The 57,671-nt window shown below is 47.6% G+C and carries 53 protein-coding genes and 3 riboswitches (2 of these 56 running past the window's edge); of the genes, 14 read left to right on the forward strand and 39 right to left on the reverse strand.

Annotated elements, in window-relative coordinates:
• From thiM to thiW, 4 genes are all read right to left on the reverse strand, one after another.
• Positions 1 to 141, reverse strand: partial view of a hydroxyethylthiazole kinase gene (gene thiM, locus M662_RS18400; protein WP_026577753.1) — the 5' portion only. The gene continues 621 nt to the left of window position 1, outside the view; the window shows 141 of its 762 coding nt (coding positions 1–141); its start codon is at positions 139 to 141; its stop codon lies off the left edge, out of view.
• Positions 138 to 944, reverse strand: a complete 807-nt coding sequence (gene thiD / locus M662_RS18405) for a bifunctional hydroxymethylpyrimidine kinase/phosphomethylpyrimidine kinase (protein WP_026577752.1) — start codon at positions 942 to 944, stop codon at positions 138 to 140. Before thiD ends, thiM begins: the two co-directional genes overlap by 4 nt.
• Complete coding sequence (tenA, locus tag M662_RS18410) at positions 941 to 1,627, reverse strand: thiaminase II (protein WP_008636790.1); 687 nt, start codon at positions 1,625 to 1,627, stop codon at positions 941 to 943. The genes thiD and tenA overlap by 4 nt, the downstream gene beginning before the upstream one ends.
• 42 nt (positions 1,628 to 1,669) lie before the next feature.
• Positions 1,670 to 1,773: riboswitch (TPP riboswitch) on the reverse strand.
• Positions 1,774 to 1,778: 5 nt separating this feature from the next.
• The gene (gene thiW / locus M662_RS18415) at positions 1,779 to 2,267 is read right to left on the reverse strand and encodes an energy coupling factor transporter S component ThiW (RefSeq protein WP_026577751.1); all 489 of its coding nucleotides are present in this window, start codon (positions 2,265 to 2,267) and stop codon (positions 1,779 to 1,781) included.
• Positions 2,268 to 2,353: 86 nt separating this feature from the next.
• A riboswitch (TPP riboswitch) is annotated at positions 2,354 to 2,464 on the reverse strand.
• Positions 2,465 to 2,563: 99 nt separating this feature from the next.
• Between thiW and M662_RS18420 the strand changes: the two genes are divergently transcribed.
• The gene (locus M662_RS18420; protein ID WP_026577750.1) at positions 2,564 to 3,079 is read left to right on the forward strand and encodes a DUF3221 domain-containing protein; all 516 of its coding nucleotides are present in this window, start codon (positions 2,564 to 2,566) and stop codon (positions 3,077 to 3,079) included.
• A gap of 27 nt (positions 3,080 to 3,106) precedes the next feature.
• On the opposite strand, the gene M662_RS18425 is transcribed toward M662_RS18420, so the two are convergent.
• From M662_RS18425 to ku, 3 genes are all read right to left on the reverse strand, one after another.
• Complete coding sequence (locus M662_RS18425; RefSeq protein ID WP_236096527.1) at positions 3,107 to 3,649, reverse strand: Fic/DOC family protein; 543 nt, start codon at positions 3,647 to 3,649, stop codon at positions 3,107 to 3,109.
• A gap of 49 nt (positions 3,650 to 3,698) precedes the next feature.
• Positions 3,699 to 3,878 (reverse strand): hypothetical protein, encoded by a 180-nt coding sequence (locus tag M662_RS18430; protein ID WP_008636785.1) that lies wholly within the window; start codon positions 3,876 to 3,878, stop codon positions 3,699 to 3,701.
• Between the two features lie 99 nt (positions 3,879 to 3,977).
• Positions 3,978 to 4,814 carry a non-homologous end joining protein Ku gene (gene ku / locus M662_RS18435; RefSeq protein WP_026577748.1) on the reverse strand — a complete coding sequence of 279 codons (837 nt, stop codon included), beginning with the start codon at positions 4,812 to 4,814 and terminating at the stop codon, positions 3,978 to 3,980.
• Positions 4,815 to 4,925: 111 nt separating this feature from the next.
• On the opposite strand from ku, the gene ligD reads away from it, so the two are divergent.
• Entirely contained in the window at positions 4,926 to 6,659 is a 1,734-nt protein-coding gene (gene ligD, locus M662_RS18440) for a DNA ligase D (protein WP_236096566.1), read from the forward strand.
• Between the two features lie 73 nt (positions 6,660 to 6,732).
• On the opposite strand, the gene M662_RS18445 is transcribed toward ligD, so the two are convergent.
• The 7 genes from M662_RS18445 to M662_RS18475 form a co-directional block, all read right to left on the reverse strand.
• Complete coding sequence (locus M662_RS18445; protein WP_026577746.1) at positions 6,733 to 8,289, reverse strand: fatty acid--CoA ligase; 1,557 nt, start codon at positions 8,287 to 8,289, stop codon at positions 6,733 to 6,735.
• Positions 8,290 to 8,358: 69 nt separating this feature from the next.
• Positions 8,359 to 9,498 carry a thiolase family protein gene (locus tag M662_RS18450; protein WP_026577745.1) on the reverse strand — a complete coding sequence of 380 codons (1,140 nt, stop codon included), beginning with the start codon at positions 9,496 to 9,498 and terminating at the stop codon, positions 8,359 to 8,361.
• Between the two features lie 282 nt (positions 9,499 to 9,780).
• A complete protein-coding gene (locus M662_RS18455) occupies positions 9,781 to 10,521 on the reverse strand; it encodes a Cof-type HAD-IIB family hydrolase (RefSeq protein WP_008638896.1) in 741 nt (246 codons plus the stop codon).
• A 122-nt stretch (positions 10,522 to 10,643) separates the two neighbouring features.
• Positions 10,644 to 11,831 carry a M20 family metallopeptidase gene (locus tag M662_RS18460; protein ID WP_026577744.1) on the reverse strand — a complete coding sequence of 396 codons (1,188 nt, stop codon included), beginning with the start codon at positions 11,829 to 11,831 and terminating at the stop codon, positions 10,644 to 10,646.
• A 13-nt stretch (positions 11,832 to 11,844) separates the two neighbouring features.
• Positions 11,845 to 12,681, reverse strand: coding sequence for a MetQ/NlpA family ABC transporter substrate-binding protein (locus M662_RS18465; RefSeq protein ID WP_008638900.1), 837 nt, complete (start codon positions 12,679 to 12,681; stop codon positions 11,845 to 11,847).
• Positions 12,682 to 12,696: 15 nt separating this feature from the next.
• Positions 12,697 to 13,359 carry a methionine ABC transporter permease gene (locus M662_RS18470; RefSeq protein WP_008638903.1) on the reverse strand — a complete coding sequence of 221 codons (663 nt, stop codon included), beginning with the start codon at positions 13,357 to 13,359 and terminating at the stop codon, positions 12,697 to 12,699.
• Positions 13,349 to 14,377 (reverse strand): methionine ABC transporter ATP-binding protein, encoded by a 1,029-nt coding sequence (locus tag M662_RS18475; protein ID WP_008638905.1) that lies wholly within the window; start codon positions 14,375 to 14,377, stop codon positions 13,349 to 13,351. Before M662_RS18475 ends, M662_RS18470 begins: the two co-directional genes overlap by 11 nt.
• A 92-nt stretch (positions 14,378 to 14,469) precedes the next feature.
• A riboswitch (SAM riboswitch) is annotated at positions 14,470 to 14,587 on the reverse strand.
• A gap of 173 nt (positions 14,588 to 14,760) precedes the next feature.
• On the opposite strand from M662_RS18475, the gene M662_RS18480 reads away from it, so the two are divergent.
• Positions 14,761 to 15,144 (forward strand): DUF302 domain-containing protein, encoded by a 384-nt coding sequence (locus M662_RS18480; protein ID WP_008638906.1) that lies wholly within the window; start codon positions 14,761 to 14,763, stop codon positions 15,142 to 15,144.
• A 62-nt stretch (positions 15,145 to 15,206) separates the two neighbouring features.
• Here M662_RS18480 and M662_RS18485 read toward each other — a convergent pair whose 3' ends face one another.
• A complete protein-coding gene (locus tag M662_RS18485; RefSeq protein ID WP_026577743.1) occupies positions 15,207 to 15,920 on the reverse strand; it encodes a DUF421 domain-containing protein in 714 nt (237 codons plus the stop codon).
• A 141-nt stretch (positions 15,921 to 16,061) separates the two neighbouring features.
• On the opposite strand from M662_RS18485, the gene M662_RS18490 reads away from it, so the two are divergent.
• From M662_RS18490 to M662_RS18520, 7 genes are all read left to right on the forward strand, one after another.
• The gene (locus M662_RS18490; protein WP_026577742.1) at positions 16,062 to 16,319 is read left to right on the forward strand and encodes a metal-sensitive transcriptional regulator; all 258 of its coding nucleotides are present in this window, start codon (positions 16,062 to 16,064) and stop codon (positions 16,317 to 16,319) included.
• A 61-nt stretch (positions 16,320 to 16,380) separates the two neighbouring features.
• Positions 16,381 to 16,860 carry a DsrE/DsrF/DrsH-like family protein gene (locus M662_RS18495; protein WP_008637832.1) on the forward strand — a complete coding sequence of 160 codons (480 nt, stop codon included), beginning with the start codon at positions 16,381 to 16,383 and terminating at the stop codon, positions 16,858 to 16,860.
• Positions 16,861 to 16,878: 18 nt separating this feature from the next.
• The gene (locus M662_RS18500; protein ID WP_008637833.1) at positions 16,879 to 17,169 is read left to right on the forward strand and encodes a rhodanese-like domain-containing protein; all 291 of its coding nucleotides are present in this window, start codon (positions 16,879 to 16,881) and stop codon (positions 17,167 to 17,169) included.
• 34 nt (positions 17,170 to 17,203) lie between these two features.
• Positions 17,204 to 17,770: a sulfurtransferase TusA family protein gene (locus M662_RS18505; protein WP_026577741.1), complete on the forward strand. Its 567-nt coding sequence runs from the start codon at positions 17,204 to 17,206 to the stop codon at positions 17,768 to 17,770.
• Positions 17,771 to 17,809: 39 nt separating this feature from the next.
• On the forward strand, positions 17,810 to 18,940 hold the full coding sequence (locus M662_RS18510; RefSeq protein ID WP_026577740.1) for an MBL fold metallo-hydrolase: 1,131 nt from the start codon (positions 17,810 to 17,812) through the stop codon (positions 18,938 to 18,940).
• Positions 18,941 to 18,980: 40 nt separating this feature from the next.
• On the forward strand, positions 18,981 to 19,208 hold the full coding sequence (locus tag M662_RS18515) for a sulfurtransferase TusA family protein (RefSeq protein ID WP_008637836.1): 228 nt from the start codon (positions 18,981 to 18,983) through the stop codon (positions 19,206 to 19,208).
• Between the two features lie 56 nt (positions 19,209 to 19,264).
• Positions 19,265 to 20,041, forward strand: a complete 777-nt coding sequence (locus tag M662_RS18520) for a sulfite exporter TauE/SafE family protein (protein WP_008637837.1) — start codon at positions 19,265 to 19,267, stop codon at positions 20,039 to 20,041.
• Positions 20,042 to 20,092: 51 nt separating this feature from the next.
• On the opposite strand, the gene M662_RS18525 is transcribed toward M662_RS18520, so the two are convergent.
• On the reverse strand, positions 20,093 to 21,997 hold the full coding sequence (locus M662_RS18525; protein WP_051348888.1) for an LTA synthase family protein: 1,905 nt from the start codon (positions 21,995 to 21,997) through the stop codon (positions 20,093 to 20,095).
• Positions 21,998 to 22,209: 212 nt separating this feature from the next.
• Between M662_RS18525 and M662_RS18530 the strand changes: the two genes are divergently transcribed.
• Positions 22,210 to 22,761 (forward strand): biotin transporter BioY, encoded by a 552-nt coding sequence (locus M662_RS18530; RefSeq protein WP_026577738.1) that lies wholly within the window; start codon positions 22,210 to 22,212, stop codon positions 22,759 to 22,761.
• Positions 22,762 to 22,839: 78 nt separating this feature from the next.
• Entirely contained in the window at positions 22,840 to 23,088 is a 249-nt protein-coding gene (locus tag M662_RS18535; RefSeq protein ID WP_008640206.1) for a hypothetical protein, read from the forward strand.
• 50 nt (positions 23,089 to 23,138) lie between these two features.
• On the opposite strand, the gene M662_RS18540 is transcribed toward M662_RS18535, so the two are convergent.
• The 3 genes from M662_RS18540 to M662_RS18550 all read right to left on the reverse strand — a co-directional run bounded on the left by M662_RS18540 (position 23,139) and on the right by M662_RS18550 (position 26,517).
• A complete protein-coding gene (locus M662_RS18540) occupies positions 23,139 to 23,720 on the reverse strand; it encodes a hypothetical protein (RefSeq protein WP_026577737.1) in 582 nt (193 codons plus the stop codon).
• A gap of 12 nt (positions 23,721 to 23,732) precedes the next feature.
• On the reverse strand, positions 23,733 to 24,920 hold the full coding sequence (locus M662_RS18545) for a ParM/StbA family protein (protein ID WP_026577736.1): 1,188 nt from the start codon (positions 24,918 to 24,920) through the stop codon (positions 23,733 to 23,735).
• Positions 24,921 to 25,551: 631 nt separating this feature from the next.
• Positions 25,552 to 26,517 carry a S8 family peptidase gene (locus M662_RS18550; protein ID WP_026577735.1) on the reverse strand — a complete coding sequence of 322 codons (966 nt, stop codon included), beginning with the start codon at positions 26,515 to 26,517 and terminating at the stop codon, positions 25,552 to 25,554.
• A gap of 424 nt (positions 26,518 to 26,941) precedes the next feature.
• On the opposite strand from M662_RS18550, the gene M662_RS18555 reads away from it, so the two are divergent.
• The gene (locus tag M662_RS18555; protein ID WP_328700191.1) at positions 26,942 to 27,796 is read left to right on the forward strand and encodes an S-Ena type endospore appendage; all 855 of its coding nucleotides are present in this window, start codon (positions 26,942 to 26,944) and stop codon (positions 27,794 to 27,796) included.
• Here M662_RS18555 and M662_RS18560 read toward each other — a convergent pair.
• From M662_RS18560 to gltB, 12 genes are all read right to left on the reverse strand, one after another.
• A complete protein-coding gene (locus M662_RS18560; RefSeq protein WP_008633628.1) occupies positions 27,774 to 28,220 on the reverse strand; it encodes a BclA C-terminal domain-containing protein in 447 nt (148 codons plus the stop codon). The two genes, M662_RS18555 and M662_RS18560, sit on opposite strands and share 23 nt — an antisense overlap.
• 21 nt (positions 28,221 to 28,241) lie before the next feature.
• Positions 28,242 to 28,589, reverse strand: a complete 348-nt coding sequence (locus M662_RS18565) for a DUF3992 domain-containing protein (RefSeq protein WP_008633630.1) — start codon at positions 28,587 to 28,589, stop codon at positions 28,242 to 28,244.
• A 140-nt stretch (positions 28,590 to 28,729) separates the two neighbouring features.
• Complete coding sequence (locus M662_RS18570) at positions 28,730 to 30,154, reverse strand: murein hydrolase activator EnvC family protein (RefSeq protein ID WP_026577733.1); 1,425 nt, start codon at positions 30,152 to 30,154, stop codon at positions 28,730 to 28,732.
• A gap of 58 nt (positions 30,155 to 30,212) precedes the next feature.
• Positions 30,213 to 31,106: a permease-like cell division protein FtsX gene (ftsX, locus tag M662_RS18575; protein WP_026577732.1), complete on the reverse strand. Its 894-nt coding sequence runs from the start codon at positions 31,104 to 31,106 to the stop codon at positions 30,213 to 30,215.
• 371 nt (positions 31,107 to 31,477) lie between these two features.
• Entirely contained in the window at positions 31,478 to 31,765 is a 288-nt protein-coding gene (locus M662_RS18580; RefSeq protein WP_026577731.1) for a hypothetical protein, read from the reverse strand.
• Between the two features lie 57 nt (positions 31,766 to 31,822).
• Positions 31,823 to 32,533: a cysteate racemase gene (locus M662_RS18585; protein ID WP_008633637.1), complete on the reverse strand. Its 711-nt coding sequence runs from the start codon at positions 32,531 to 32,533 to the stop codon at positions 31,823 to 31,825.
• 39 nt (positions 32,534 to 32,572) lie between these two features.
• On the reverse strand, positions 32,573 to 34,120 hold the full coding sequence (locus M662_RS18590; protein ID WP_008633638.1) for a Mur ligase family protein: 1,548 nt from the start codon (positions 34,118 to 34,120) through the stop codon (positions 32,573 to 32,575).
• A gap of 106 nt (positions 34,121 to 34,226) precedes the next feature.
• On the reverse strand, positions 34,227 to 35,414 hold the full coding sequence (locus M662_RS18595) for a carboxylate--amine ligase (RefSeq protein ID WP_026577730.1): 1,188 nt from the start codon (positions 35,412 to 35,414) through the stop codon (positions 34,227 to 34,229).
• A 183-nt stretch (positions 35,415 to 35,597) separates the two neighbouring features.
• A complete protein-coding gene (locus M662_RS18600) occupies positions 35,598 to 36,947 on the reverse strand; it encodes a dipeptidase (RefSeq protein WP_026577729.1) in 1,350 nt (449 codons plus the stop codon).
• 293 nt (positions 36,948 to 37,240) lie between these two features.
• Positions 37,241 to 39,277, reverse strand: coding sequence for a catalase (locus tag M662_RS18605; protein ID WP_026577728.1), 2,037 nt, complete (start codon positions 39,275 to 39,277; stop codon positions 37,241 to 37,243).
• 199 nt (positions 39,278 to 39,476) lie between these two features.
• On the reverse strand, positions 39,477 to 40,964 hold the full coding sequence (locus M662_RS18610) for a glutamate synthase subunit beta (RefSeq protein ID WP_008633644.1): 1,488 nt from the start codon (positions 40,962 to 40,964) through the stop codon (positions 39,477 to 39,479).
• A gap of 19 nt (positions 40,965 to 40,983) precedes the next feature.
• Positions 40,984 to 45,564: a glutamate synthase large subunit gene (gene gltB, locus M662_RS18615; RefSeq protein ID WP_026577727.1), complete on the reverse strand. Its 4,581-nt coding sequence runs from the start codon at positions 45,562 to 45,564 to the stop codon at positions 40,984 to 40,986.
• 352 nt (positions 45,565 to 45,916) lie between these two features.
• On the opposite strand from gltB, the gene M662_RS18620 reads away from it, so the two are divergent.
• Positions 45,917 to 46,978 carry a DmpA family aminopeptidase gene (locus tag M662_RS18620; protein WP_008633647.1) on the forward strand — a complete coding sequence of 354 codons (1,062 nt, stop codon included), beginning with the start codon at positions 45,917 to 45,919 and terminating at the stop codon, positions 46,976 to 46,978.
• 235 nt (positions 46,979 to 47,213) lie between these two features.
• On the opposite strand, the gene M662_RS18625 is transcribed toward M662_RS18620, so the two are convergent.
• The 8 genes from M662_RS18625 to M662_RS18660 all read right to left on the reverse strand — a co-directional run.
• On the reverse strand, positions 47,214 to 48,038 hold the full coding sequence (locus M662_RS18625; protein ID WP_008633649.1) for a YihY/virulence factor BrkB family protein: 825 nt from the start codon (positions 48,036 to 48,038) through the stop codon (positions 47,214 to 47,216).
• Positions 48,039 to 48,128: 90 nt separating this feature from the next.
• Positions 48,129 to 49,409: an RNA polymerase factor sigma-54 gene (gene rpoN / locus M662_RS18630; protein ID WP_008633652.1), complete on the reverse strand. Its 1,281-nt coding sequence runs from the start codon at positions 49,407 to 49,409 to the stop codon at positions 48,129 to 48,131.
• A 178-nt stretch (positions 49,410 to 49,587) separates the two neighbouring features.
• Positions 49,588 to 49,962: a PH domain-containing protein gene (locus M662_RS18635; protein WP_008633653.1), complete on the reverse strand. Its 375-nt coding sequence runs from the start codon at positions 49,960 to 49,962 to the stop codon at positions 49,588 to 49,590.
• Positions 49,963 to 49,977: 15 nt separating this feature from the next.
• Entirely contained in the window at positions 49,978 to 51,897 is a 1,920-nt protein-coding gene (locus tag M662_RS18640) for a glycoside hydrolase family 13 protein (RefSeq protein WP_026577726.1), read from the reverse strand.
• A gap of 20 nt (positions 51,898 to 51,917) precedes the next feature.
• Complete coding sequence (locus M662_RS18645; protein WP_026577725.1) at positions 51,918 to 54,356, reverse strand: glycogen/starch/alpha-glucan phosphorylase; 2,439 nt, start codon at positions 54,354 to 54,356, stop codon at positions 51,918 to 51,920.
• A gap of 30 nt (positions 54,357 to 54,386) precedes the next feature.
• Complete coding sequence (gene glgA / locus M662_RS18650) at positions 54,387 to 55,817, reverse strand: glycogen synthase GlgA (RefSeq protein WP_008633660.1); 1,431 nt, start codon at positions 55,815 to 55,817, stop codon at positions 54,387 to 54,389.
• Between the two features lie 125 nt (positions 55,818 to 55,942).
• A complete protein-coding gene (gene glgD / locus M662_RS18655; RefSeq protein ID WP_026577724.1) occupies positions 55,943 to 57,049 on the reverse strand; it encodes a glucose-1-phosphate adenylyltransferase subunit GlgD in 1,107 nt (368 codons plus the stop codon).
• Positions 57,050 to 57,061: 12 nt separating this feature from the next.
• Positions 57,062 to 57,671, reverse strand: partial view of a glucose-1-phosphate adenylyltransferase gene (locus M662_RS18660; protein WP_035388126.1) — the 3' portion only. It continues 551 nt past the right edge of the window; 610 of the gene's 1,161 nt are visible here — the last part of the coding sequence; the start codon falls outside the window, past its right edge; the stop codon is at positions 57,062 to 57,064.

A 57,671-nucleotide genomic window follows, 5' to 3' on the forward strand; every position in this document is an offset into this window, starting at 1 on the left:
CGCTTCCTGATGGGCGGCTGCCATGATTGGAGAAGACCCGAAAGCAAGCGCACCGTTCGCTGTGAAATGGACGACCACTTGGTTCGTGATGTGATGAATCAGCGGCCGCTTTTCTCTTACTTTTTCTATGATGGTGTTCATCCTTTCATCGTCTCCTTCCTGGTGGCAAAATGATTGGTGGGTCCGCTTCCTGCTCCCAGGTCAAAGGAGTGACGAATGGCTTCGGTAACAAAGTACTTACTTTTACGGACGGCTTCTTTCAACGTATCGCCCCGGCTTAAGTATGCCGTAATCGCAGCCGAATACGTACAACCGGTGCCATGGGTGTTATTCGTATCGATTCGCTCTGCTTCCAAAACGGTCATCTCGTTTCCATCATATAAATAATCGACCGCATGACCTCTCAGATGACCTCCTTTGACAAGTGCTGCACCAGCTCCATAAACCTCGACAAGTTCTTCCGCTGCCTTTTTCATAGCTTCTTCCGTCTCTATCGCCTTACCGGTCAAATACTCCGCTTCCGGTATGTTCGGTGTTACGAGCGTTGTTAAAGGAACAAGCTCTTTCCTGAGATAATCCCTCGCCTTTTCCTCAATTAAAGGATCGCCGCTCGTTGCTACCATCACAGGGTCCATGACGTATGCAGCCTCTGTTTCCTTCAGCCATTGTTTAAGGACCTCCATCATATCGATAGTTGCCACCATACCCGTTTTCAGTGCATCGATCGGCATATCGTCTGATACTGCATAGAGCTGCTGCTTCAGCATCGTGACCGGAAGATGATGAACCGCAGATACGCCGGTCGTATTCTGAGCGACTACCGAAGTGACGACGCTCATCCCATAGCTTTGAAGCTCTTGAAACGTCTTTAAATCCGCCTGGATACCCGCACCGCCGCTTGGATCCGTTCCGGCGATGGTAAGAGCACACTTCACTCGGTTCATCGGTAAACCCCCTCAGCTACGGGCCATTCCTCGACGGTATAGGCCATTTCCCAGAAGGATAATTCCAGCTGGCAGCTCTTTCGGAAAGCTTCACGCATCTTATTCTTCTCCTCGTCTGAAGCTTGCTCTGCATAGGCATCAAGCTTCTCACAAAGCTGTCCTGTCAATCCGCCTATTTCTTCCTCTGCATAGAAATCGATCCAATCAAAGAACGGATGATTTTCGTCCGGTTGATAGGCTTTCGTTAGTTCTTTACCGATTTCGAGATATGTCCAGGGGCATGGAAGTAAGGCGGCAATAATTTCTCCAATACTGCCCATATGCGCATGGTAGAGCATATGTTTAATATAGTGGTCCGCTGTCGGTGGCAGCGGGTAACCCTGCAGTTCCTCATATTCTTTACCGATATATCGGCACAGGTTGTTATGGGGATGCACTTCACTGTGGAGCACAAAGTTGATCTGGTCATTGAAGAGCTCAATATCTTCTCTTTTTGGTGATTTGGAAACAGCAATGCCGTACACATGCATAAATGCATTCAAATATTCAAAGTCCGCTTTCACATAATGAGCGACAGCTTCTTTCGGAAGTTCTCCTTTTCCGAGACCTTCAACAAATGGATGGTGAAAAATAGCTTCAAACACGTCCTGATTTTCTTTTCTTAATTGAGTGGAGAATGACATAGTGGTGCCTCCCTGGGTTATTCGGAAGCTACTAGAGGATTGCAGAGGTCCAGACTACTTCCCTACGCTGGTACGAACCAGATCAGGTGTTGAGGGACAAAGGATAATCCTTATCTCAGCGATAATTCGCGCCCCTAGCAGTTTCCGTGTATTATGGTTGTAATAGAAGTTGTTCTGCTTTGATACGTGACAGCACAAACCAGCCGATGGCAGCTCCTGACAGACTGCTGATGAAGAAAGAAGGAACAAAGGCAAACGCTCCGGCCGCACTGCCCATGATGAATCCAGCCAGCGGAACGGCGAGTAATGCTCCAATGATTCCAGTTCCAATCACCTCGCCGACTACAGCTGCCCCTTTCCGTTTGTATATCCGATAAAACAAACCAGCAAATAATGCTCCGACCATTCCACCAGGAAAAGCCAACAGTGTTCCTAGCCCTAAAAGAAATCGCAGCAGGCCGATGCAGAAAGCAATGGCAGCAGCAGGCAGCGGTCCAAGCATCACAGCAGCCATGACATTTACCGCATGTTGGACAGGATATGCCTTCGCGATGCCTGCCGGGAACCAGAGCAGCTGTGCTCCGAATGTTCCAATGGCAACAAACAGTGCCATAATAGTCAATAAACGTGTACGGTTCAATACATTCCCCCCTTCCATAAGAAAATAAAAAAGCCAGGTCCTGGAGAGGACCTGACTTGGATCATAGACAGTCGATGAATAACTATTCGTTCGTCTGACTACTTCCCTCCGCTGGTATTAACCAGATCAGGTTCATAAGAGTCGAAAAGCTTTACGCTTTCCTCTCAGCCTGTAACAAGGCCCCCCTAGTAGTTGAATCGTACTATTTGCTTGGTTGAGTCTTATGATAACAAAGTTCGTATCTTCTGTCATGTGCAATATTCTGAATAATATCTGTATTCGAGAGGAGAATGACAATGAGAAACATCTGGACAATGATGGGGGCCGCTTGTTTGATTCTTTTGGCGGGGTGCAGTTCTGCACCAGCCGGCTCGGATTATGAGGAAACGGAAGCAGAGGCGCCTCCGGAGCAAGCAGAAATCAGCGGTTATGTGATGGAACAGGAAGGATCCAGTATCCTTGTCGTCACTCCGACTACAGAGTCAGAAGACAAAGGGCGGGCGATGTGGGTGTCTGAAGCTCCGGACAACGAATGGACAGGTAAGTATGTAGATGTTTGGACAGACGGCCCCATTAAAGAAAGTTTTCCAGAACAAGCACTTGCCGATAAGGTTTCCGAAGTGGAGATGAGTGAAGTAGAAGGGGCCCGATTGACGACCTCCGAAGCCTTGGCTTCCGCTCTAACCGATGTAGAAGATGACAAAATTGTCGCCGTGGCGGAAATTCTATTTGATGAAGACGATGACCAGTGGCAGATTGTTCTTAAGGAAAACGAAGGACCGAAGAAGGAAGTGCTTGTAGAAGATGAATAAAAAGCCGGGGATTCCCCCGGCTTTTGCTCATTTGGCAAGTGGAACAAGCGACGCTTGGATAACCGAATAAAGACTGCTGATATCCTTGACTGAATCGATGCTCGCTTGAAAGACCTCCTCTTTCGGTACACAGGACCAATCCAGATGGTAGCCGGCTTTCAAGGCGATTGTGCGGATGAACTCACGCAAGCTCCGACCATTTCCTTCCCGAAACGGATGAAGGACGTTCAACTCCGCCATATAGTGAGCCAGTTTCCGTGCTAAGTCCTCTTTGTCCATCCCTGCCCACTCTTCCTTCATTAGAGAATCAAAGATCGGGACAGAAGCTTCCTGAATGAAGCGGGCCTGCGCAAAAGAAAACCCGTCCTTCGTGATATTCTCTGTCCTGATATTGCCCGCAAAAGGATAAAGATCGGAAAATAAACGGGCGTGAATACGCTGCAAATGTCTGAGGTCGAAGTCCCCTTCCACAGGCTTCTCCTGCAGTTCCGACAAACGCTGGGTGGCAAGGATCGCCTCCATATACTCCAGCTGCTTGTCGTCCATAAGGTCATAGTGATTAATCAGCACATCAGTCCCTGCATAACAATAGCGGGAGGATTCACCCCCATACCTGGAACTAGGCATGGCGGGACAATTCCAAAGCCCGCTTGACGAATTCTTTATGGGATATGGCTCCTGTAAGACACTTCTTAACTAATGATTCCTGCTTCTTATTCAAGCTGAACCCTTCAATAGCCATGGACGCTTTCGCAGAACGCATCAAATGCTCTGCCTGTTCTTCTGTCCGAACACTCATTCTTTCCCCTCCGAACCACATGTATCTGTTATATATTATACTACAATGCCTCTTAATAATACAGTCAAAACGTTCGACAAACCCTTGTCACATAAGGGATTATGACGTCTTCTTCTTAGTGGAGGCAGTCGTTTTTCGTTTCGTGGTTTTTTTCTTCTTCGCGCCTTTGGTCCGCTCCAACGATTTCTCCAGAGCTTCCATCAAATCGGTGACATTGTCCGGTTTTTGTTTGTCTGCTGCCGTCGTAACCTCTTCGTTGTTCTTCTTCGCCTCAATCAAGTCCATCAACGCGGTTCGGTATTCGTCCGTATATTTTCCCGGATCAAATGTTTCGGTCAATTGATCGATCAATGTCACTGCGGTACTAAGCTCTTTCTTTCCTAAATCCGCCTCTGCCGGCACATTCGGGACATCCTGTACGTTCCTTACTTCGTCCGGGAAATGGATCGTTTCCATGAGCAATGTATTTTCATAAACACGAACAACCGCCAGCTGTTCCTTGGATCGAATAATAATTTTTGCTACACCTATTTTCCCCGTATCGGACAGAGCTTGGCGTAACAACCCGTATGCTTTCGATCCCCCTTCATTGGGCGATATAAAATAGCTTCGTTCAAAATAAATCGGATCGATTTCCTCTAACTTGACGAAGTCGAGGATTTCGACCGCCTTATCCTCCTGCTCCTTCTTCAGCTGTTCCAAATCCTCTTCATCCAGCACCACGAATTTGTTCTTGGCATATTCATAGGCTTTCACAATTTCTTCCTGGCTGATTTCCTCTTCACATACAGGACAGCGTTTTTTGTATTCCACCGGGGTCTTACATTCTTTGTGAAGCTGCCTTAGCTTAATATCCTTGTTCTCCGTCGCTGCATGAAGCTTGATCGGAATATTGACGAGACCGAAGCTGATGGTTCCTTTCCACATCGTATGCATAGTTCTCGACTCCTTTTTCTCCTAGCATTCACGACAGGTCGGTAAAATATGTTCGCCGGCTGTGGGTAAACTAAGCAGCATATAAAAAAGGAGCGGGTGTCATTGAAACCGATGCTATTGACTGCTGCAGAAGATTTGCCGACCGGACCGGATTGGATTTATGAAGTGAAGTATGACGGCTTCCGCTGTCTCCTCCATGCTTCGGAGGACGGGATAAAGCTATGGAGTAGAAACGGCAAGGACTTGAGTGGCCGCTTCCCGGAGATATGCGGGTTTATCCCCCCAGCCGACTCGCTCCCCTTCACGATTGACGGGGAACTCGTCATCCGTAACACACGGTGGCAGACAAACTTCTCTCGCTTGCAGACGAGAGGACGGTTAAAGAAAGAAGCTGTAATAGCCAGGGCCGCCCGGGAAAGGCCGTGTACATTTGTCGCATTTGATCATTTGACGGGGGGGAAACAGAGATTGGAAGAACGAAAGCGTAGCCTGTACGCTCTCGTTCAAACCATCCAGCATCCTCACATCGTGCTTTCAGAAGTACACACCAGCCTAGAAAAGATAAAAGCATTAGTATTGCTTCACAGGGCGGAAGGGATTGTCGCAAAACACAAGAAGAGCTTATACAGCGAAGGGGAGCGGTCCAAGCAATGGTTGAAATGGAAGAACTTCCGCAGCGTTTCCGGCTGTCTGACAGCCTATGATCCGGCCAACGGCTACTATGACGTCACTCTCATGGAGGAGACGTTGGGAAAGTTCAAAAATGGGCTGTCTGCCGAAGAAGCAGAAACACTTCAGATGTTTTTTAAAAGTAACGGAGAAAAGCAGGCAGGGAAGTGGTATGTAAGGCCAAGCGTCTGCGCGGATATCCATTGCCTTGATGCAGCGGATGGGGAAATGCGCGAACCTACTTTTCACCGATTCCGCTTTGATCTGACACCGGAGAACTGCACAAAAGAGAAGATGGAGTGGGACCTTTCCCTCTATCCTGAAGAAGTACCTGTCACGAACTCGGATAAACAGCTGTGGAAGAACGTCAGTAAGAAACAATACTTTCAATATATCCGTCATATCGCACCTTACATGCTGCCATTCTTAGCGGAGAAGAAATTGACAGTAATCCGCTGTCCGGACGGGATTACTGCTGAGTCCTTCTATCAAAAGCAAGCCCCGGATCATGCTCCGGACTATTTAGACACATGGGAAGAAAAAGACGGAAGCCGGATCCTTTGCAATAATCTCCCCTCGCTCCTTTGGCTTGCCAATCAAGGAGCAGTGGAGTTCCATATCCCTTTTGACAAAACAGATGCATCCTTACCCGATGAAATTGTCTTCGACCTGGATCCCCCAAGTCGGAAACACTTTTCACTTGCGATTACCGCTGCACAGTGGATGAAGCAGATGCTGGATGAAATCGGAGTCATCAGCTTTATCAAAACGTCTGGTAACAAAGGGATGCAGATTCATATCCCTATTCAAGCAGGCGACTTCAGCTATGAGGAAACGCGGAACCTTACCGAAGCTGTGGCGGAAACACTCGTACAAAAATGCCCGGACCTGTTCACAGTCGAACGCCTGAAGAAAAAACGAGGAGAGAAGCTGTATCTGGATTATGTCCAGCATGCAGAAGGGAAAACAATCGTTGCCCCCTATTCCGCTCGCCGTATCGATGAAGCCACGGTTGCCTGTCCGTTATTTTGGGAAGAGGTAAAAGAAGGACTGCGACCGGAATCCTTCACGATTAAGAACGTCCTGGCCCGACTCGAAGAGAGAGGCTGTCCGTTTCTCCAATATGAAGAGGCACGGAAGCGGCAGCCGGTCAAACAGTTGAAGCGACTCTTATGATTTTGTCGAAACATTTCCCGGGAAATGACAACAAAAAAGCGGTGCTCCCTGCGCATGAGAGCACCGCTTTCCCTTATTCCAACATAGCTGTCCGTTCTTCTCTTAATTTAAATTTCTGCAGTTTACCACTGGCGTTCCTCGGCAATTCTTCCATAAATACATATCGTCTCGGCCGCTTAAAGCGGGCCAGCCTTCCGCCTGAGGTGCAGAAAGCATCCAACTCTTCGGAGGACACCGGGTCCCCCTTACGGACAATGAAGGCGACCACCCGCTCTCCCCACATCTCATCCGGTTCCCCAACAACCGCCGCATCGAGCACACCAGGATGATCAAAGAGCACATCCTCTACTTCTCTCGAGTAGATGTTCTCTCCACCGGATAGAATCATATCTTTCACTCTGTCCCTTACCCACAGATATCCTTCTTCATCAAAGGAGCCGATATCACCGGTGTGATACCACCCTTTGTATAAGACTTCTTCCGTTTCTTCCGGCCTGTTGTAATAGGCCGTCATCATACTCGGCCCGCGGACGATAATTTCCCCCAGTTCGAACGGTTTGCAGATTTCATTGGGTTCCGCCGGTCCATGCTCATTCGTTCGCACGACCCTGACGTCATGATTAAGCAGCGGTCTTCCTGCCGATCCTGCTTTTCTTATTTGCTCCTCGTCCATCAATGCTGTAATGGCAGGGCCCATCTCCGTCATGCCATAAGCCTGGAGCAGTTCTACTCCAAGGGCGTCATGCAGACGCTTCGTGAGGGATGGAGCCATGGGAGCTCCACCGTATAATCCCTGTCGGAGCGTCTGGAAATCCTCTGCACTGAATTCTTCTTCCAGCACCATGTTCCACATCGTCGGTGCTGCAAACAAGCAGGTGATCTGCTCCTGCTTGACGGTTTCAATCAGTTCTTGCGCTTCGAAGTGGTGCATAATCACATTTGCTGCCCCTATCATAACGCGCGGGAAGAAGGCGCAGTGCAGTTCCGCACAGTGAAAGATCGGGGCAACCGTTAATCCGCGATCCTCTTTCGTGAGACGCAGACAAGCTGTCATAATCAGCGCTTGATCGATCATGTCACGGTGGGAGTGGATGACGCCTTTCGGTGACCCGGTCGTCCCTGACGTGTACATGATGGCATATGGATCGTTTTCATCGAGTTGACACACCGGTCGATCTGCTGTAACACTTGCCAGTCGATCGTGATAGTTTACGGCGTGCTCCTGCTCGACTTCATCAATGCTCCAAAATTCGATGGCAGGCATATCTGCAGCTATCGGAGCGACTTGTGACGCCGTAGCCCTCTCAAACAATACGACCTTAGGGGAGGCGTCGGTCAGAATATAGCGGATCTCCCGTTCTGACAGTCGGAAGTTGACCGGTTGGAAGACGGCACCGATCTTCATACAGGCAAACAGCGTCGTAGCAAATTCAGATGTATTGAAGAGGACAGTCGATACCCTGTCTCCCTTCTCCACTCCGGATGCCCGTAAAGCATTGGCAGCTCTATTCACTTCAATGTCCCACTCTGCATAAGTCCACCGGATTCCAAGTCGTAAATCCACCAAGCCTTCCTTATCCCCATGCTTCGCTACCGTTTGTTCGAACATCCCTTTAAGTGTTTGTGCCATCGTTTATCGACTCCTTTGTTTTTGGTTAGTCTAAAAACGGACCTGCCTCACCTGACGTTCTCCATGCAGTCATTTGATTCTTTCAATAATAGTCGCATTCGCCATTCCTAACCCTTCACAGACAGCCTGCAATCCGTAACGCGCGTTTCTCCTTTCCAGTTCGTGAACTAATGTTGTCATCAGCTTCACTCCTGTCGCGCCAAGTGGATGACCAAGCGCAATCGCTCCTCCGTTCACATTCACCTTCTCATGCGGTACCCCCGTTTCTTTCATCCAAAATAGCGGCACAGAGGCAAAAGCCTCGTTCACTTCAAAAAGATCGATATCCTCAAGAGCCAATCCGGCTTTTTCCAATGCTTTGTAGGTCGCAGGAAGCGGTCCTGTCAGCATGAGTGTCGGATCAGAGCCGATGACGGAGCGGGAGGCGATACGGCATCTTCCTTTAATTCCTTCTGCTTCCGCCTTCTCCTTTGACATAAGCAGTAGAGCGGCCGCTCCATCACTGATTTGACTGGCATTACCCGCTGTGATTTTCCCTCCTTCTTTAAACGGCGGCTTTAATTGTGCCAATGCATCCATGGATGTATCCGTTCTTGGTCCTTCATCCCGGCTGCACACATCCCCGTCTGCTGTCGTAATTGGATGAATCTCTTTATCAAACCGCCCTTCTTTTACCGCTTGTATCGCCCGCCTGTGGCTCTCGACCGCATATAAATCTAGCGTTTCTTTCGATATGTCCCAGCGATCTGCAATACGTTCGGCTGAGAGACCTTGATGAATCAATTCATATGCATCCGTCAGGCGTTCGTTATCTTTCACTCCCTGCCGATTCGAAAACATCGGAACCCGTGACATACTTTCGACTCCGCAGGCAATGACAGCGTCCATATCCCCGCTTGCGATTGCCTGTGCCGCAAAATGAACCGCCTGCTGGCTCGATCCACACTGGCGATCCAATGTAACACCAGGGACTTGAACAGGAAAACCCGCGGTAAGGGCGGCAATGCGGGCAATATCTCCTGCCTGCTCACCAACTTGCGTTACACACCCGGCAATCACATCCTCCACCTGAGAAGGATCCACTCCCGACCTTCGCATCAATTCTTTCAGCAATTCCGCTAACAGAAGGTCGGGCCTGACTTCACGGAACATGCCTCCTCTCCTTCCGACCGGTGTTCTTACTGCGTCAACGATCACTACTTCTCTCATTACACAACCTCCCCGCCAGACCCCTTCCTGCCACCCGCAGATGCGGGTGCTGGGAGCAGAAAACGTCGGCGCTCCAAATCCATGTCTCTCTAACTACGTTGCTGTATTTCTCTCTTTGCTGAATATATTCCTTCCTGATATTTAAATTGATTACAAAAATATGAAATTAGAAGGATTTCGACAGACCAGAATGACGAAAAACTTCACGATCCCCCACGCGCCTATGTTCTCAGAAATAAAAAAAACCTTGCAGCAAAAACCTGCAAGGTTATCTGTATCCTTTTATTTCAGAACTTTTTCAATAGCGCGCGCTACTCCATCTTCTGCGTTTGTAGCAGTCGTGAAAGCCGCTGCTTTCTTAACATCTTCCTGAGCATTCCCCATAGCGACACCAAGTCCCGCTTCTTTGATCATCGCCATATCATTCAAACTGTCACCTACGGCCATCACTTGACTCATGTCCAAATCCAACCACTTGCAGACTTTCTTCAAAGCAGCTGCTTTATTCACACCAACAGGGTTGATTTCAATGTTCGTTGGACTGGAATTAGTCACTTCCAGCTCTTCATTGTTATTCAATTCTTCCAAGATGACTTCACGCACCTCATCGTCTTCTATGTCGAATCCGAATTTCAACCAGTCGTACTGATGGACCTCATTCTCAAACGGATCTTGACTATTATAAAGACCTTGTACGGTTGTAGACCAGAAATACAGGCCGTGTTCTTTTTTCAGTTCCCACAGCCTCTCGACATGTGTATGGTGGAGCTTATTCTGCTCTACCAGTTCGAATTGGTGATCATAGATTTCCCCGCCATTGATCGTGACGATGTAGGAAGAGCGTCCTAAAGATTCCGCAATATCCCTGCACCGGGACAGCGATCTGCCTGTACTTAGTACGACATGAATTCCTTGTTCTTTTGCTTCTTTTACAGCTTTTTCGTTAGCCTCAGAAACGGTGCCTTCATGACTTACAAGGGTCCCGTCCAAATCCAAGGCGATCAGTTTGATATCTTCCTTCATTTCTCCCACGTCCTCTCTATTACTGTATCCATTCTAATACATCCATGCCCCCGGTACAATAAATCCGTAAGCCCGGCAATAGAGAGACCCCATGTAAAGACGGATCTTTACACGGGGTGCCTTTATAGAGCTTGGTGCTCCTTCTTTATTTCCTGAAGCAGGACTTGGTCCAGCAGCAGGGTCAATCCTGTCTGACTTAACGCCTTGGCTCCTTTCATGAGCGCTTCGTCTCCCGCTTTCGAGCGGGCAGCTTCCCGAAACTCGTCCGTATGAGCGACAAGCGAGTCCGGGCCTATTTTGATATATGGATGAAGGGTAGGAATGACTTGGCTGACATTGCCTGCATCGGATGAACCGAGACCTTTACGCTCGGCATGATACACTTCGCCGAGTGCCTCGATCTTCTGCCGGAACACTTCATCAAACGTTGGGGTTACTTTAAAATTATCTACTCCGTTTTGAATGCGCGTCATTTTGTAATCCGCGCCTGTGATTCTCGCCGCACCTGCAGCGATTTCTTCGACCCTGCGTGTTACTTCATCACATGCTTCACGCGTTGCTGCTCGTAAATAAAACCTCGCCCGGGCATAATCCGGAACGATATTAGGTGCCTGACCGCCATCCAAGATGACTCCATGGATCCGCACGTCATCCGGAACATGCTGGCGCAGGGCATTGATCCCGTTGTACAGTTGAATGACTCCATCCAAGGCGTTGATCCCGTCGTGCGGGTTGCTTGCCGCATGTGCACTTTTACCGAAGAATTCAAAATCGACAGGATCGACGGCCAGCGTAGGCGCCGATCCCGACGTCCTCCCCATCGGATGAACCATCATACAGACATCTAAATCCTGGACGAGTCCGTGGCGGACGAATGTTCCTTTCGCGCTGCCGTTCGGTCCGCCTTCTTCTGCCGGTGTGCCGAGTACGACGATATCTCCTCCGGTTTGACTGATCAATTCCCCTAATGCAATGGCAGCCGCACAAGAGGCTGTGCCGATAATGTTGTGTCCGCATGCATGACCAAGACCCGGCAGGGCATCATATTCTGCCAAAAAACCGATTTTAGGTCCGGGAACACCAGAGCTTTTCACCGCACGGAAGGCCGTTTCATGTTCTGGGATATTCCGATCGACGACAAACCCTTCCTTTTCTAAAAGAGTGGTCAGCGTATCTGCAGCGAAATATTCCTCGTTGCCTATTTCCGGGTGTTCATGAATGCTGTGACTGATGGATAGGTATTCTCCCCGCTTCCCTTCTATCTTTTGCTCAAGAAGGGTGGAAAGAGAAGTTGCTGTTTCTGTAGTCATTTCCTCCACTCCTTTACCAGCCGATATCTTCCAATGGGACAAATGTCGGAATAAGGGAATCGTTGTATGTTTTCTTAATGTGATCCGCTACATCCTCTTCTTGATAAAGCTCAACGATTTTCTGATAGACTTCTTTATCTGCTTCATCGGCACGAGCCGCAATGATGTTGATATAAGGTTGAGCGGTTTCATCCTCAATATAGACAGCGTCTTCCACCGGTACAAATCCTGCTTCAACCGCGACTCCATTATTAATGACGGATGCAGCGACATCGGGAAGGACACGTGGTGTCTGGGCAGCAACAATAGGTTCAAATTTCAAGTTCTTCGGATTATCTTCAATGATATCGAGCGATCCATTTCCGTCGAAATCTTCCGGTAGACCGATCAGACCCGCCTGCTCAAGGAGAAGCAGAGCGCGTCCCATGTTCGTTGCTTCTTTCGGGACAGCGATGGAACTTCCATCAGGAATGTCCTTTACATCTTTATATTTTTCGGAATAGACACCCATCGGAGCAATGATCGTCGTACCGATCGGCTTCAAGTCTAAATCGTGCTCTTCTATGAAGGAATCAAAATACGACACCGTCTGGAAAGCGTTCAAATCGATATCTCCATCAGCAAGTGCCATGTTCGGGCGCACGTAGTCCGCGAATTCAACCAGTTCAATGTCAATATTCTCTTTCTCTGCTTTCTCCTGAACTTTCTCCCAAATCGGGACGCCGGAACCATTCAGGCCTACCTTCACTTTCGTCTTCTCACCAGAGGCTGCGTCGCCTTCACTGGAGCACCCTGCTAATACAAAACTGATGATTGCGATGAAACTTAAAATAAATCCCCACTTTTTCATAATAATATCCCCCTGTTATTGTCTGCGTATTTTTCTTGATATAAAGTTTCCAACCGTCTGCGTAAGCTGCACAATCAGTACGAGCAATAGGACCGTTGCAATCATAATATCTGTTTCAAAGCGTTGATAGCCGTAAGAGATGGCCAAATCTCCCAAACCTCCGCCTCCAACAAAGCCCGCCATGGCGGAAGCACCGACGAGACCGATCGTTGCAATCGTCAAGTTAAGAATAATAGAACTCAATGCTTCTGGTATATAAACACGACGTATGATCTGCCACGGTGTCGCTCCCATCGCTTCTGCTGCTTCGATGACTCCTGGTTTCACTTCGAGCAAGCTGCTTTCCACAAGCCTCGCTATGTACGGAGCAGAGAAGATGACGAGCGGAACGACAGCTGCTGCTGTCCCGATCGATGAACCGACAAGCAGACGTGTAAACGGCAGGATCGCTACGAGCAATATGATGAACGGAATGGAACGGAAGAAGTTCACAACCGCACTTAATCCGTTAAAGAACGGTTTATTTTGAAGCAGCCCTCCCTGTCTCGTAACAACGAGAAGTATTCCAAGCGGCAGGCCGATAAGCGCTGCTGCCAGGAGGGATATACCGACCATGACAAGGGTCTGATATGTCGCTTCCCATATTTTCGGCCAAAAATCCATCAAATTAACCTGCATGTGCAGTCACCTCCTGTACCGTTACGGTTTGTTGGATATGGTGGATCGCTTTAAGAATTTCTTTCGCATCCCCTTGGAACTCCACGACTAAATGACCGAATGGAATACCCTGCAGTTCCGTAATCTGTCCGAACAGTACATTTACTTCCACATCAAAACGTTTTGCCACCTGTGAGAGGACCGGCTGTCCTGCGCTTTCCTCCACAAAGGTGATCCGGTAGATATTCCCGGAGGCATGGCGCTTTTCGATGCCGTCTAGAATAGACGCGGGTATATCATTCTCCATCACCGTCCTTACGAAATTCTTGGTTGTCGGATGCTGCGGATTGGAGAAAAGGTCGAAAATGGATCCACTCTCCATGACACGTCCGTTTTCCATCACTGCTATCCTGTCACACACCTCACGGACGACATTCATTTCGTGAGTGATCATCAGAATCGTAATGCCGTACTCGTCTCTCACCTTCTTCAAAAGTTCCAGGATTGACTTGGTTGTCTCCGGATCGAGAGCGGACGTTGCTTCGTCACATAATAGAATATCAGGGGAGGTCGCTAAAGCTCGGGCGATACCGACCCGCTGTTTCTGCCCGCCGGACAGCTGGTCCGGGTAATGATTTGCCTTTTCAGACAGACCGACGAAGGCTAGAATTTCCTTCACCCTTTGATCTATCTCTTTCTTCGGTGTACCGACAAGAGATAATGGAAATGCCACGTTATGATGGACGGTTTTGGACTCCAGCAGATTAAAATGCTGAAAAATCATTCCGATACGCTTCCGGACTGTCCTTAAATCCGGTTTGGACAGCTTCGTCAAATCCTCTCCATTGACGACGACCCTTCCTTCTGTCGGCCGTTCCAATAAATTAACAAGACGGACGAGCGTGCTTTTTCCAGCGCCGCTGAAACCGATGACTCCGAAGATTTCCCCTTTATGTATCGTCAAATCGACACGGTCGACGGCACGCAGTTCTTTCCCTTCGTGCTGATACACTTTCGATACGTTTTCAAACTGGATCATCGAATCCCTCCTATGCTTTCCTAAACAAAAAGAGCCTCTCTTCTTATAAAACAAGAAGAGAGGCTCACACGTATGTATATGAGATCCGTCTCTCCTCATCTGTCACGCCCACAGGCGTGCTGGAGTTGGCACAGTTTCTGACGGAGACATCCGTTCAGATCCGCTGCCGAGGTTTCAAAGGGCCAGTCCCTCCACCTCTCTAGATAAGAAGATCGATTCAATTCGTTATTCAATTATGTCACTGGTGAAAATGATAATACAGCCTCATCCACCTTGTCAATTCCATTTGTAACTTTTCTCAGAAAAATGGAGAAATTCAGATTCCATAGATACCTTAAAGGGTATGTATACCCATAAATCAGGAAATTAAAAAGGAGGATTCTATGTTTCATTATACAGTTGAAACGAAGAAGAGTGTCGAGGATGCAGTGGAAAGCCTGGAACAACAGCTGAGTCTGGAGCAGTTCGGGGTCTTATGGAAGTTCAATGTCAAAGATAAGCTGACGGAAAAAGGATTGGACTTCCATCAGGAATTTCGTATTCTTGAAGTGTGTAATCCGAAAGAAGCAGAAAACATCCTATCCGAGAATACCCTTGCCGGTTATTTTCTCCCTTGTAAAATGGTCGTATATGATGAGCAGGGTAAAACAAAGATCGGAATGCCGAAGCCGACTGCTCTCGTAAGTCCCATTGGTGATGCTGCCGTTCAATCACTCGCCTCCGATATCGAGGAACGGTTGATTCACTGTATAAGCAAAAGCGTGTGAAATTAGATCCCTGGTAGAGTGCGGATGGGTTCACCCATCCGCACTCTACCAGGGATCTCCATTTAATGCTCGATAGGCGGAATTTTCGGATCCGTACCTTTCAACGAGTAGTGAAAAGACCCCCGGTTGGTTACCGCTCCGTAGAAGATATCCGAAACCGCATGGGGAGTGATCTGTTTCTCTACCCACGCTTCTGTCTTTTCCATACGCGCTATCATATCCTTTTGCAAAATACCGTCCATAATCAAGGGGATGTCATAACCCCCACCCCTATTCCATATACCTATGTCTTCTCTAGTAACGGGCTCTTTTCCCTGCTTCAATTGCACCGTCAATCTCCCGTCCGGTTCTATGATTGCCGTGTATACGTCCTCGATCCGGAATACATCTTTTTCCCGAAGCATTTGTATTATATTATCAATGGAATAGCGAATTCGCTTAACGTTTTCACCAATCATCTTCCCTTCGAAAACGACAACAGTTGGTTCGAAGGTCAATAACTTTCCGAACCAAGGACTCCTCAGCTTCATCCATACAATGACTTTTTGTAAGAGCGCGATCGCTATAATAGCTGTCACCGTATGGATGTGGTTGATATTCGGATCAGCAATATCCGCTCCCACCACGGAGCCGAGAACCAGGACAACAACGAAGTCAAAGACAGGTAGTTCACCAATCGACCGCTTCCCCATAAAGAGACCTACGGCCAAAAGCAATGGCAGGATTGTGACGATTCTAAGCAGTACCTTCCAGGTATCCATCCAAAGTTCCATCATGTCACCTCTTCCTTAGCTTGGTATTCTATCGGTATTCTTATCCGAATCTTTTCTTGTTGACAAAAATACCACTAGGGGTATATTATTAGTCATGTACTGTTCAAAGCGAACAAAAATAACTGCTTAAGGGAGGCCGACGCAGTGGAATATAACACAGCTATGAAAAACAGAGTGAAACGATTAGAAGGGCAATTGAGAGGCGTACTCAAAATGATGGAGGAGAATAAAGACTGTAAAGATGTCATCACACAGCTTTCTGCATCCAGAAGCGCGATCGATCGTGCCATCGGTCTTGTCGTCAGCTCCAACCTTGCAGAGTGCATTCAAGGGTCCGATGACGATCAGACAACAGAAGCGTCCATTAACGAAGCTGTTCAATTGCTAGTCAAAAGCAGATAATTTTTTTACTTTACAATATACCCCTACACGTATTAGTATAACCCAATAAGGAGGCAGTAAAATGTCAGAGACGAAGAAAACGAACATCATTTTATTCAGCGGAGATTACGATAAGGCGATGGCCGCTTATATCATCGCCAACGGGGCAGCAGCCTATGATCATGAAGTTACCATCTTCCATACTTTCTGGGGACTGAATGCTCTAAGGAAAGACGAACCAATTAAAGTGAAGAAAGGCTTCATGGAGAAAATGTTCGGGAAAATGATGCCACGGGGTGCGGATAAAATGGGCATTTCTAAAATGAATTTCGCAGGATTCGGCCCTAAAATGATCAAAGACGTTATGAAGAAGCATAATGCTGTGCCGTTGCCGGACTTGATTGACATGGCTCAGGAACAGGAAATCAACCTTGTTGCCTGTACAATGACGATGGATCTCCTCGGTCTCCAAAAGGAAGAACTGTTGGATGACATCCAGTACGCTGGTGTAGCTGCTTATTTGGCAGATGCAGAAGAAGGAAACGTTAACCTATTTATCTAATCAGGAGGTTGAAACCATATGAAAACAATGACAGCTAAAGAAGTAGAACAGCAGCTGAGTGAGGCTCTGAACATCATTGATGTCAGAGAAGATGAAGAAGTGGCAGAAGGTAAAATACCCGGCGCTGCACACATCCCTCTGGGATTTATTGAAGAGCGGGCGGTTGAATTGGATAAAGATAAACCTTATATCATGGTTTGTCGCTCCGGCGGACGCAGCGGCCGTGCTTCAGAAATACTCATGAGTAAAGGGTTTGACGTAACGAACATGGAGGGCGGCATGCTCGCCTGGGAAGGCCCGACAGAATAAATGACATACCTATATGGGTAAGGAGGAATCACAGATGACAATTAAAACGAATCAGACGCTTGATGCCAAAGGCTTGGCCTGCCCAATGCCGATTGTGAAGACGAAGAAAGCATTCAAAGACCTTGCTGCAGGCGATGTCTTAGAAGTGCTTGCAACAGATAAAGGTTCCAAAGCCGACCTGCAGGCATGGGCGAAAAGCTCCGGACACGACTATCTCGGTATTATCGAAGACGGGGATGTCCTGAAACACTATCTCCGGAAAACCAGCGGCGAAGAAGCCCAGGAGAAGAAACATCCACACATCGTGGACAATGAAACACTTCAGGAAGTACGCTCACAGGAAGTAACCATACTGGATGTTCGTGAACAGGCAGAATTTGCATTCACGCACATCCCGGGAGCGGTATCCATTCCACTAGGAGAGCTGGATGCACGCATGAATGAGATCGACAGCACCAAACCTGTTTACGTCATCTGCCGCACAGGAAGCCGCAGTGACTTGGCTGCACAGAAGCTGGCAGACAAAGGCTTGGAGAACGTGTACAATGTCGTACCTGGGATGAGGGAATGGAACGGAGAAACTTCCTCCATTCATAATTAAATTTTTTTGCAAACCAATATACCTTAGGGGGTAAATAGGATGTCAGTAAAAACTATGCCGATTGCAGATATCGTCAAGAAAGTGCTGAATAAGGAAGAGCTGTTCCTACTGGATGTACGGACAGAGGACGCATTCCATGATTGGAAAATCGAAAGTGACAGCTTCACTTATATGAACGTGCCTTACTTTGATCTACTCGATGGCGTCGAGTCTATTACCGATCAGTTACCGAATGATAAAGAGATTGCCGTCGTTTGTGCCAAAGGCGGCTCCTCTGAAATGGTGGCAGAACTGATTAGTGAGGCAGGATATGAAAACGTATATTCCGTCGAGGGTGGAATGAAAGAGTGGAGTGAGCACCTGGAGCCGGTAAAAGTCGATGATTTGAGTGACGGAGGATCTGTCTATCAATTCATACGTATCGGTAAAGGCTGCCTGTCTTATATGGTCGTTTCTAAAGGCGAAGCCGTTGTCATCGATGCGACAAGAATGACCGACGTGTACAAAGACTTTGCAGAAGAAAACAATTGGAAGATCACACACATCCTGGACACTCACCTGCATGCCGATCATATATCCGGCGGCAGACAACTTGCTGAAGAAACAGGCGCTTCCTACTGGCTTCCACCCGAAGATGCTGCCGAAGTAACATTTGAATACAACGCGCTGCAGGACCAAACGAAGATTCAGGCCGGAAATGCAAAGATCGATGTGCATGCGCTCTATTCCCCTGGTCATACGAAAGGCTCCACGTCCTTCGTTGTCGATGATCGTTACTTGATGACGGGAGATATTTTATTCATCGATTCGATTGGAAGACCGGACCTTGCCGGAAAAGCAGAAGACTGGGTAGCGGACCTTAGAGAGACACTTTATACACGCTATAAGGAACTATCTGCCGAGCTGCTTGTTCTGCCTGCCCACTTCATGACGATGGATGAGTGGAATGAAGATCATACGATTGCTCGAAAACTGGGAGCACTATTCCAGGAGAATCATGGTTTAAACATCGAAGACGTTAGTGAATTCCGTAAACTTGTCACAGAGAACCTTCCACCACAGCCGAATGCTTATCAGCAGATCCGGGAAACGAACATGGGTAAAATCCGCCCGGATAAGGAGGAACAGCGCGAAATGGAAGTGGGACCGAACCGCTGTGCAGTAAGGTAACCATCAGACGACCCAATAAAACTACTGGAGGTATGAAATCATGAACGTAACCAAAGTATTAGATGCTAAAGGCCTGGCATGCCCAATGCCGATTGTCAAAACGAAGAAAGCGATGAACGATATAGAATCAGGAGAAATACTGGAAATCCATGCAACAGATAAAGGCGCAGAGAGCGATTTGACTGCATGGGCTAAATCCGGAGGACACACCCTTCTCGACCATCAGGAAAACGACGGTGTCTTCAAATTTTGGATTCAAAAAGCATAACAACAGCAAAAGGGAACCGTCCATTCGGTTCCCTTTTTTAAGGAGGTACAAGACACATGGAATTTGGATTTATTCTTACTATATTTGCTATCGGATTTGTGGGTTCCTACATCTCCGGGATGCTCGGGATCGGTGGCGCGATTATCAACTACCCGATGCTGCTCTATATACCGGCCTTCATCGGCGTCGGTTCGTTTACGGCATACGAAGTATCAGGAATCAGTGCGATCCAGGTCTTCTTCGCAACGATCGGTGGTGTGTGGGCCTATCGAAAAGGCGGGCATCTTAATAAACCACTGATCTTATACATGGGGGGCAGTGTATTAATTGGTAGTTTTATCGGCGGATACGGCTCTCAATTCATGCCGGAGAACGGCATCAACATCGTTTACGGAATTCTTGCCCTTATTGCAACCATCATGATGTTCATCCCTAAGAAAAGGACCGATGAAACACCCGTGAATCTTGTGACGTTCCACAAGCCTGCCGCTTCCCTGCTTGCCTTCCTCGTTGGTATTGGAGCTGGTATTGTAGGAGCCGGAGGAGCTTTCCTGCTCGTACCGATAATGCTCGTCGTCTTGAAAATACCGACAAGGATGACCATCGCCTCCTCTCTTGCGATCACTTTGATCTCATCGATCGGTGCAACCATCGGGAAAGTGACAACGGGACAATTCGATTATCTGCCTGCTTTTATTCTTATCCTGGCAAGCTTGATCGCTGCGCCGTTGGGAGCGAAGTCAGGACAGAAAATGAATACGAACGTTCTCCAAACCATACTCGCTGTCCTTATACTTGGCACAACCATTAAAATCTGGTTCGATATCTTTTAACTTATCTAAAAAAACCACCATTCCTGATCTGGAATGGTGGTTTTTCTTTTATTAAGCTGCTTCCTCTTGCTCTTCTTCGGGATTCACCATTTCTGTTTCATCCAGATAACGAAGCAAGTCTCCGTATATGATAGAATCGGATGTTTCTAATTCTTCCTGCGCAGCATCGAAACCAGTGTCACACGCTCCATTTTCTACAGGTTCTCCTGTTTCACGGTCATAGCAGGCACCTTGAATACCTACATATTCTTCATCAGCAAAGTTTCCATCACGTGTGATCATAAGCTGACGGCGGTCCTCGTCCAATAAATCATGGCCGAACTGGATCGGGTTATCATCTTCGATTCCAAGCAGGTTGGTGATGGTCGGACGCAGATCAATCTGTCCACCCACCGTATGGTTTTTCTCCGGTTCAATATCCTTACCATACAGAAGCAACGGTACTCGCTGCAGCTGGAATTGCTCATAATCATTAATATCTTTACCTAAATACTCGCCCATGGCCTTCTGGTGGTTCTCGGAAATACCAAAGTGGTCACCGTAAATGACGAGAATCGTATCATCATACAGGTCGGACGCTTTGAAGCGTTCGACAAACTCTTTCAATGCCTCGTCCTGGTAACGAATCGTTTGGAAGTAACGGTTCAGCGTGTTACTGCCTGTTTCACCAGGCTCAATCAATTGTTTATCTTCCGGAAGCGTAAACGGATAGTGGTTGGTCAATGTAATGAGTTTGGAGTAGAATGGCTGCTCCATTTCTTCCATCTTATCCAGAGAATCCTGGAAGAAATACTCATCCATATAACCCCAGCTGTGCGATTTCTCTTCCGTAATCTCATAGTCCTCTTTCGAGAAGAACTCATCATATCCGAGAGAATCATACATCACATTCCGGTTCCAGAACGTCTTATCGTTAGCATGCATGACGTTCGTGAAGTATCCGTTCTCGCTGAGTAGACCCGGCATACCTTTGTATTCGTTACCTGAATGGGTAAAGAATACTGCTCCACGGTTCAGCGGATACAAGGAATTGGCAAGCAGGAATTCAGAGTCGGACGTACGTCCCTGCTTCACCTGGTGATAGAAGTTATCGAAATATATACCATCTTCTTTAAGGTCATTAAAGTAAGGAGTCAGCTCTTCTCCATGAAGAGTATTATCAACTACAAAGGTCTGCGTACTTTCAAGAGAAAGGACGATGACGTTCTTCCCTTCGGCAATGCCTTCCAACCGGTCGCTGTCTTCCTGTTCGTTTTCATTGACGTAGTTGATGGCAGGGACCAGCTCATTGCTGTCCGCAAACGTCTTTTTCATTTCCGTCTGGCCTTGAAGCACGGCATCATACACGTGGTAATTAATCAAACCGATATATTTAACCAGCATATTACGGTCAAAAGCACGCTCCAACAAGTCTGTCCTTTCCGTTTCCGCCCATTGAAGATTAAGAAGGAAAAGCGGTACGGCGATAATAGCTAGCAGGAATCCTTCCCGGCGTTTCGGCTTGAATACCTGAAGACGTGAAGGCTTCAAGTAGAATAATAGAAAAGCAGCAAGCAGCACATCTACGAACAATAAAATGTCACTGGGTTCCAATATGGTCGTGATGCTTCCACCAAGGTCCGCCAGGTTGGCGACCTGGCTGATCATCGGGATTGTAATGAAGTCGTTATATTCTCTGTAAAAAAGCACGTTCACATATAGAAGAACGGACCCAAGAATATAGGACACAAACATCCCGCGGCGCCCGCCAAGCAGTATTCCGAGGCCGAAAATGAGCAGAATACTGCTCAACGGGTTAAACAGAAGGATCCGTCCTTCATTTGCATTTTCAACGTTCAGGGAGAAGATATTCCCTTGTATATAAGACATCTTTATCCAAAACACCAAAATGACTAGTGCATAGACTAATAGTTTCATTCCGAGTGATTTATTCATATGTTTTTTAATTGTAAACATTGTAAAACCTCCGTTAAATTTTACATTACCCTATTCTAACTTATTTGAACACCTTTTTGTACTACTCCCTGCATTCTTTAAAAAGTCTGACACAATTCGTGTCTAAACTCATAGATTCCGCACGAAAAATGAAACGGGAGACCTATTTCATCCGTACACACTTTAAAAGTTAACCTTATTTTTATATAGTTAACATTGGAGGAGTGATTGTAATGAAATTGAAAAAAGCATGGAGAAATATGCTGCTTTGTACAGGGTTCGCAGCTTTTACAGGCGTCATGGCTCAATTGGAGATTCCTTTACCTCTTATACCGATCAGCGGCCAGACACTCGCTGTCGGTTTGAGCGCGACGGTCCTTGGAAGTTTGCGAGGTGCTTCCGCAATGATTATTTACGCAGGGATGGGGGTTGCCGGGTTACCGGTTTTCGCAGGAGGAGCAAGCGGATGGGAGGTCGTTTCCGGGACAAGCGGCGGATACATTCTCGGATTCATACCTGCCGCCTACTTGATCGGCCTTCTCATAGAAAGAAAAGGAATTCAACTAACTACAGCGATTTATGCCAACCTGGTTGGTACAGCCCTTATCCTCCTATGCGGTATGATACAACTTCAATCGCTCCTCGATCTTTCTTGGAGCGAAGCCCTTAAAGCAGGAGTCATTCCGTTTCTCCCCGTCGGTATTATTAAAGCGCTCCTTGCCGCCTATTTCGGTGTGCTTATTCAAAAGAAGGGGAGAAATTCACCTCTACGGAAGACAGCCTGAACGCTATGAGTTAAGAAAATCGCACCTTTACATAATTTGGATGATGACGGCGCATCCTATTTAATGGAGGTGAATACGATGCAGCCATACCTTTGCCCCAACTGCAAAACGAACCGGTCCAGGTTCAACGTGATCGAGCAGAAGGCATCCGCCGTGAAAATGAATCCAAAAACCGGAGAAGTCGACACGGAATATTCCAATGAAAACATGGACGCCTTTCATACGCCGTACAAAGGACCGGATAAAAAGGTCCAGTGCGGAGCATGCGGTCTTGTGGAGGACGAGCGTTCCTTCGTAGCATTCGCACAAAACAACCGGTTGGATTGAAAGAAACCGATAAAAATAAGCCCACTCGCCATAATTGAGAGGGCTTATTTTTATCGGTTCATTCGGCTGAAGAAATCATCAAGCATATCGTCCTCGTCTTCTTCCTTGGTGTCTTCCTCTTCTACACGCAGATCCCCTTGAAGGCTGTCCAGATCAAGGTCGTCTAAGTCATCGTCCGTGAATTCAGGGATTTCCGCCACTGGATTATTAACGGGGACATCTACTTCTTTCTCTTCATTGGAAGCTGCTGCCTCTTCCTCCTGCAGATAGAGAGCATCATCGATATCATAAGCATTGCTGTTCATCGTGGCGAGCAGCGTGGTCGCCCGCATCGGGTCGAGCATCAATTGATAAAGAATACTACCGATCAACGCCTCGGAATGTTCATGCTTCATCCAGCTGCGCTGTTCCTTCGTCAACGGCTTCGGTAGAGGAATTGTCACCATTTCCTTATCTTTCGACAGTGTCTCACTGACCCCGTCCATGACAAACTGAGCAATTCTGCTTGAAAAGTTCCTTCGCTCTTCTTCTTTTAAACGGGTTAATTGCTTCAAAATATGATCAGGTGTGTCCGAGGGGACACGAAACGTGATCGATTGTCCCCTCTCCACACTTTTCCTGGAAGAACTCATAGAATCCTCCTATTATTTAGCGGATCCTGATTTTTGTTCTTGCTTCTTGTTATCTTTAGAGAACTCATTATTGTTTTTGCGGATGAAATCAGAAATCAGCTTGTAATAAGCGTTTGCCATCATCCAAATGCTTTCCTGCTCGTCCTCAAAGAACTCGATGTTGAAACCGTCCAGTTTGTTGTTCAGGGTCTTGATGTAATCTTTCAAAACAGCAGAACCGCCACCGACAAAGTAGCAGATCTCTGTCTGGGAGTTTTTCTGCCATACATTTCTCAAATAACGGTATTGTTTCTTCGCAAGTTCAAGAAGGATGCGGTCGGTAATGTCATGAACATTCGTACGGCTTCCGCGGACCATGATATGGTGGCGGTCATTCTTACGGGTGATGATATCAACGACATCGCGGCGGCTGTCCAATTCCACACCGTGTTTCGTCAGGATTTCATCACGAATCATTTCTAATGATTCAGAAACACCCAGGTTGAATCCTTGTGCTTTGTCATCATCCACATTGCGGTTACGGATCACAGCGATATCTGTGGACAGACCACCAATATCCTGAATCAAAATCTGTTTGTCCACAAGTTCTTTATTAATAATCGTCAAATCATTATCCATTACCAGGTTCACATAAGCTGCGAATCCTTCTGGATATACTTTAACTTCATCAAATTTCAAATTAACTTTGATTCCTTGATATTTAGGCGTTACAAGGAACTCGACCTGGTGAACAGATCCAAGCAGCTGCGAACGGTACCCAACGTCTTTTCCTTCTTTCACTTCTCTAAGTGGAAGTCCTGTACCCAGCGTGTAGTTCGCCTCTAATACGTTATTTTTGCTCGATTGAGCGTTTTTACCGGATACAGCATCCATAGCTAATGCAGCAAAAAGCATGACCAGCGTCTGATCTTCCTCTGACTTATAACTGCCAGGGTCGAGTTCAGTAGAGTTGGTCGTTTTTGTAGCCAGATTACCTACACGGTAAATTGCGTTGTTTTCCCTCAGAGCAGGGGAGTGCACGCGGATATGTAGGTTATCAAGTGGTTCTTTATCATCCAAATCTTCAATACCGATTACAGGTCGGTCCTCCAGATCTCTTGCAATGACGTTCGGGATATATAAAGAAGATTCTAGTTTTCCAAAGTTTGCTTTTACAGCATCGTTACCTACATCAACAGCTGCGATTCTTGAATTTGTCATATTATACAGCTCTCCTTTTCTATTACTAAATTTTGTCTAGCTTACTCTTAATCTATTAAACACGCTCCTAATAGTCAATGCGCCTTTTTGAGCATTCATTCATGTGTGCATGTGTACAAATATGTTTACAAGTGTACTATTTCGAACGCACGTTGATATATAAGGATGTGTACACTTTTGTTTTCATGCACACATATTTGAATACGTATTGTTTTCTTTTTGTACACATGTTTACATTAATGTGTTCTTGTATGCATTTTACGTAAACATACAATATCTTACACAAAAAGATGGGCTTAGTACTACTGCGATTTTCCAGAACCCGGGCTGATGTGAGGAAAGTAGGAGGGTGTGAAAAAGGGGGATGAACAAAAACCACGTCGATTTTCTAAATGAAATTATCTCTTAAGATAAAATCATCCTATTTGAAGCATAGGAGGAGGGAGATGGGAGGTTCCTATACATGAATGGGAGCGCCTTAATAAGCACCATATGCACGGGACCGAAGTGAAAGAGAGTAGAAGAACACGAAGAACGTAAGTGACCCGATATCAACAAACGTAAAAGAGGCATACGACTGTATGCCTCTTTTACAAGTATAGATGTCCCATTAAACAATAGGGTAATCCGTTTATTTTTCTGTATGAACACGAAAAATTTCTTCCAATTTATCTGTGAGAGCGAGTGTCATCAGCCCGTTTCCTTCCGCAACTTTACTAAAGCCGAGAGGGGTCGTTCGCTTGATCAGCTGTGAAAAGATCTCCGACTCTGACATAGAGCGCTGAAACTGTTTTTCCACCAAAGGGATTAACAGCGCTATCCCTCCTGAGACATGAGGAGTAGCCATGGAAGTGCCGGAGAGCTTGGCATACTTCCCTTCCGTGTAAGTGGACAGGACATCAACACCGGGAGCAACCAAGTCTATTTGATCATTCATATTGGTAAATTCCGCGATTCCCTTGGAATTATCGACGGCTCCCACCTGTATGACTTCATTATAAGCGCCGGGATAGCTGAATTCCTGTGTATCTTCCCTGCCGTCTCCGTCATTTCCAGCGGCACATACGATCGATATTCCACTGTCTACGGCATCTTTTACAGCCTGATGGAGTTCTTCAGTATCTTGAGGACCGCCAAGGGACATGGAAATGACTCTTGCCTTCTCTCCGGAAGGACCTTCCCAGTCGATCGCATAGCGAATAGCATTAACAATCCACTCATAACTGCCACTCCCATCACCGGAAAGGACCTTTAAAATAAGTAGTTTTGCTTTTGGCGCCACCCCTACTACTCCATTTCCATTCTCTAAAGCTGCGATGGTACCGGCAACATGGGTGCCGTGTCCGTTATTATCATTATAATCTTCTATACTTCCATTAAAGTCATCTGTGAAATTGTAGCCATCGATGATCTGCCCCTCCAAATCCGGGTGATCCATCTGACAGCCTGTGTCAATAACAGCTACGACACTGCCTGCACCTTGATCTGTCCGTTCCCACAACTCCTCTGCTTCCACCATTTTTATTCCTGAAGGAACCTCTGAAATGGACTCTAAAACAGTTTCTGTGCGATATGGAATCAGTTTCATTTGGTTCATGGGTATCTCCTCCTGCTTATGGTTTGGAGTTCAGTCATGAAGGGAATCTCTTCCATAATTATACCATCATCACTTATCCAGAGTGAACGAGGCATGTGTGTAAACAAGAAAACAGAACCATCTACCCATTTGAATAAATATGCGTTATAATCTTAATGAAACGTTCTTCATAAAGAACAGAAAGGGTGAAGGAAATGTTGAAAAAGATCTGCACGACTTGTCAAAGACCATCTTATCGATCCTCCTCCTCTCAATGGGTCTGTCCTTTATGTCATGAGAACTTATCACACGTTGCTTCCATTACCCCCCCACGCCTGCCGAAACGGGAAACCGTCCAAGCTATCTACAAAAGGCACATTAGGACACAAACTCCCTGATTGGAACATATAGTAAAGGAGCTCGAAGAGGAGGCGGCCTATTGTCCATGAATCAGGATCACTGCATCCGAGTCCCTGTTCTATATGACTGGGTTACCTTAAACGAGACATTTTATAAAAACCACAACATTCCTCTTTCCCAGATAGAATCATATCCTGTAGAAAAGCTCATTTTTAACATCGAAAGAGCATGTAAAAACAAGTATTACTTCCCTCTGTGGGAACATTACTCCAAGCATTCCTATGCGGTTACCATTAATGTTAATCAGGTCCATAAAATGAGAGGACCGATGAAACTAGTCTTGAACGGGAAAGAGTCTTTCTCCATCGAGGCAGAGCAGCCGTTCTCCATCACGGTACAAAACATCACCTCTATTGTTTTAAAGGTTCCTGAATCCTGCACCATTACCGGGTATATAGGTACAGTAGAGGTGATCCTTAAGAAGGCATATCATTCTTCCGACAGGTATAAAGTATCAAGCTTTTTCACGTCTGCTCCGGATGCTTCAAATAATGCAGATTACTCCCCCTTACATGTCTATGTAAAAACCAATCGGAGAGAGCCCTCATCAACAATCCCCCAACGGTTTTCTGTGGTTATTAAAGGCTTCCTCGCCGTTATCCGGACAGATACAATAACAGAGGAACAGTGCCTGGTGGAGGTTCTACCAATCCATTATGAGAAAAACGTTCATCTCCATACCCCTGACGGAGCAGAAATTTCCTACACAATCCACGACATTCAGCTGCATTCTACATCTGCATGCATAGATCAGAGGCGCTGTTTGAAAATTTCTCATGAAATCCAGGTAGATCTTACACTAAAGTCAACAAAAATCCACACCATCGCCATACGAGGCTCTCTGAAACACCCCTATATTAAGCCAAGCGAATCACAGTAAGCGCAGCCCCCGTTGCCCCTCCTCCGACCAGAACAACCGTAGCAAGCAGACCAAAAAACTGAACTCTGATCGTATCACCAGCGTTCAAATTCACAATAAGATCATTATTATAGCTGGATGTTGAAAGGGATGGAGAGAGAATGGATCCAGGTACAGCCGTACCATTCCGAAGAATCCTCGTGCCCGCCAGCAGCCCGACTGTCGTATTTAACTGGTAGGACACATAGTACCTCCCCGAAACAGGCACCGTGAATACCTGATTGTTCGGCGTGGCTGTGAATCCTCCTAATACCTGATTATTCGGGAGCGGTACATTCGTACCCCCTGCAATGACGAGCAGGCTGGTTCCTGACGTGTTAGAAGCATACATCGAGTCTCCTCCGACAGGATCGGATTCACTATTACAGAACGGAATTTGTGCCATCTCCCTCTACCTTTCCTATGTTCAGAATTTATAATTTAAAGAAAAAGAAACTTTTACTGCAGAAGATCCTGTGCCAGCACCGCTGATTCCAATGGAGTTCAGATTATCCAGTGTAATTGCCCTGCTTTCTCCCGGTGCTACTGTAAATCCAGTCACTTCTGTATCGTTCACCAGCAGAGATGCCGTAGGTGATGTTTCCGTAATTCCGTTGTTCTCAATCATAATCGTTCCATTAATAGCAAAACCCGTACTGTCCTCCCACACTTCCACAGGCGTTCCCGCAGTCGTGTCCTCCAAGGTAATGGTAAAACACACGGCATCATTAACACTGCTGACAGACATATCACTGCAGCCGCCTAATAAAGCCATACTAAACACCCCCTTCTCCCCTTAGTTATTTCATCCTATGCACGAAAGAGAAAACAGTATAGCCGATTGTCCAGCGTCATTCCCCGGGCAATAAAAAAACGCACCGGCTCTCAGGCCGGTGCGTCGTATTGTATATTCTATTATGGTAAATATTTACGTGGGTTTACAGAGTTTGAACGAGCTCCATTGTACGATCCTTCGTGAATCTCGAAATGGAGGTGCTGCCCTGTAGAATCACCTGTGCTGCCCATATTTCCAAGGAACTGACCTTGGGATACGGTTTGACCAGCGGAAACAGCTGGAGTACTTCTCATGTGGCCATACACCGTTGTGTATGTCTGACCATTAATATGGTGGGTAATTTTCACGTTGTTACCCAGTCCTGAAGAATATCCAGCGGAATAGACAGTACCGGAAGCTGCTGCATGAATCGGAATCGTTCCAGGTCCGGCGATATCAATACCGGAGTGCAGACGGCTTGTGTTGTGGATCGGGTGGAATCGCATACCATATTCAGACGTAATTGTAGCATGTGCCGGCCAGATGAACATGGATCCACTGGACGTCGTGTTGCTGGAAGCACTTGATTCTGATTTGCTGCTGGAGCTGCTTGAGCTGCTTGAACTGTTTGAAGACTCAGAAGAGCTGCTGGAGCTTGACGCAGCTGCTGCGGTAGCTTTAGCCTCTGATTCTTTTGCTGCTGCCTTCTCGGCTGCTGCTTTTTCAGATGCAGCTTTCTCGCGTGCTGCTTTCTCCGCAGCGGCTTTCTCTGCAGCAGCTTTCTTTCTGGCTTCTTCTTCCTTACGCTGACGCTCAATTTCCTGCTTGATCGCATTTTCCTGAGCTGCAAGCTCTGCCTGCTCGTCTTCAATTGCTGTAATCTCTGAAAGTGCTTCTCTCTCTTCTGCAGATAAGCCTTCCATTACAGAATTTTTCTCTTCTTTCTTATCATCAAGGCCGGATTTCAGTGACTCCAGCTCTTTAAGGTTGGATTCAAGGGAAGCAAGTTCGTCTTCTACTTCCGCTTTCTTGGATTCGACCGCCTCTTTATCAGCACGGTGCTGATCCAGCAATTCTTTATCTTTTTCAGCAATCGTATTCAGGCTCATAGCACGTTCCACGAAGTTACCGAAGCTTTCCGCCCCCATAAGGACGTCCAGGTAATCAACGGCTCCTCCACTTTGCTGCATGGACTTCACACGATCTTTAAGAAGTTCATCACGTTCTGCGATACGCTTCTCAAGTTCTGCGATTTCTTCTTTCAATTGCTCAATGTTCTGCTTCGTATCGGCAATTTCATTTTCCTTCGCGTCGATCTTGTCCATCGCTTCCATGATTTGTTTATCCAGGCGGGCGATTTCTGAACTGATCTCGTCCTGACGTTCTTTCAGTTCATCCACCTGCTGCTTGGTTTGTTGCTTTTCCTGTTCTTTCTGTGACTGCTGCTGCTGGTTCTGTTCCAACTTCTCCTGATTTGTTTCGGCTGATACGGTGTTGAAGCTTGTTGGCAGTCCAGCAAGAATAAGACCGGTCGACAAAGCGGCAATTAATACTTTAGACTTCACTCTCTTGTTTCCTCCCCCGAATCCTTACCTGTGTAATAATGGTAGTTTCCTTGTTTTTTTATACTTTCAAATACTTGCGGATCGATGTGAAGCTTCCCCATAGTCCGATGATGACTCCCATGAGCAGCATCAGTGCTGATACTTGAAGGACGAATGGGTAAACCGGAAGTAGATCTATGAACAACGTCGGGTATCGCGTGCTGATTTCTGAGAAAAGGAAATCGTATCCGAATATGACAAGGAGGATTGGGATGACCGATCCTAATATACCGATCATAATTCCTTCTACGAGGAACGGCCAGCGGATGAACCAATTGGTTGCACCGACCATTTTCATGATTTCGATTTCTTTTCTTCTTGCGACGATTGTAATCCGAATCGTGTTAGCAATCAGGAACATGGCTGTGAACAACAGACCTGCTATGATGGCCAGTCCCACATTGCGGGCGATATCCATTACTTTGAACAGACGTTGAACCGTCTCTTCTGCATACTCTACTTTATCGATATTCTTGAATGTTTCAATTTCTTTTGCGACGGCAATAGTATCTTCAGGGTTCTCGGCATTGACGATGAATACATCGTTCAATGGGTTCTCATCCTTCAAGGATTCAAACACTTGCCCTTCATCTCCGAGGCTTTCGATGAGTTCATCGAGCCCTTCCTCTTTGGATTGGAATTTAACCGAAGATACTTCTGATATTCCTTCAATTTCTTCCTGCAGTGCATCTCGTGCATCTTCATCCGCAGTCACTTCGATGAATGCGCGTACTTCCACATCCTCTTCGATCTGCTTACCGATGTCATTCAAGTTAAGCAGTAATGTAGCAAAAACTCCGACTAGAAGTAATGTTACAGTGACAGCTGAAACGGATGCCACCGACATCCAGCGGTTTCTCGCAAGGTTCTTGAAGCCTTCTTTCATGTGGCGTCCGAACGTTCTAAATTTCATTTCGTCTGCCACCCCAAACGCTTCGTTCCTCACATACGCTGAATTCTTGAACGGTAGTCATGCCACAAGTTGTCGTCTCTTTGCGGTGATGTCTATCAAACAATTTATATCACTTCCTACTAAACACTCATTTTGTAAATCTATGTTGTCGATTCTATGTAATCTGTGTCGTTGCGTCGTTTACCTTCCCAATTATAACAAAGTTATTCGCTAAATACAGACAAATTATTATTACATTTGTGTTTCATAACGTTACATAAAAGTGACATGACTGAATATTCTTTCGACATATTTCATGGTTTTCTCTCCCTTTTCCGTAGTCTTAAATACCTATTAAAACCGCAAAAAAAGACAGCCGTTACAGCTGTCTTTTACCTGCTCTTTTCGATTGTCCTCTGCTGTTTTAATAACAGTAATTCCCGTTTTAACCGTTCATTTTCCTGCCGCATGGTTTCACGGGAATTTCCGTCAGGAATCAGGCAGACTTCATACCAAGCTTTACTGCGTCCGGCCACCGCTTCACTCGTTCGTTTCACCGTGGCTTTCGGATAGCAGGATCTCAGCGCAGCAAGTTCCTGATCCGACAGCCTGAGCTCCCTGTAATAGATCCCTTCTCTAAAGGAATCATGGAGAAAACGATCAAAGGTGCTTTCCGGCATCTGCTGTCACCCCTCTAAGAAAAGCGTTTTCTTAACTATATCGCGGGCAGCAGATTTTTATGACTTTTGGTACACCGATTCTTTTACGACCACGTTGGCCACGACTTCCATCGGATCGATCAGCGGTACAGAGAGATGATACGGCTTCAATACAAGACCGATTTCCGTGCATCCGGAAATGATCAGTTCTGCTCCGTTATTCAAAAGTTCCATGGATGCTTCCTTCAACTTATCCAATGGATCATGATCAGTATTTCCGCTTTTAATTCCATTCTCTCCATAAATGGCGTCCATGACTTTATTTTTCTGTGTCAATGGCGTAGGCGTAACGACCTCCAAGTGGTCGAAATACTTCTGGAACAATCCGCTCTCCAACGTCCCCGTCGTCGCCAATACGCCGATCTTCGTAACTTTCGGGTAATGGTCCTGAATGAATTTCTTCAATTCAAGAAAAGCATTCAGTAACGGGAAGGAAACGGATTTCTGAACTTCTTCTATGAAATAGTGGGCCGTCATACAAGGAATGACGGCGACTTCCACTCCTAATTTTTCCAAATTCTTCGCAGCATGGGTCATTTCAGGTACAGGACTTGCTCCTCTGCCTGATATCGCTTCTGTCCGATCAGGAATCTTCGCATTACTGTCTATGATGACGCGATAATGTTCCTGGTCTTTACTAGCGTCCGTTGCACGGATGATTTTCAAATAACATTCGGCTGTCGCTTCCGGGCCCATGCCCCCGAGAATACCGATCAGTTTATCATTCATATGATGCCTCCTAACAAAAGACCGGAACCAAGCAGTTCTTCATGAAATACCTGCCACTCGATTTTTCAGCGGCTTGAACAATATGTCCTCGTCCATTTCTGGTCTCGTTTTGTTTAACTGTTCCAGGGCGATCTTCGCTCCCGGATCCATTCCTTGACAACCGGCCAACAGAACAACATCGTTTTCCTTCACTTCAGACAAGGCATGTTGGACAGCATCATCCAACTCTTTGTATAAGTGGACACGGATACCCGCTTTGTCCATCATCTCCTGAAATACGCGCACCTCTTCTTCTGTCACAACGTCTTTCTCTGTGACGTGGGAATGACTGACGGTCGCAATCAGTTCCGTCAGACCGAGCTTAGGCGCCCATTCCATAATAGCCTGGGCATTCTCACGGTTTACAGTTACGCCGCGGCTTCCGCGGATGGCGTAGACCAATTTCAAATCGGCATAATCCATTTGTTCCAGCGTACTGAGGGTCACATTAATATTTCCGTAGTTCGCAAAGTGGTCGTCCAAGATCTTGAAATCGTCTTCGAACACCATTTCGAAGCGGCGCTCGACGCCTCCAAACCCTTTCAAGCCTTTCTGGATCGTCTCAATCGGAATTTCGTTCAACAATGCTGCTGCGATCGCAACCATGGAATTATAAACGGAATGATACCCCGGTGTCGACAGCTCGATGTCAAAGGACTCTCCGCCATACTTGCTTCCGCCGACTGTAAATGGCTTGCGGATCTCTACCGTGAACTTCGCACGGCCTGTGGAAAGGTCAAGATTTTTACAAATCAGATCTCCGTCTCCTGTCTCCACACTGAAGGTAAGGACGTTTGCTTCCGTCTCTTCTATAAGGGAGGCGGAATAAGCATCGTCCAGGTTAAGGATTGCCCATTTGCCTGCGCCTGCATTGCGGATAAGACTTGCTTTGCTGTTGAAATACTCTTCAAAAGAACCGTGGAGGTCAATATGTTCGCGGCTGATGTTATTCAGCGAGACGATGTCAAAATCAACGCTTCCGACCCTGCTTAAATCAAGTGCAGAGGAGGAGACTTCCATCGTTACATGGGATACATCCTGGTCTCTCATCTGAGCGAAGTAATGGTGGAGATCCAACGATTCCGGCGTCGTCAGTTTCGTCGGTTCCGAATAATCACCGAATTTGACAACCACCGTCCCGATCAATCCTGTTTTCCAACCATGCTCTTCTAAAATGGCATCGGTCATAAACGATGTCGACGTCTTTCCGTTGGTTGCCGTTATTCCGATTGTTTTCATCGCACGGGATGGATGACCATAGAAAGCGTCACTCAAGGCTGCCAGTGCTTTGCGGCTGTCCGTTACCTGGTATTGAGGGAGGTCGTCCCATCCTTCCTGGTAATCTTCTACAACGATGGCCGCAGCACCGTTCGCCAGCGCATCAGCAATGTAGACGTGCCCATCTGTTTTAAATCCCTTGATACATACAAATACATCGCCCGGTGTTACATTCCGTGAGTTGTAGGCGAGTCCCTGCACGTCCATATCCCGATCATTCCATGCTGCCACTATGTGAATGGATGATAGTAATTCTTTTAGTTTAGCCATTCTTATCTACCTTCCTGCCAATGTTTTATCCTTATGATCCGTACGTGTCATGATTCTTCCTTCTTATTATAAACGGCTGTTCCTCTTTATTCTGACGGAAAAACCATTATTTTCGTTTCGTCACTTTTCCTGCGACAAGCCCTGCAAGCTTCTTCCCGAAAGCGAACGCCGGTTTCGGATCTTTCGGGTCCCAAATCGCGTGTGCTTTTGGCCGGAAATACGATTTGAATACTTTTTTCGGTGAGAGCTGACCCGTCTTGATGTATTCTCTCACTGCAAGCAGATCTTCATAGGCATACCAGAATACGATGTTCTGATCCTCCTCTACCGCTTTCGGCGGCAGCGGATCACCTGTCAATTCCTTATAAGTGATGTAAGGAATATTGATGCCCGTTTTCTGCAGCAGATGATTCAAGTTCGTAATCCGAACGTTAATCTCAATCAGGTAATAGCGTCCTGTTTCCGCATCCTTCTTAAATTCTATTTCCGCAAAGCCCTTGTACTGAATTCCTTCCAGGAACCTGCTTCCCAGCTCGTACAGCTCCGGGACATACTTCTGCTGCGTATAGACGGAAGCACCGTAGTTAACAGGGAACTGACGCAGTTTCTGACAAGTCACCCAATGTGTAACCTTCGAATCCTGGTCCAGATAGGCGTCAAAGGTGTACATATGATCATCAAATCCAGGAATAATCCGTTGAACAATGACCTCAATGTCCGCAGCTTTGGATTCTTCCACTTTCTCCACCAATTCTTCTCTCGTGTGAACGGTGAACAGCTTTCTTCTGAACTTAGCCACAAACGCAGGGGAATCGACAGGTTTGACGAGACAAGGGTATCCAATTTCCGATTCCACCTTATCTACGTATTCCGCTCCGTCGACATGGACCGTCTCAGGTACCGCCACTCCGTGTTCGGAGGCGAGTTTATGCAACGTTCCTTTATCCATTATTTTAGTATATAATCCCTGCTCTTTTTGGGGAATAAGGAAATGTTCCCTTAATTCCGGAAGATAAGCATCGACGAATTCGACATAAGGATCTGCTGTCGGTATCAGCACCGGCGCTTCCTGTTGTTTTTTTGCGTAATCAATCAAAAAAGCAACCAGACCCTCTGGATCCTCTTTATAATGTGGACCGATCAACGCTTCGGAACAATACTTGGACTCAAGTCCATAGGCACCTTCCCACGCATAGTCGACGGCAGCAACGTGGACACCGTGAACGCCGAGGCACCGGATCGTGCTGAGACCGATATAATAATTCGCTCCTAATACAACTGCTTTGTTAGCCATGAAAAATCCCCTTTTTCACCTTTATGTAACGCAAATTTACTTTGATTTATATAGATTCGTTATCGTTTCATTTTTTCAGTACGTAAACATATCTATTTTATCACAATCGCACTTGTAAAAAAACGTTAAGGGTGTCGCCATGATGCAAAAAAGACAGCCCTGATGGACTGTCTTGATATATCTTCATAAATTGTTCAAATAATGGCAGACGGTTTCGATGCCTTTGGTGAAATTTTCGATATGGAAATGCTCGTTGGGCGCATGGAGGTTCTCCGACGGCAGACCGAATCCCATCAGCACCACAGGAGCATTCAGAACACGTCCGAATACTTCAACAATCGGTATCGAGCCCCCTTCTTTAGGAAACAGCGGGCGAGTCCCGTACACAGCCTCGAACGCATCGGCCGCCGATTGAATCATCGGATTATCCGAATCGATGGATACAGGATCCGCCTTAATGTACTGCTGCAGCGTCACTTTTGCTCCTTTTGGTTTAACGGTTTCCACGTGCCGGACGACAGCGTCATACACCGCGTCCGGACTCTGGCTGCCGACGAGACGACAGCTGATTTTCGCAGCAGCCTCTTTCGGGATAATTGTCTTCAATCCTTCGCCTTGGAAGCCGCCTGTGATTCCATTGATTTCCAGCGTTGGTCGAATGCCGACCCGTTCCTGGAACGTATAGCCGTCTTCCCCGTAAAAATCATCGAGACCGAGAGACTCCCTCACCGCTTCTTCTGAAAAAGGAATTGAGGCGATTTCCGCACGGAGCTCTTCTGTCGGTTCCGGAACCCCTTCATAAAAACCATCGACCGCGACGCTCCCGTCCGTATTGTGAAGGGAATCAAGCACCGTGACCAACGCATGGATCGAGTTCGGCACCGCTCCTCCGTAGGTTCCGGAATGAAGATCAGAATCAGCTGTTTTCACCGAAAGTTCAAGCGCAAGTGCTCCGCGCAGAGAAGTGCAGATGGCAGGCTGCCCCTCTTCAATAAAGGATGTATCGCTGATCAATACGGCATCGCAGGAAAGGGCCTGCTTTTTCTCCTCTATATAAGCAGGAAGATTCGGACTCGCCACTTCCTCCTCCCCTTCGATGACGAACTTCACATTAACAGGGAGCTCTCCTCTTTCCCGCATCAACAAGTCCACCGCTTTAATATGAATAAACAACTGCCCCTTATCATCGGTCGCTCCACGAGCAAACACCTTTCCATCACGGATGACAGGATCAAATGGTGGAGTATCCCATAAGTGGACTGGATCCTCCGGCTGAACATCATAGTGCCCGTAAACGAGAACCGTCGGTTTCCCTTCGGCGTGCAGCCAGTCCGCATAGACGATCGGGTGACCCTCCGTCTCCACCACTTCCACATGTTCCATTCCCGCCTTCTTGAGTGCCGCGGCCGTCCAAGCGGCTGCCTCAGCTACATCGTCCCTGCGCTGTTCTGAGGAAGAGATGCTGGGTATGCGTAAAAAATCCTTCAACTCCTCCAGAAATTCTTCCTTATGTAAAGCTACGCTCTCTTTCATTGTCATCCTCCTCCGCCTTCTTTTGTCTATCATTATACACGAGGAGACTGCCCGTATTCGGACAGTCTCCTCGTGTATGAATTAAATTAAAGAAATGATAAAGCTGACTACGACAATCAAGCCGATAATCATCAGAATAGTCCGGATCATAAGATCACCTCACTGAATAGGTGTATTTGCCATACCATTACCCTTATATTCTGTGTCCGCAAACAATCTATACGATAAATCGGTCTTTATACTCCCCAGGGATAGAAAAGAAGACAGGAAATCCTGCCCTCTCCCCATACTTCTTACACTATAACTCGATCCCAGTGCCGATGCGCAGCAATGGCTTTCGTGAAATCTTCGGAGAACTGTTTATAATCCGTTGCGGTAACGACACCACTGTTACCGCTCCATCCTCCCTGTTCTACTATATCCGCTCCGGCTCCGGTTGCACCGATCGGCTTGTAATGGTTGAAGGATTCCTCGAGGTAATAAGCAACACGTTTGCGGAACGACTCATCCATGTCTTTTCCTCCGACAACGTAAACCGCATCATAGAGTACCGGGTCTGTCGTCCGGAACGTATGATCAACGGTAACTTCGTTGCCCTCACTGGATTTCAGCTTCCCTTGTTTACTGCTGATGATTTCGGCAGCAACCCCGTTGGAAGAAAGGTGGTCAAGCACGGTCTGCACACCGCTTCCATCAAAACCGGCCGCCAATAGGACGCCGACCTTCCTGGTTGCCGCCTTGGAGGCAGAATTAGCCTGACTTAAGGCAGGAGAGGACTTCGTCACTTCCGAACCTCCCTCTGTCGGAACTGCCACACCAATGTTATCGGCAATGCCTTCAGCTAGATCCATACTGACGTTAGCAAACATGTCGACGACCTGTTTACGCACAGATTCGCTGCCGACTTTACCCAGTTCAAAGCTGAATGCTTGGATCAAGTGTTTCTTCTCATGATCGCTCATGCTGTTCCAGAACAACGTCGCTTGTGAGAAGTGATCTTTAAAGCTTTCACTCCGCGCCCGAACTTTACGGCCTTCTACTTTCTCCTGATAATGCTTGTATCCGCCCTCTTCCTCTGACGCCGGTGTTGGCGTGTTCTTGGCCAAAGAGTTCTTATGATAGCTGACCTGACCGGTATTGATGGTCTGGCGGCCGTAACCGTCACGCTGGTTATTAAAGAACGGGCAGACGGGACGGTTGATCGGAAGCTCATGGAAGTTCGGTCCTCCAAGGCGGATCAGCTGGGTATCCGTATAAGAGAACAAACGCCCTTGCAGCAACGGGTCGTTCGTAAAGTCGATTCCCGGTACGACATGCCCAGGGTGGAATGCCACCTGCTCATTTTCCGCAAAGACATTGTCTACATTACGGTTCAGGGTCATCTTACCGACAATTTGTACGGGCACGTCTTCTTCCGGCCAAAGCTTCGTCGGATCGAGAATGTCGAAATCAAACCGGAACTCATCCTCTTCCGGAATGATCTGTAAGCCCAGTTCGTATTCCGGAAAATCGCCGTTTTCAATGGCATTGTATAAATCTCCTCTATGGAAATCCGGGTCTTTCCCCATCACCTTCTGTGCTTCATCCCACACAAGAGAGTGCGTCCCAAGCACAGGCTTCCAGTGGAACTTGACGAAGTGCGATTTTCCTTCTTCGTTTACAAGGCGGAAGGTATGTACTCCAAACCCTTCCATCATCCGGAAGCTGCGCGGAATAGCGCGGTCGGACATCGTCCACATAGCCATATGGGCGGATTCCTGGTTGTTCGCAATGAAGTCCCAGAATGTATCGTGGGCGGAAGCCGCCTGCGGCATGCCGTTATGGGGTTCCGGTTTCACCGCGTGGATCAAATCCGGAAACTTGATGGCATCCTGTATGAAGAATACCGGTATGTTATTTCCAACAAGGTCGTAGTTACCTTCTTCTGTGTAAAATTTCGTAGCAAAACCACGGGCGTCACGAGCAAGATCGGCAGAACCTTTAGAACCAGCCACCGTGGAGAAGCGCACGAAGACAGGTGTTTTCTTAGCCGGATCATTGAGGAAATCGGCCCTCGTATAGTCCTTCAATGATTTATAAAGTTCAAATTCCCCGTGGGCGGAAAAACCGCGCGCATGTACGATACGCTCAGGGATACGCTCGTGGTCAAAATGCGTCATTTTTTCACGAAAATGAAAATCTTCCATTAACGTAGGACCACGCTCACCTGCTTTTAAAGAAAATTCATCCTCAGACACCTTCAACCCCTGGTTCGTCGTCAGATGCTTCCCTGAATCATCAACCCGGAACTGCTCCAACTGTTCATCCTTCTTCGATCTTTTGTCGCTCATGGAGATCCTCCTCGTACTATATTTAGAATGTTAAGTAACTAAGAAACATTACAAATATGTACCCACGCCCCCCGCACGATAAACGTTATATAAATATAGATTTAAGGTGGGAGGTAAAAAAAGGAAAACAAAAACACCTGAACGGCTTCCCACTCTAATTAGAATAGGAGTTCGTCCAGGTGTTTCTCTGTGGAATTTATTATGGAAGCTGGGTAGCACCCATCAGGTGACGGTCACATTCCCTTGCCGCTTCACGTCCTTCATTAATCGCCCAGACAATCAAACTTTGTCCGCGGCGCATGTCACCGGCAGCAAAGACACCTTCGACATTCGTTGTGTACTTTCCATACTGAGCAGCAACGTTGGAACGGACTGTCGTTTCAATTCCAAGCTTTTCGATCAAGTCCTGCTCCGGCCCGCTGAAACCGATAGCAAGCAGAACAAGGTCCGCTTCCCAAACTTTCTCTGTTCCAGGGATTTCTGTACGTACTTTGTTGCCTTTTTCGTCATAGGAAAGGGCAACGTCGATCGTATGCACTTCTTTTACCCGGTTATTCTCGTCCCCGACAAATTTCTTCGTCATGACCGCATAAGCTCTCGGATCCTTTCCGAACTTCGCTTCTGCTTCCTTCTGGCCGTATTCGATACGGTGGATGAGCGGATACTGCGGCCACGGGTTCGCTTCATTATCACGCGCGGAACCTTTCTTATCATAAATGTCGAATTGGACGAGACTTTCGCAATCATGACGCAGGGATGTGGAAATACAGTCTGTACCCGTATCCCCGCCACCGATAACGATGACCTTCTTCCCTTCGGCACTGATATAATTTCCATCGGCATGATCCGTGTCCAAAAGGCTCTTCGTATTGGAATGAAGGAAATCCATGGCATAGTGGATACCCTTCAGCTGGCGTCCCTCTACCTCCAGATTTCTAGGCGTCGTCGCCCCACCACAAAGAATGACGCTGTCATATTCCTCATTCAACCGGGAAACAGGATAGTTTCTGCCTACTTCTGTGTTGGTAAGGAAACGGATTCCTTCTTCCTTCAGAATGTTCACCCGACGCTCCACGACAGAATAAGGAAGCTTCATTTCCGGAATACCGTAAGTCAGCAGACCGCCGATGCGGTCGTTACGCTCATAAACAGTCACCCAGTGCCCCGCCTTGTTCAGCTGGGCAGCAGCAGCCAGTCCGGCTGGGCCGGATCCGACCACGGCGACATGCTTACCAGTCCGTGTCGCCGGTGGATTAGGCTGGACCCATCCTTCCTGGAATCCTTTTTCGATGATAGAACGCTCGACACTTCGGATGGCCACAGGAGGCTCGTTAATTCCGAGCACACATGCGCCTTCACAAGGTGCTGGACAAGCGAATCCGGTGAATTCCGGGAAGTTGTTCATTTCATGTTCTTTTTCCAGCGCTTCTTTCCACTGCCCTTGATACACAAGGTCGTTCCACTCCGGAATGAGGTGATACACCGGGCATCCGGAGGTGACTCCGTTAATTTCCATTCCTGAATGACAGGTGGGAACACCGCAGTCCATGCAGCGTGCCCCCTGCTTCTGTGCCTCTTCATCCGAAAGGGGAAGCGTGTAATCTTCCCAATCTTTCGTTCTGGTTGCAGGATCGCGTTCAGGTATCGATTGACGTTGATATTCCATGAATCCGGTAGACTTTCCCATCAGATTTCCCCCTTCTCCGTTATTTCACAGTCTCCACTGGCTTATTCCGTTCTTCAAAGGCGGTCATTTCCGCATCAAATTTCTCGAGTCCTTCTGCTTTCAGTCGTTTGATCCGCTCCTGCATCGTCAAATAATCCCTCGGGATGACTTTGACGAACTTGGCGACATAAGAATCCCAGTCTGCCAGAATCCGTTGACCAAGGCCGCTGTTCGTATAACTTACGTGCTTCTCGATCAATTGGTAGAGCTCCTGGATTTCTTCCGCATCATCCAGCGTATGCAGGTGGACCAATTCTTTGTTGCATTTCGTTTCAAAAGGTTGTTGTGATTCATCGAGGACATAAGCGACCCCGCCGGACATACCGGCAGCGAAGTTACGACCTGTCCCTCCAAGAACAACGACTTTTCCTCCGGTCATGTATTCACAGCCGTGATCACCGACACCTTCGACGACGACTTCGGCTCCACTGTTCCTGACACAGAATCGTTCACCGGCAAGACCGTTGATGTAAGCTTCCCCGGCTGAGGCTCCATAGAAGGAGACGTTCCCGATGATCGTGTTTTCCTCCGGAACAAACGTCGATTTCGGAGAAGGATGGACGATGATTTTACCGCCTGATAAGCCTTTTCCTACGTAGTCATTGGAATCTCCGACAAGACGGAGTGTTACACCCTTCGGAATGAACGCGCCGAAACTCTGACCTGCCGACCCTTTGAACGTCAGCTTGATCGTATCTTCAGGAAGTCCTTCTGCACCATATCGGCGGGTGATTTCACTACCAAGAATCGTCCCGGTTACCCGGTGTATATTACGGATGGACCCGGTACCTTCCACCGGCTCTCCTGTTTCTATCGCTTTCCTGCAAAGAGGGATAAGCTCTTGAACATCAAGCGTCTTCTCCAGCCCGTGATCCTGCTTCTGTGTTGCGAAGCGGCCGTAGTTATCCGGCACGTCCGGCTGGTAAAGCAGTGCGGAAAGGTCGATGCCTTTGGCCTTCCAATGATCGATCGCTTCGTTTGCTTCCAGCACGTCTGTGCGCCCGATCATTTCATTGATGGAACGGAAGCCAAGCTCTGCCATCAGCTCCCTTGCCTCTTGAGCAATAAAGCGCATGAAGTTTTCAAGGTGGTCCGCTTCCCCGGTGAACTTCCTGCGCAGCTCCGGATCCTGGGTTGCCACGCCAACCGGGCATGTGTTCAAATGACAGACCCGCATCATGACACAGCCAAGCACGACAAGCGGTGCTGTGGAGAATCCGTATTCTTCTGCGCCCAGTAATGCAGCGACGACGACATCCCGCCCCGTCATCATTTTTCCGTCTGTTTCAACAACGATACGGTCACGCAGACGATCAAGAACAAGCGTCTGATGGGTTTCGGCCAAGCCGATTTCCCACGGCAGCCCTGTATGTTTAATACTTGTCCGCGGAGCAGCTCCTGTACCGCCATCATACCCACTGATCAATACGAGATCGGCACGTCCTTTGGCAACGCCGGCAGCAATTGTTCCGACTCCGACGGCGGACACAAGCTTCACGCTGACTCTTGCTTTCGGATTGGCATTCTTCAAGTTATAAATAAGCTCAGCCAGGTCTTCAATGGAATAGATATCGTGGTGTGGTGGTGGAGAGATCAGCTCGACACCTGGTGTAGAACCACGAACTTCTGCCACCCACGGATATACTTTCTTGCCTGGAAGGTGACCGCCTTCTCCAGGCTTGGCCCCTTGAGCGACCTTAATCTGAATTTCATCGGCATTCACAAGGTAGTGACTGTTCACACCAAAACGTCCGGAGGCGACCTGTTTTATGGCGCTTCGTTTGGAATCTCCGTTTTCTTCCGGATTAAAACGCTTCGGATCTTCGCCGCCCTCTCCGGAGTTGCTTCTGCCTCCGATCCGGTTCATAGCAACCGCAAGCGCTTCATGCGCCTCAGCACTGATGGAACCGAAGGACATGGCTCCAGTCTTGAATCGTTTGCAAATATCTTCCACCGATTCTACTTCCTCCACCGGAATGGAGTAACGCTTCTTAAAGGACAACAAACCACGCAGAGACTGGAGGTTATTGTTCTCGTCTGTCAGCATTTTCGAATACGATTTGAACAAGTCATAATCATTGGAGCGGCATGCATGCTGAAGGGTCGCGATCGTCTGAGGATTGTACTGATGATCCTCCCCGTTCTCCCGGTATTGGAATTCATCACCGGCTTCAAGCTTACGATTCGATCCACGGCTTTCATCGAAAGCAACTTCATGACGCATCAATACTTCTTTCTCGATGATATCAAGGCCGATTCCGCCTAAACGGGAAGCAGTACGTGTGAAGTATTGATCGACGACTTCCTTCTTAATTCCAACAGCTTCAAAAATTTGAGCACCGCGATAACTCTGGATCGTGGAAATACCCATTTTGGAAAGTACTTTAATAATGCCGTCGGTCGCTGCTTTCACATACGTATCGACAGCCGCTTCATGGGATTCGACCTCAAGAAGATTGCGCTCCTGCAAATCACGCAGCGACTCATAAGCGATATAAGGATTGATGCCTTCCGCGCCATAACCGAGAAGCGTCGCGAAGTGATGGACTTCTCTTGCTTCCCCGGTCTCTGCGAGGATCGACACCTTCGTCCTTGTCCCTTGACGGATCAGGTGATGATGCAGACCGGAAACCGCAAGCAGTGTCGGAATGGCTGCGTACTTTGCGTCCACACCACGATCGGACAGGATGAGGAGGACATTTCCTTCTTCAATAGCCTGATCAGCTTCTTCAAACAAACGGTCAAGAGCCGGTTTCATCTCCTCTTCTTTCGCTTCAAACAAGACAGACAACGTCTTAGTCCGGAAGCCCTCCAAGTCCTGTTGACGAAGCTGTTCGAGCTCTCTGTTTGTCAAAATAGGAGAGGCAAGACGAATATGGCGGCAGCTTTCCGGCTGAGGATCGACAAGGTTGCCTTCTGCTCCGATCGTTGTTTCCACCATCGTGATCAGCTTCTCCCGAATCGCATCGATAGGCGGGTTGGTTACTTGTGCAAACAGCTGTTTGAAATAGCTGTAGAGTACTTGCGGCTTTTTCGAAAGCACGGCAAGCGGGGAGTCGTACCCCATTGATCCGACGGGGTCTTTCTTGTCTGTGACCATCGGCATCAGAATCTTATTCAGCTCTTCAGTCGTATATCCAAATGCAAGCTGTTGACCAATCAAATTCTCTACCGGCGGGTGCTCTGTGACCGGCTCCGGAAGGTCTTCTAAATTCCATTTATTCTCTTCGATCCATTCTTTATATGGATGCTCCTGAGCGATCTGCAGTTTAATCTCTTCATCCGGGATGATCTTCCCTTCTTCCAAATCGACAAGCAGCATCTTTCCAGGTGCGAGGCGGTCCTTGTACAAAATGTCATCCGCAAAGATATCAAGGGCTCCTACTTCGGAACCGAGGACGATCATTCCGCCTTTGGTTACGTAATACCTCGCTGGTCGAAGTCCGTTACGGTCAAGACAGGCACCGATCTGCTTCCCGTTTGTATAGGCAAGCGCAGCCGGTCCGTCCCACGGCTCCATCAATGTGCTGTGGTATTCATAGAAATTCTTCTTATCTTCCTGAATCGTATCGTCATTGGACCAAGGCTCCGGCACCATCATCATTGCCGTATGGGCAAGGGAGCGTCCGGACAAGTGCAGAAATTCAAATGCATTATCGAACATCGACGAGTCGCTTCCTTCTGCATCGATGATCGGCAGAAGTTTCTTCAAGTCTTCTTCACTGAAATATTCGGACTTCAGTAATTCCTGTCTTGCTCTCATCCAGTTGACATTTCCCCGGATTGTATTGAATTCTCCATTATGGATGGTGTAGCGGTTCGGGTGTGAACGTTTCCAACTCGGGAAAGTGTTCGTACTAAAGCGGGAATGCACTAAAGCGAGGGCAGTAATGAAATCCGGGTGATTCAAATCGATGTAGAAGGAGTCCAACTGCTCAGGAATCAGCATTCCTTTATAAACGATCGTGTTGGAAGATAAACTGCAGATATAGAAATCATCGTAGCCTTCCACACTTGCAATCTCTGCTTCTGCACGTTTTCGTATAATATATAAACGGCGTTCAAAATCCATCTGTGTCTCCACACCAGCCGAAGGGGCCACAAATGCCTGACGGATGAAAGGCTTTGTCTTCTTCGCATCGTTACCCACGAAGGAATCGTTAATCGGCACCGTTCTCCAGCCGAGGAATTCCTGTCCTTCTTCTTCCACAATCTTCTGGAAGCGCTGCTTACATTCCATTCTCAAGTCATGGTCATCCGGCAGGAAAATCATCCCGATGCCGTACTTCCCTGACTCAGGCAGGTAAATATCTTCTTTCTCACACTGCTTCTCAAAGAATTTATGAGGGATTTGTGTCAGGATTCCGGCCCCATCTCCGGTACTGACATCAGCAGACTGCCCACCACGGTGTTCCAGGTTACAAAGAATCGTAATGGCATTCTCGACGATACTATGGCTTTTCGTTCCATCAATATTAGCAATTACTCCGATTCCACAAGCTTCGTGTTCGTTCTCCGGGTGATATAAACCCTGCGGAACAGGATATCCGTTTTTTTGCATATTCATTCCCCCTAGCGGACTTATTCTTGTAGGTTACAGGCATAAAATTAAAAAATTCTGTCTTTTCAGTTTCTTACTAGTATAGCATGAAAATCCGGCCCCTTCACGTACCTAAAGCACATAAGTACGCAATTTTCCGACAAATAAAGAGGGATTACCAAAAGGAAAATCCAATAACACGAACGATGTAAGCGCAACCAACCAATTTTGTATTTTTTTATAATTTTTTCAAGAAACCGTGTCTTTTTGTTTCGGATACAGAAAGATTTTGTATAAAAAGTCATAAAAACGAATCAATATACAAGGAGGAATCAGGCTGTAAGTTGCGAATAGGAAGGATGGAGGTGTAATAATGGGTCATGAAGTTCGGAAGTATGGCATTTCAGTTGGAAAACTATCCACCGGGAAAAGGAACGCAATCACAGACGTCCCCGGCGTAAAGGTCGGGCATCACACGCTCGCTGAAGGGGATGTGCAGACAGGAGTGACAGCGATCATCCCCCACGAAGGGAATTTGTTTCAAGAGAAGGTACCGGCGGCATCCCACGTCATCAACGGCTTCGGCAAGACAGCCGGATCGATTCAGATAGAAGAACTGGGGACGCTTGAGACGCCTGTGATTCTCACCAATACTTTCGGTGTCGGGACAGCGATCGATGCCGTCATTGATTATACATTGGAACGTAACGAGGAAATCGGCAGGGAAACCGGAACCGTCAATGCGGTCGTCGGGGAATGCAACGATATGATACTGAACGATATCCGCAGGCGGACGATCCGACGGGAGCACATTCATTCAGCCATTGAAAAAGCAGATAAGCACTTCGGGGAAGGAGCCGTGGGCGCGGGGAGAGGGATGGTCTGCTATTCGCTCAAAGGCGGGATAGGATCTGCTTCCAGAATACTGCCGATAGGTTCGAAAGACTATACCATCGGTGTGTTGACGCTCACCAACTTCGGCACGCTGCGTGATCTTCGTATAGACGGAAGAGCAGCAGGGGAAGAATGGCACGCGGAGAAAGAAGCGAAGGAGGAGAAGGATAAAGGGTCTGTCATGATTGTGGTGGCGACGGATTTACCGGTTACCGACAGACAGCTGCATAGAATTATCAAACGTTCCGTCATCGGCCTTTCTAGAACAGGAGCGATGATCAGCAACGGAAGCGGTGATATCGCCCTCGGTTTCTCAACTGCTTACAACATCCCCGCAAAACCGTCTTCCGTTCACATGATTCCGACCATTCATGAAGAGGAAATCGATATCGCTTTTCGCGGCGTGGCAGAGGCGACGGAGGAGGCGGTCCTGCAATCCCTGTTTTGTGCAGAAACCGTTACCGGACGAGACGGAAACATCCGCCGATCTATAACGGAGTTACTATCAGAATCTCTTGTACCAAAGGGAGAAAACCCTTGAAAAAGAGACAATGCCCGTGCTACATTTCTCCAGTAACCGGAGGGATGCCCTTATGCGCAGGTGGCGGATACTAACTATTTTGCCGGCTGTCTTCATAGCCGGTCTGAATTTCAACGATCATCGTTATTTCTTTAGTATTCTTATGGACGCAATCGCTGTCGCAGCAAGTATCGACGTGGTAAAACGAATGAAAGCCCCCATCCTCTTAAGGACAGGGGCTTTCATTCGTTTTCTATTAAGCCGCTTCCTGTTTCCCATCTTCTCTTCGTCGGTGATAGATGACGTTGATTTCTGCTCCGACCATCAAGATGATACCGGTCAGGAAGAACCAAAGCATCAGAACAATGATTCCCCCAAGGCTTCCATAGGTTGCGGAATAGTTACCGAAGTTGGACACGTAGAAAGAAAAGCCTAAAGAAATCAGCTGCCAGAGGACAGCGGTAATGACAGCTCCAGGCAGGATATGATGAAACGGAATATTCTTATTCGGCGCAAAGTGGTACAGTGCCATAAGCACGCCTCCGATGACAGCGACACTGATCACCCACCGGAACACCTGGAACAGAAACGCTGTTTCCCCAGGAAGATTGATGGCATCAAGAATGACCTGACCGAAAACCGGCAGTACGAGTGCGACAGCAATGGCAATAATCATGCCGACAGTCAATACCACCGACAGGAGCCGGACTTTAATAAAGGACCTTGTTTCCTCCACGTTATACGCCTGGTTGGCAGCTTGAATGAAGGCATTGATTCCACTCGAAGCAGACCAGAGTGTACCGAGAATACCGACAGTAAGAAGCCCACCGTTGGGCTGCTCCACTACGTTTATGATGTTATCCCGGAAAATGTTTGCTGCTTCCGGTGTCGAGAAGCTGCCCACCGCATCGACGACCCTTTCCGAATCAATATTCATATAAGGCAGTATGGACAGCAGTAAAATAAGCAGCGGCACAATCGCAAGCAAATAGTAATAGGCCTGCGCCGCTCCAAGCATCGGTATGTTATCCTTTTGAAACTCTTTTATGAGATCTTGTAAATAGCTTTTCGCTTTCTTCATCGATCTGCTCCCTCCTCCACAGACATGTAATTGTCTATCCCCTTTTTTTGTAAGAACTAACCTTCTGAGGATGCGGGAGAGAGGAGAGGCTTACGTCTTTCGCCGGGAAGAGGATGGAATCCCCATCCCGTCCCGGTATTTAGCAACCGTACGACGCGAAATATCTACGTGAAAGGTATCTCTCATTTTATCTGCGAGCCGTTGATCAGACAAAGGACGGGAGCTGTTCTCCTCCTTAATCCAATCACAGAGAATGTCTTTGATCTGCAAAGAGGAGTATACTTCTCCAACCTGCGATTCGTACCCCTTCACGAAAAAAGACTTAAGCTGTTTCATACCGAGGGGGGTCTGTATCACTTTTCCTGCAACCGCCCGGCTGACGGTGGATTCATGGACCCCCATACGATCGGCAACCTGCCTCAGCGTCAAAGGCTGCAAAGGTTCTCCACTGAAGTACCTTTTCTGATGTTTCATCACTATCCCAGCCACACGCATCAATGTATGCTGCCGCTGTTCAATGCCACGCATCAACCAGCGGGCCTGCTGGAAGCAGTCTTCAAGAAACAGCTTCGCCTCTTCCTCCTCTTCATGCATCCTACTCAGTATACCATCCCAATGAATGTGTTTTTGGAAAGAGTAAGGATCGCGCAAAAGAAGTCCGTGGTCCTTTTTCTCCACATATAAATCAGGCAGAGCTGTCTCACGAGGTTGTACCTTCGTCTGAATGAGCGGTCGAGGCTGAAGCTCACGAAGAATGGCAAGAGCTCTTTCCGCCTCCACTTCCGAAACGCCAACTGTCTGCAGCAACTCCCAGTTCCTCCCTGCAAGATCCTCCAGGTGATCTGCTGTCAATTGATAGAGGAGGTGATCTTCTGGATACGTTTCTTCTATCTGCAGAAGTAGAAACTCCTGGAAGTGGAAGCAGCCGGCTCCGAATGGCTCCATATGCATAAGCTGCCGCCTGGCGGAAGAAACCGCTTCTACATCCACCGCCAGAATCATCGCAGCCTCCTCTTCAGATATAGTCAGGAAGCCTTTGTCATCAAGACTTTCAGCAAGAAAGCGAAGAATCTTCTTTTCCTTCTCCTCCCTCTCCAGCCACCTAATTTGTTCGATCAAATCTTCCCGCCAATTCGCGGCATCTGCTGCGAGTTGATCTATTCTATCAATATAAGCATCGTCGTTTCGCGAAGACAGGATGGAAGACATGGAAGCCGGTGGATCAAAAGCAATCATCGGGTTGCTCTCGACCACTTCCCATATGTAATCCCATACCTCAGCCGTCGTATATTGAAGCAGGTTGATGGCCTGTTTCATCTCTGTCGTCATGAATAAACCCGTCGTCTGTTTTTGAGCTAATTCCAGCTTCATCTTTCACACCCCTAAGATAACGCTTTCATATTTAATAATGAACGGTTTCTATCTATCTTTCAAGTTCCATTCCTATGTATAAGAAAAGCCGGCACAAGGCCGGCTTTTCTTCTGTCTGTTTTTAAGAGCGGGCACCTTCGTAAAAGGAGGCGCTTATCGTTTCACGTGGAACATTTTGCTAAAGCACGTAAGTAGCAAGCGTTTTCTGAACCGCTTCAATCGGGCTGTCTTTCTTAAACAGCTTGACGATCGGTTCGTGTGATCCGGATAACCAGATTTTCAATTCGGAATCCATATCGAAGCTTCCTGCTGTTTCCACACTGAAATGGGTGATGCTCTTATAAGGGATGGAATGATATTCGACCTTCTTACCTGTCATCCCCTGCTTATCTATGAGAAGAAGGCGCTTGTCGGTGAAAAGGAAGGAGTCCCGGAGCACTTTATAACCGCTCTGAATCGCTTCCTTCTCTGTTAAAATACCATCCAGCTGCTTTTCCAGCTTCTCTACGTCCACTTCACTGGCATTGCCAAGCAGTTCATTCAAAAATCCCATGGTCCTTGCTCCTTTCTACTTCATCATTCGCAGCAGCATACTTTCTCCCGGTTCCAATTCAAGCGTCAGCCGGTTATTCTTTGAGCTGAATATCCGCTTCTTGTTTTCCAGGTGCTGCCACTTCCCTTTCTCGATCGGGATATCGACTTCCCGCTGTTCGTAATGGTTGCGGTTGAACAAGTAAAGAAAACGTCCGTCCGATGCCTGATCACCGAAATGATCGACTCCGTTGTCTACCCAGCGTTCGAAGCAGAAGACATCCTTATCCAAGGCGAACGGCTGCCAGTGCCCTGTTCGGAGAGCATCGTGATCCTGCCTCCACTTTCCGATGTTCCGGTACCAGTCAAGCAGGTCCTCATCTTCTCTTCCCCATGGATACGGCTTCCGGTTATCCGGATCGGCCCCTCCGGTGAGACCCGCTTCATCTCCGTAATAGAGAGAAGGGATGCCCGGGAAGGTGTACATCCATAAGCTGAGAGCTTTGATCTGTTTCCTCACCATTCCCTCTGCACCCTCTTCTCGAAAAGAGGCAGGAAGAAAGCCTGTCAACATTGTTTTAATACGCTCGACATCATGGCTGGACAGCATGTTCATCACGGCATAGAAATATTCTTTCGGATAGTGTTCACATAACGTCAACAGACGCCGGTAGACACTATAGCCGTCCATTTCGCCCTTCATGAAATCAAGCATGATGCGACGGACGGGGTAGTTCATGACGGAGTCCAAAACGCCGCCGAGGAAGTAATCTCTCCGTTTCCCATAGGCTGTTTTGTTTGAGGCATCTTCCCACACCTCGCCGAGCAGCACGCTCGACTCATTCTCTTTCTTGAGCTGGCGGTAGATTTGACGAATCAGATCATCTGTTAATTCATCCGCAACGTCCAGGCGCCAATGGTTCATATTTGATCGCTGCCACGTTTTGATGACACTGTCTTCGTCGTGAACGAGAAAGTTCTGATAGTCTTTGTTTTCTTTATTCAACGTCGGAAGTGTGCCGACTCCCCACCAGGCATCATAATCATCCGGATACTGGTGGAACGTGTACCAGCTGTAATAGGGGGAATCCTTAGACTGGTACGCTCCCAGTGAATCATATTTTCCTTCTCGATTAAAGTAAATGCTGTTGCTGCCTGTATGACTGAATACACCATCAAGCATAACCTCGATTCCATAAGACGAAGCCTCTTCAATAAGCGTCTCAAAAGCTTCCTTGTCTCCAAGCAGTGGATCGATCTTATGATAATCGCCTGTATCATACCTGTGGTTACTCTCCGCTTCAAACACAGGATTCAAATAGATGACTGTCACACCGAGGGATTGGATGTACGAAAGCTTGGAACGAATCCCATCAAGATTTCCCCCGAAAAAATCCCAGCGGATCACTTCGCCCCGTTCGTTGCGTATATAAACCGGATCATTTTCCCAGTGAGCATGGACAAGACTTGTTTCCGGTGCCTTCTCAAGCGACAGCTCCCCTTCGCAATAGAAGCGATCCGGGAAGATTTGATACATCGTCGCATTTTTCCACCACTTAGGCGTCCTGTATGCAGGATCGTACACCGTTATTTGCCAAGACGGTGGGATATGCTCGTATATCTTTCCTTCTCCACTCTCATTACTGCGCTCCCGCCCGTAGTACAACGTCTGGTCTGCGAGAACCACCTCGAAGAAATACCAGATCAGCTGTGGTTCTTCCGGCATTTCTATTGTCACTTCGTAGGAAGCCTGTTGATGACCTTCGCTCCGAACATCCATTTTCTTCGTGTGCTCGTCGTCGGTGCGATCGAGGATATAGTGCAGGATGACCTGGGATGCCTGGTATCTTGCGTGGACATCGATCGCCAGAGTAACAGCAGAACCTCTCGGCGCTGCACCGAAAGGCTCTCGATAAGAAGCTTCAAAACTATTATGATACATCTCTTTTTGTTTCACTGATCCGACCTCCTCCAACATCACTTCAACGACGTTACCCGTTGGATGCCCCATATATCGCGGGCATATTCCTGAATCGTCCTGTCACTGGAGAAAACTCCGGATTGGGCGATGTTCACCAGACTCTTCGCGTTCCAAAGGCGTGTTTTCTGATAGTCCTGACTCACTTTCTTCTGCGCGAGCAGATAACTGGCAAAGTCTTTCAAAACGAAGTATTCATCGTTATGCGTCAACAAGGCATCATAGATTTCCTGGAAATCTCTTTCCCCTTTAGAGAAGGGACTGTAATGGAGCAGTTCATCAAGGGTATTACGAATCCGTTCGTCCTGGTTATACATCGCTTTCGCTGAGTAGGAACCGTTATGGTAATAATCCCATACTTCGTCCGAGCGTAATCCGAATATATAGATGTTGTCATCACCGACCAGGTCATGGATTTCCACATTCGCTCCATCCATCGTTCCCACCGTCAAAGCTCCGTTCATCATGAACTTCATATTCCCTGTTCCGGAGGCTTCCTTCGTAGCAAGGGAAATCTGTTCACTTACGTTGCTCGCAGGAATCATCTTCTCTGCAATCGACACCGAATAGTTCGGAAGGAAAACGACCTTAATATATTCATTCACTGCCTTATCGTTATTGACGACGTCAGCGATTCTATTGATTAATTGTATGACCTTTTTAGCAAAATGATAGCTTGGTGCCGCCTTCGCTCCGAAGAAGAACGTGCGCGGGACAATGTCCAATGTCGGGTCGGACTTTAATTCATTGTATAAATGCATAATATGAAGTGCGTTAAGCAATTGGCGTTTGTAACCGTGCAGCCGCTTGATGTGGACGTCAAAGATGGAATTCGGGTCAACGATGATCCCCTGCGTTTCCTTCACCCAGTTGGAGAAATCTTTCTTATTCTCCTGTTTGATATCATGAAGCCGATCTAAAAAGGAAGCATCTTCTTTATGATCCAGCAGACGCTTCAGCTCGCCTGGTTTGTCTATCCACCCATCACCGATCGTATCGGTTACAGCGGTGGCAAGTTTCTGGTTGGCATGCATCAACCAACGGCGGTGGGTGATGCCGTTCGTCTTGTTGTTGAATCGGTCGGGGAACGTATTGTAGAAGCGTTTCATTTCTCTTTCTTTCAATATATCCGTGTGCAGTTTGGCGACACCATTAACGCTGTGGCTGCCTACAATGGATAAGTGGGCCATTTTCACCTGTCCGTCCGCCACGATGGCAAGGTCGGCAATCCGGTTGAAATCCCCGGGGAACGTCCGCCAGAGCTCCTGACAGAAACGCTCATTGATTTCATCTATGATCATAAAAATTCTTGGCAGCAAAGACCTTACAAGCCCTACAGGCCATGATTCCAAAGCTTCGCTCAATGTCGTGTGGTTGGTGTACGACACGGATGATTGAGTAATCTCCCATGCCTCCTCCCAGCCTACGCCTTTCTCATCCATGAGAATCCGCATCAATTCAGGAATGACGAGTGCGGGGTGCGTATCGTTAATATGCAGGGCTGCTTTCTCAGGGAATTCCGACCACGGCAGATCCAACGCTTCGAACGTGCGGATGATGGATTGGACGCCTGCAGAAACAAGGAAGTATTCCTGCTTCAGCCGCAGCTTCTTGCCTTCCTCATTGGAGTCATCGGGATAGAGGAATTCCGATATCCTCTCCAAGGATCGCTTATGATGCAGGAAGTGGCCGAATTCCCCTTCCCGCTCCGCTTTCTGAAGCGTATCGGAAACAGTGGGCTCCGCAGACCACAGCCGCAGCGTATTCACCGTTTCATTGCTATAGCCGACGACAGGGACATCATACGGAACAGCCAGAATCTGTTCTTCATCTGTATAGTGGAATCGGAGGACACCGTCTTTATCCTTCTCGGACGAGACGCGGCCGCCGAAGCGAACCGTAACGGCCTCTTCCGGACGACGGGTTTCCCACACGAAGCCGTCCTGGAGCCAGTGATCCGGGAGCTCCACTTGTTTGCCATCGACGATGTGCTGGTCGAACATGCCGTATTTATAGCGGATTCCATACCCATGTCCAGCTAACTCCAGCGAAGCAAGGGAATCAAGGAAACATGCAGCTAAGCGGCCAAGCCCGCCATTACCGAGACCGGCATCGCTCTCCTGCTCTTCTATATCGGAAAGGGAAAGGTTCAGGTCTGCCAGCCCCTCCTCCACCACCGACAGCACCTTTTCATTCAACAAGTTGTTACCGAGCAGACGCCCCATCAGAAATTCCATGGAGAAATAATAGACCTGCTTTGTCTTACTTTGTCTATACTCTTCATTGGTCTTCAGCCAATGCTTATTGATCTTCTCCTGGAGCAGACCACTGAGCGCACGGTACGTATCATACGTCGTAGCGTTATCGATCGATTTCCCCAGGTTTCCTTCCAACCGCCTCTGGAACTCCTTTTTGAATTCCTCTTTATCACTGAACATCACCATAACGGTTTCCTCCTGTCCCCCCTGCTAACGGAACATAGATTGATAGAGATCCATGTACTGTTGGGCAGAGTTTTTCCAAGTGAACTTACTCTTGCAAATGTTCTTCACAAGCGTTTGCCAAGCATCAGCATCTTGATACATTGCAAGGGCCCTGCGGATGGTGTACAGCATGTCATGGGCGTTGTAATTCGTAAAGGTGAAACCGTTTCCCTCTCCCGTCTCCTCATTATATGGCTGGACGGTGTCTACAAGTCCACCTGTTTCCCGTACGATTGGTGCCGTTACATAGCGAAGTGCGAGCAGTTGCCCGATTCCGCACGGCTCGAAGCGGGACGGCATAAGAAACAGGTCGCTTGCCGCGTAAATCTGCCTGGATAAGGCTTCGGAGAAACGGATGTTCGTCGACATTTTCTCTGGGTGCCTGTCATGTGCCCATTGAAGCATCTGTTCATATTGATATTCTCCTGTACCGAGCAGAACGATTTGAACATCCTCATGATACAGTAGTTCATCAATGACCCGCCCGATTAAATCGAACCCTTTCTGCTCGACCAGCCTGGAAACGATGCCAATCATCGGGACATCTTTCCGGACCGGCAAACCGAGTTCTGCCTGCAGCCACATCTTGTTCTGCCCTTTCTTAATCAGGGAGCTGCGATACGGGAAGGCGAGCGACTCGTCTTTCATAGGATCATAGTTTCGGTCATCAATTCCGTTGACAATGCCAATTAATTCATCGGTGCGCTTTCGGAGTACTCCGTCTAGGTTTTCCCCATAATACGGTGTTTGAATCTCTTTTGCGTAAGTTTCACTGACGGTCGTGATGAAATCGGCGTAGTTCAAGGCGCCTTTCATGAAGTTGATGTCTCCAAAAAATTCGAAAGCATCGTCTCTCATCATCGATTCATCAAAGTCCATTAAATCGTGAAGCACGGATTGGGCGAAGACCCCCTGATACTTTAAATTATGGATGGTGAACACCGTTTTCATACCTTGAAGTTTCTCGACCTCTTTATAATGGGTATGTAAGAATACCGGAATCAACCCCGTCTGCCAGTCGTGACAGTGAAGAATGTCAGGAGTCCAGTCCATCCGGCATACCAATTCCATGACGGCCCGGTTGAAGAAGACGAACCGTTCGGCTTCATCGCCGTACCCATAAAGGTTCGAGCGTTTGAAGTAATACTCGTTATCTATGAAATATACAGGGATGCCTTCATACTCCAGGTACTCGATCCCGGCATATTGATTGCGCCAGCCGAGTTGGACATCAAGCGCCTCAAGGTGGGTCATTTGCTGCTTCCACTCGTCCGCCATATTCTCGTATTTAGGAAGGACCACACGTACATCAGCGCCTTGATCCTTCAATGCCTGCGGCAGAGAACCGAGTACGTCCGCCAATCCTCCTGTCTTGATAAAAGGGGTGCATTCAGATCCAATCATCAATACTTTCATTATTTATTCACTCCTCCAATTAATGTGCGGGGGACCGCCTCTTGCGTCTTACGCGAAAGGGACTGACCAGAGTGATGCGTCCAGACAGTCCCTTATGTTAGTCATTCATTTTTGATAACGTTCGTTTACATCGTCCTTCTCTTGGCGATAACAAACGGTTTCTCCGGGGCACCGATCAGCGTTTTGCCGCGGGAGATGCTGCAGTCTTTATCAAGGATGACATTCTCGAGAACAGCATTGCTTTCAATTTCGCAGCGCTGCATGATGATCGAGTTTTTAATGACGGCTCCTTCTCCTACTTTCACACCTCGGAAAAGGATGCTGTCTTCCACATGACCCTCGATGACACAGCCGTTTGCGACCATCGTATTGGTGACGTTGGACGTTTCCGTATAGTTGGAAGGCGCTTCATTCTTCACTTTTGTGAAAATAGGTGCTTCTTCCTTAAACAGTGCATCATGTTCGTCTGCATCAAGCAGTTTGGAACTGTTGCGGTAGTAGCTTTCCACGGAATTGATCAAAGCATGAGTTCCTTCATATTCATACGCATGGACATGGATGTCCGGAATCTTCGACTTGATCCCGTCCAGGAAAAAGTTCGAGCAGCCGTGTGCGATACACTTCTCGATCAGCTCATACAAATACTGCTTCTCGATGATGTACATATCCATGTACACATTGGAATTGCTGTGATCATTGTGAATAGCTGTCACCCGGTTGTCTGCATCCAGATCCAGCTTGTGGGCTCGATGGAACTCCGGATAAAGCTCTTCTACCTTCGTATAGACGACCGTTACATCCGCTCCTGATTCCTTATGTTCACGGAGGACATCCTGGAAGTCAATGTTGCAGATGTTCTGGGAACCGGAAACGACGATATAATCTGCAAGTGTCCGGTTGATGAAGTCTATATTGTTGTGGAAATGCTGCAGATCCCCGCGGGAAATGTCCGTCGGATCATTCCAGTCCGGCGGCAAAATGAATAATCCGCCGCGCATCCTGTCCAAATCCCATGCTTTCCCTTGTTCCAAGTGATCCATAAGTGAGCGGTACTTACGACGCGCGAACACAGCCACGGATTCAATTCTGGAATTGGTCATGTTCGAAATTGTAAAGTCGATCATCCGGTAACGGCCGGCGAATGGTACAGCCGCTCCGCACCGGAAATAAGTCAGTTCGTCCATCATGTCTTGTTCGTGATCTAAGTTTATGATTCCTGCAATACGATCCATAATATCCTCCCTTTAACTATTCGTTGCGTAGCTTGTCGCAAGGACGCTGCCTTCATCTGCTACAAGCGTGATTTCACTGTCTGGTGAAGGGTCGCCGATGACGGCTCCGTCTTCGATGACGCTGCCTTTGGAGATGATCGCGCGGTGAATCTTCACGTTTTTGCCGATCTTCACGTCCGGCATGATGACGGAATCTTTCACGACGGAAGACTCGCCGACATGCACACCGTAAAAAATAATCGATGTATCAACCGTTCCATAAATCCGGCAGCCTTCATTGACGAGGGCATTCCGGACGGAGCCTCTCGGTGCAATGTACTGCGGCGGCTGGTTCGGATTCTTCGAATAGATGCGCCATCTGTGATCGTTGAGGTCGAGCTCAGGGTTCTTCTTCAACAGATCCATATTCGCTTCCCACAGACTATCGACCGTACCGACATCCTTCCAGTATCCTTCGAACTGGAATGCCATCAGCTTTTTATAATCATAAAGAAGAGCAGGGATGATATCTTTCCCGAAATCATGGGAGGAATCTTCTTTCTCCGCATCATCGATCAAATAACGCTTCAATACTTCCCATTTGAAGATATATACACCCATCGACGCCAGGTTGCTCTTCGGA

It is taken from the genome of Bacillus sp. SB49 (genome assembly GCF_000469135.2).
Classification (GTDB): domain Bacteria; phylum Bacillota; class Bacilli; order Bacillales; family Halobacillaceae; genus Halobacillus.

Coding starts and splice junctions, on each gene's coding strand:
- M662_RS18500 (WP_008637833.1), top strand. CDS start 16,879: ATGAAAACAATGACAGCTAAAGAAGTAGAACAGCAGCTGAGTGAGGCT.
- M662_RS18605 (WP_026577728.1), bottom strand. CDS start 39,277: ATGAGCGACAAAAGATCGAAGAAGGATGAACAGTTGGAGCAGTTCCGG.
- gltB (WP_026577727.1), bottom strand. CDS start 45,564: ATGCAAAAAAACGGATATCCTGTTCCGCAGGGTTTATATCACCCGGAG.
- glgA (WP_008633660.1), bottom strand. CDS start 55,817: ATGAAAGTATTGATGATTGGATCTGAATGCACCCCTTTTATCAAGACA.
- M662_RS18485 (WP_026577743.1), bottom strand. CDS start 15,920: ATGATGGAACTTTGGATGGATACCTGGAAGGTACTGCTTAGAATCGTC.
- M662_RS18555 (WP_328700191.1), top strand. CDS start 26,942: ATGAATCAGGATCACTGCATCCGAGTCCCTGTTCTATATGACTGGGTT.
- M662_RS18625 (WP_008633649.1), bottom strand. CDS start 48,038: ATGAAGAAAGCGAAAAGCTATTTACAAGATCTCATAAAAGAGTTTCAA.
- M662_RS18645 (WP_026577725.1), bottom strand. CDS start 54,356: ATGTTCAGTGATAAAGAGGAATTCAAAAAGGAGTTCCAGAGGCGGTTG.
- M662_RS18450 (WP_026577745.1), bottom strand. CDS start 9,498: ATGAGAGAAGTAGTGATCGTTGACGCAGTAAGAACACCGGTCGGAAGG.
- thiD (WP_026577752.1), bottom strand. CDS start 944: ATGAACCGAGTGAAGTGTGCTCTTACCATCGCCGGAACGGATCCAAGC.
- M662_RS18545 (WP_026577736.1), bottom strand. CDS start 24,920: ATGACAAATTCAAGAATCGCAGCTGTTGATGTAGGTAACGATGCTGTA.
- M662_RS18520 (WP_008637837.1), top strand. CDS start 19,265: ATGGAATTTGGATTTATTCTTACTATATTTGCTATCGGATTTGTGGGT.
- M662_RS18475 (WP_008638905.1), bottom strand. CDS start 14,377: ATGATCCAGTTTGAAAACGTATCGAAAGTGTATCAGCACGAAGGGAAA.
- M662_RS18585 (WP_008633637.1), bottom strand. CDS start 32,533: ATGAATGATAAACTGATCGGTATTCTCGGGGGCATGGGCCCGGAAGCG.
- M662_RS18620 (WP_008633647.1), top strand. CDS start 45,917: ATGGGTCATGAAGTTCGGAAGTATGGCATTTCAGTTGGAAAACTATCC.
- M662_RS18445 (WP_026577746.1), bottom strand. CDS start 8,289: ATGGCACAAACACTTAAAGGGATGTTCGAACAAACGGTAGCGAAGCAT.
- M662_RS18600 (WP_026577729.1), bottom strand. CDS start 36,947: ATGAAAGAGAGCGTAGCTTTACATAAGGAAGAATTTCTGGAGGAGTTG.
- M662_RS18495 (WP_008637832.1), top strand. CDS start 16,381: ATGTCAGAGACGAAGAAAACGAACATCATTTTATTCAGCGGAGATTAC.
- M662_RS18510 (WP_026577740.1), top strand. CDS start 17,810: ATGTCAGTAAAAACTATGCCGATTGCAGATATCGTCAAGAAAGTGCTG.
- M662_RS18560 (WP_008633628.1), bottom strand. CDS start 28,220: ATGGCACAAATTCCGTTCTGTAATAGTGAATCCGATCCTGTCGGAGGA.
- glgD (WP_026577724.1), bottom strand. CDS start 57,049: ATGGATCGTATTGCAGGAATCATAAACTTAGATCACGAACAAGACATG.
- M662_RS18610 (WP_008633644.1), bottom strand. CDS start 40,964: ATGGGAAAGTCTACCGGATTCATGGAATATCAACGTCAATCGATACCT.
- M662_RS18470 (WP_008638903.1), bottom strand. CDS start 13,359: ATGCAGGTTAATTTGATGGATTTTTGGCCGAAAATATGGGAAGCGACA.
- M662_RS18530 (WP_026577738.1), top strand. CDS start 22,210: ATGAAATTGAAAAAAGCATGGAGAAATATGCTGCTTTGTACAGGGTTC.
- rpoN (WP_008633652.1), bottom strand. CDS start 49,409: ATGAAGCTGGAATTAGCTCAAAAACAGACGACGGGTTTATTCATGACG.
- M662_RS18550 (WP_026577735.1), bottom strand. CDS start 26,517: ATGAACCAAATGAAACTGATTCCATATCGCACAGAAACTGTTTTAGAG.
- tenA (WP_008636790.1), bottom strand. CDS start 1,627: ATGTCATTCTCCACTCAATTAAGAAAAGAAAATCAGGACGTGTTTGAA.
- M662_RS18465 (WP_008638900.1), bottom strand. CDS start 12,681: ATGAAAAAGTGGGGATTTATTTTAAGTTTCATCGCAATCATCAGTTTT.
- M662_RS18515 (WP_008637836.1), top strand. CDS start 18,981: ATGAACGTAACCAAAGTATTAGATGCTAAAGGCCTGGCATGCCCAATG.
- M662_RS18635 (WP_008633653.1), bottom strand. CDS start 49,962: ATGGGATTTTTGAATGAACTGCTTGGCAATGCCAGTGAAGTGGACGTA.
- M662_RS18535 (WP_008640206.1), top strand. CDS start 22,840: ATGCAGCCATACCTTTGCCCCAACTGCAAAACGAACCGGTCCAGGTTC.
- M662_RS18455 (WP_008638896.1), bottom strand. CDS start 10,521: ATGAAGGAAGATATCAAACTGATCGCCTTGGATTTGGACGGGACCCTT.
- M662_RS18420 (WP_026577750.1), top strand. CDS start 2,564: ATGAGAAACATCTGGACAATGATGGGGGCCGCTTGTTTGATTCTTTTG.
- ftsX (WP_026577732.1), bottom strand. CDS start 31,106: ATGAAATTTAGAACGTTCGGACGCCACATGAAAGAAGGCTTCAAGAAC.
- ku (WP_026577748.1), bottom strand. CDS start 4,814: ATGCATACGATGTGGAAAGGAACCATCAGCTTCGGTCTCGTCAATATT.
- M662_RS18590 (WP_008633638.1), bottom strand. CDS start 34,120: ATGGCTAAACTAAAAGAATTACTATCATCCATTCACATAGTGGCAGCA.
- M662_RS18540 (WP_026577737.1), bottom strand. CDS start 23,720: ATGAGTTCTTCCAGGAAAAGTGTGGAGAGGGGACAATCGATCACGTTT.
- M662_RS18580 (WP_026577731.1), bottom strand. CDS start 31,765: ATGCCGGAAAGCACCTTTGATCGTTTTCTCCATGATTCCTTTAGAGAA.
- M662_RS18430 (WP_008636785.1), bottom strand. CDS start 3,878: ATGAGTGTTCGGACAGAAGAACAGGCAGAGCATTTGATGCGTTCTGCG.
- M662_RS18565 (WP_008633630.1), bottom strand. CDS start 28,589: ATGGCTTTATTAGGCGGCTGCAGTGATATGTCTGTCAGCAGTGTTAAT.
- M662_RS18460 (WP_026577744.1), bottom strand. CDS start 11,831: ATGACTACAGAAACAGCAACTTCTCTTTCCACCCTTCTTGAGCAAAAG.
- M662_RS18525 (WP_051348888.1), bottom strand. CDS start 21,997: ATGTTTACAATTAAAAAACATATGAATAAATCACTCGGAATGAAACTA.
- M662_RS18480 (WP_008638906.1), top strand. CDS start 14,761: ATGTTTCATTATACAGTTGAAACGAAGAAGAGTGTCGAGGATGCAGTG.
- M662_RS18505 (WP_026577741.1), top strand. CDS start 17,204: ATGACAATTAAAACGAATCAGACGCTTGATGCCAAAGGCTTGGCCTGC.
- ligD (WP_236096566.1), top strand. CDS start 4,926: ATGCTATTGACTGCTGCAGAAGATTTGCCGACCGGACCGGATTGGATT.
- M662_RS18595 (WP_026577730.1), bottom strand. CDS start 35,414: ATGGCTAACAAAGCAGTTGTATTAGGAGCGAATTATTATATCGGTCTC.